Source organism: Streptococcus mobilis, assembly GCF_059727625.1.
This window is the reverse complement of the sequence record NZ_AP041823.1, coordinates 1,960,211-2,017,881: the sequence shown is the minus strand read 5'-3', so window position 1 is coordinate 2,017,881 and position 57,671 is coordinate 1,960,211. Positions and strand designations below refer to the sequence as shown.

Below are 57,671 nucleotides of genomic sequence, written 5' to 3'. Positions count from 1 at the left end.
GCACCAAAACGCTTGCTTGCTTCTGGTATCGCAGATGGATTAGCGACTTGGGTCGAAGCGCGTGCAGTCCTTCAAGCCAACGGAAAAACTATGTTAGGGAAGCACCAAACTCTAGCGGGTGTCGCTATTGCACAACGTTGTGAAGAAACCTTATTTGCAGACGGTCTCCAAGCTATGGCAGCCTGTGAAGCCAAAGTTGTAACGCCTGCTCTTGAAAACATTATTGAAGCTAATACCCTTCTCAGTGGTATTGGATTTGAAAGTGGGGGATTAGCAGCGGCTCACGCCATCCATAATGGCTTTACTGCCCTTACTGGGGACATCCACCATTTGACTCATGGTGAAAAAGTAGCCTATGGAACCTTGGTTCAATTGTTCTTGGAAAACCGTCCTAAAGAAGAATTGAACAAATACATTCGTTTCTATCAACAAATTGGTATGCCAACCACTCTGAAAGAAATGCATCTTGAAACTGCAAGTTATGAAGATCTTCTCAAGGTTGGCCAACAGGCCACCATCGAAGGAGAAACCATCCATCAAATGCCATTTGAGGTGAAGGCTTCTGATATTGCCCAAGCCATCGTAGCAGTAGATGCCTACGTTCAAGGTTTGGCCTAAGTAAACATTAGTCATTCACCTAGAATGTATACAAACCGTTTTTTTACATCAAACAAACTAATGGATGTCTAAAAAATTAAAATGAGATCCTTTTTAAGGCTCATTAAAAATACTTAGGAACTTTCCGCCGTGAGAAAAGTGCTAGAAACACGATTGTTTCTAGCACTCAGGAGTTTTAGTCTGAGCCCAAAAATTGAAAAGTGAAGGGGCACAAAACGAATTGAACACGGGCTACGGATTGTGTCAAAAAGATAAGTTCTCCTAGAATCAAAAGATTCTGCGTCAAACTTCCTATTTTGACTTTATCCGCAGACGCCCTTTGTATCTTGATTTAGTCATGGAACATTTTCGAAGTTCGCTGACGTCCGTACTCACCTAAGGAAAGTTTCTAAGATGACTTTGTCAACAAACCAAGAACTCCCATACCTTATGGTAATGGGAGTTCTTTCTCTATTTTCTTCTTTTTGGATCGGTTTGTTTAAAGATCAGGTATAAAATTCCGGCAGGCAGGAAGCAGAAGAGCCACATGGCATCTAGTCCCTTGCTTTTACTGCTAGAGTTCGTTGTTTTAGACTCACTTACGGCCATCCCAGCTTTAATGCTTGGGGATACCTGTTGCAAGCCGTTCTGGACGACTAGGCGGTTGTCTTCCAGTTTCAGCGCTGGCTTCGTCCCCTTCTTAACGGTCGCATAAAAGTCTTGTTTCAGTTGAATGGTCTTTCCGTCGATTTTATGTTCACCTGCAGAAAGGACTTTTTTATACTGGTAGTCTGCGAACATTTTCTCAGCCAAGGTATTTCCGATCTGATTGCGGTAGCTTTCGGCGATCTCTACATCGTAGTTCCCAACCCCCAAAATCACTTCGATAATCCGTTGTTTACCCCGCTTGGTTGTCGCGGTGTAGTTGTAGTCAGCAGTCGGGCTGGATCCGGTCTTGAGTCCATCTGTTCCTTTGAGGGCGAACTTTCCACCTTCGAGGGAAGTGTTGTAATTATCATAGCTTTGCTCGTAAGGGGTTCCTTCCATGATGGTGGTGTGAGCTTGCTTGGTGTATTCCAACATTTCTGGCAGGTCGTTTACGATGTGATAAGCCAGAATAGACATGTCTCGCGCTGTAATTTCGTTATTGGCATTGACATCGTAGCGCTGAGGATTGTAGTAGCCCTGAAGGACCGAGATCATCGCCCCATTTGGATTGTGCCATTTGGTATGGCTCATTCCCATTTCTTGTGCGTACTGATTCATTAAGTCCAAAAACTTATCGGGATCATTGTCAGTGACGGCGTTGGCGAGCATAATCACGGCCGCACTAGAAGATGGAACAAAGAGCATCTTGATCAATTCAGATACCTTGTAGTCAACACCAGCTACAATAGGTGAGTTACTTAACAGATTGTTTTCTGAGATGGCTTGGTCTGCCTCTGTTGCTGTGACCACGGTATCGTACTTGATCTTGCCTTCTTTAAGGGCTCGAAAGACCACGTAGGCACTCATGAGCTTGGCCATGCTTCCTGAGTCTCGGACCGTGTCGATATTGTCTCCGTACAATATAGCTCCAGTATTGGCGTCGATGACGATGTCGGCCTTGGGCTTGTAAAAATCGTCCAATACCAGTCCAGCATCAGCTGCGATTTTCATGACATCTTCTTGCTGGTAGATGTCGTCCGCAAAAGCAGTGGAAATAGGGCCTAATGTCAAGACTCCTACAAGGAGGGACAAGAGGCTGTGTTTTAGTCGTTTGTGTAAATGTTTCCCATAATTCATAGATTCCATTATATCATACAGGCCAGAGATTCAACTTGAAAAAATTCTAGAAAAAGTAGAAATTGAAAAAATAAAGAAAAAATAGAATAATTTCGCAGTAAAAGCGTTTACATTTCCCTAGAAAGTGCTATAATTTAAATTGAGTATAACATTTTTTACAATGAGGTGATTTATATGAACAAAGGGAAGGTACTCTTAGCGACCAGCGCTCTGCTTTTATCAGCTGGTGTACTGGCAGCCTGCTCAGGAGGAAAATCTGGAAGTTCCGGCGGACAGACTTTTAGCTATGTCTATACCCAGGATCCGGATACTCTCGACTATTCGATTTCTAATAAAAAATCGACTTCCGAGTTTACAGGAAATGCGATAGATGGCTTGTTGGAAGTGGACAAGTACGGGAACTTGATCCCATCGCTTGCTAAAGACTGGACTGTTTCCAAGGATGGATTGACCTATACTTATAAACTCCGTAAAGGGGTCAAATGGATGACTTCTGAAGGGGAAGAATATGGAGAAGTCAAGGCCAAAGACTTTGTCACAGGTCTCAAACACGCGGCAGACAAGAAATCACAAGCGATTTACTTGGTCCAAAAATCTGTCAAAGGCTTGGATGATTATGTATCAGGGAAAACATCTGATTTCTCAACTGTTGGAGTAAAGGCTATTGATGATTATACCGTTCAATATACCTTGAGCCAACCAGAAAGTTTCTGGAATTCTAAGACTACGATGGGGATCTTGATGCCAGTCAATGAAGAATTCCTGAAATCTAAAGGAGATGACTATGGTCAAGGAACTTCTCCATCTAGTATCCTCTACTGCGGTCCTTATTTGATCAAGTCCATCACTTCTAAATCTTCTGCGATATTGGAAAAGAACCCAACATACTGGGATGCAGATAATGTTAAGATCAGTAAAGTGAAGCTGACCTATTATGATGGACAAGACTCAGAATCCTTGATTCGTGGGTTTGATAACGGCGACTATACAGTTGCCCGTGTTTTCCCAAATGGTTCCAACTTTAAGAGTGTAGAGAAGAAGCATAAGGACGATATCGTCTTTACTGACCAAGGTTCCTCAACCTATAATCTTTCCTTCAATATTGACCGTCAGGCTTATGAAATCACAAAGAAGACTACTGATGCTCAAAAGACTTCAACTAAGAAAGCAATCTTAAATAAAGACTTCCGTCAAGCCATTATGTTTGCCTTCAACCGCAAGGCTTATGTAGCGCAAACTAACGGGGAAGCGGGTGCCAATAAGGTTATCCGTAATACCTTTACGCCACCAAACTTTGTCCAAATCGATGGCAAACAATTTGGTGATGCAGTAGAAAAAGACTTGGAAGCTTATGGGGATGAATGGAAAGGGGTCTCTGTCGCAGATGGAAAAGACACCCTCTACAATCCAAACAAGGCCAAAGAAGAGTTTGCCAAAGCCAAGGCAGACTTGCAGGCTCAAGGAGTTGAATTCCCAATTCATTTGGACCTTCCAACTTCTTCTACTTATACGGAAGGAATTAAACAGGCCCAATCCTTTAAACAATCAGTTGAGTCTACATTGGGAGCAGAAAATATTGTCATTGATTTGAATATGATTTCTGAGGATGATCTGCAACGGGTTACCTACTTTGCTGAAAGTGCTTCGCAACAAGACTGGGATTTGAACAATAACTTGGGTTGGGGACCAGACTATACGGACCCATCTTCTTACATCGACATCACTAGTGGTAAATCCGGCGAAAACGCCAATTCTTACTTTGGATTCGATGCTGGTACGGATAATGCAGCCGCAAAAGCAGCTGGTTTTGATGAATATGATCAATTGATCGAAGATGCGCACAATGAAACCAAAGATGTGAACAAGCGTTACGAAAAATATGCTGCCGCTCAAGCTTGGTTGACCGATAGTGCCCTCTTGATTCCGATCCATTCAGATGGAGCTTCTCCAGTCGTTCGTAAAACTGTACCATACTCTGCAGCCTTTGCTTGGACAGGCCACAAGGGTCAATCCTTCAACTATAAATATTTAGAAGTTCAAGACAAGGTCGTATCGGCTAAAGACTACGACAAAGCGCGTGATCAATGGAAGAAAGAAAAAGAAAAATCCAATAAAAAAGCGCAAGAAGAACTTGAAAAGCATGTGAAATAGACTTTTCTTGAAGAAAACAGGAGAGACAGGTCCCGTATGGGACCTGTCTTTTTCTTTGTCTGAACCTTTAAAAATCGCCTAAAAATGGTATAATAGGAGCATCACGAAAATTGGAGAGACGCTATGAGTTTTTACAATCATAAAGAAATCGAGCCTAAGTGGCAACAATACTGGGCTGACCATCACACTTTTAAGACAGGAACAGATGCTTCAAAACCTAAGTTTTATGCATTGGACATGTTCCCTTACCCATCTGGAGCGGGTCTTCACGTAGGACACCCAGAAGGCTACACAGCGACTGATATCCTTAGCCGTTTCAAACGTGCGCAAGGTTACAATGTCCTTCACCCAATGGGATGGGATGCTTTTGGTTTGCCTGCTGAGCAATACGCTATGGATACAGGGAATGACCCAGCAGAATTCACAGCAGAAAACATCGCCAACTTCAAACGCCAAATCAATGCGCTTGGCTTCTCTTACGACTGGGGCCGTGAAGTCAATACGACAGATCCGAACTACTACAAGTGGACGCAATGGATCTTCACTAAGCTTTACGAAAAAGGCTTGGCTTATGAAGCGGAAGTGCCCGTAAACTGGGTTGAGGAACTAGGAACAGCTATCGCCAACGAAGAAGTTCTTCCAGATGGAACATCTGAGCGTGGGGGCTATCCAGTTGTCCGCAAACCAATGCGCCAATGGATGCTTAAAATCACTGCCTATGCGGAACGTTTGCTCAACGACTTGGATGAGCTTGACTGGCCAGAGTCTATCAAGGATATGCAACGCAACTGGATTGGGAAATCAACTGGTGCCAATGTCACTTTCAAGGTGAAAGGAACAGACAAGGAATTCACCGTCTTTACGACACGGCCAGATACTCTTTTCGGTGCGACCTTCACTGTTTTGGCGCCTGAACATGAACTAGTAGATGCCATCACGACATCTGAACAAGCTGAGGCTGTAGCGGACTACAAACACCAAGCTAGCCTTAAATCAGACTTGGCTCGTACAGACCTTGCCAAGGAAAAAACAGGGGTTTGGACTGGTGCTTATGCCATCAACCCTGTCAATGGCAAAGAAATCCCAATCTGGATTGCGGACTACGTTCTTGCTAGCTACGGTACAGGTGCTGTTATGGCCGTACCTGCCCACGATGAGCGTGACTGGGAATTTGCTAACCAGTTTGGCCTTCCAATCGTAGAAGTCTTGGAAGGTGGAAATGTAGCAGAAGCTGCTTACACAGAAGATGGCCTTCACGTCAACTCAGACTTCTTGAACGGTCTTAACAAAGAAGAAGCGATTGCTAAAATCGTGGCTTGGTTGGAAGAAAAAGGCTTCGGTCAAGAAAAAGTTACCTACCGTCTCCGTGACTGGCTCTTTAGCCGTCAACGTTACTGGGGTGAACCAATCCCAATCATTCATTGGGAAGATGGCACTTCAACAGCCGTTCCAGAAAGTGACCTCCCACTTGTCTTGCCAGTCACCAAGGACATCCGCCCTTCAGGTACTGGTGAAAGCCCACTAGCTAACTTGACAGACTGGCTGGAAGTGACTCGTGAAGATGGCGTCAAAGGTCGTCGTGAGACCAATACGATGCCACAATGGGCAGGTTCAAGCTGGTACTACCTCCGCTATATCGACCCACATAATACAGAAAAATTGGCTGATGAGGACCTCCTCAAACAATGGTTGCCAGTAGATATCTATGTGGGTGGTGCAGAACATGCCGTACTTCACTTGCTTTACGCTCGTTTTTGGCACAAATTCCTCTATGACCTTGGTGTTGTACCGACTAAAGAGCCATTCCAAAAACTCTTTAACCAAGGAATGATCTTGGGAACCAGCTACCGTGACCACCGTGGAGCTCTTGTGGCGACTGACAAGGTTGAAAAACGTGACGGTTCCTTCTTCCATGTGGAAACAGGGGAAGAATTGGAGCAAGCACCAGCTAAGATGTCTAAATCCCTCAAGAACGTGGTCAACCCAGACGATGTGGTGGAACAATACGGTGCCGATACCCTTCGTGTCTATGAAATGTTCATGGGACCACTTGATGCTTCGATCGCTTGGTCTGAAGAAGGCTTGGAAGGAAACCGTAAATTCCTCGACCGTGTGTACCGTTTGATCACAAGTAAAGAAATCGTTGCGGAAAACAATGGTGCTCTAGACAAGGTTTATAACGAAACCGTTAAAGCTGTCACAGAGCAAATTGAGTCTATGAAATTCAACACAGCCATTGCCCAGCTCATGGTCTTTGTCAATGCTGCTAACAAGGAAGATAAACTCTATGTGGATTACGCCAAAGGCTTCATCCAATTGATTGCTCCATTTGCCCCTCACTTGGCAGAAGAACTCTGGCAAACAGTGGCAGCAACAGGTGAGTCAATCTCTTACGTAGCTTGGCCAACATGGGACGAAAGAAAATTGATTGAAGACGAAATCGAAATCGTCGTTCAAATCAAAGGAAAAGTCCGTGCTAAACTCATGGTCGCAAAAGACCTTTCTCGTGAAGAATTGCAAGAAGTCGCTCTAGCTGACGACAAAGTCAAGGCAGAGATTGATGGCAAAGAAATCGTGAAAGTGATTAGTGTACCGAACAAACTTGTTAACATCGTTGTGAAATAAAATTAAAATTCCTTCAGAGCTAAGTTCTGGAGGATTTTTGACTCTTCTTGACAAGAAAACGATATTTTGTTAATATCATTAACAAAAAGAAGGAAACTATGAATAAGAAAGAACTGCATAAGTTTAATAATCGTTTTAACAGCTTTGCTTTAGCTTTTGAACAGTTGAAAAAGGATCAGCATAGGAATAGTATTGATAAATCAATCACTATTAATGAAGTCCATTTGATTGATCTAATAGGTCGGAATCAGCCTGTGAATCTAGTGAAATTATCTGAGTTACTTGAAGTATCAAGGAGCGCTATTACTCAGAGTGTTAGACGTTTAACCAAGAAAGACCTCGTTACTTTTGAATTTGCACAGGATAATGAAAAAAATAAATATCTGATATTATCCAAAAAAGGGGTTGAAGTTTTTAACATCCATAAAGAGCAGCAAGAACATATTGAAAAAACCATTTTTTCAGTTTTAAGAAACTATAGTGATGAGGACCTTCAAATGGTTATGAAACTGATGGATGATGTTGAACAGGTATGGCGAGAATTACCGTGGTAAAAATCACGGTAATTTTAAAACTACATTGTTAATTACATTAACAAAAAAGAGGAAGATATGAATATACAAATTGAACTTATCTCAGAGTCTGAGTTAGCAGACGAATCTTTTAATATTGTCATCAATGGCTTAAAACCAAGAGAAACATATAGAGTCGAGATGTACCTAACTGATTATTATTGTATCAATGCCCCCATGCTTTTAGCCCATGATGTTTTATGGAGATCAACAGGGACTTTTGTATCAGATAAGAATGGTATTATTGATATTTCACAAACTCCATCTTGTTCTGGCTCTTATGAAGGCATTTCAACAATGGGACTATTTTTTAATGCTAAGCCCTTAACCAATGAGAGAAAGAAACTTCCAAACTCTCTTTCTGAAATTCCCTTATTAGATCATTTTTTTGTGGATATCAAAATTATGCAAGGAAATACTGTCATTGCAGAGAGAACTTTCACAAGACATTACATGAGTTCGCAAATTAGTCATCAAGATATTTACGGGAAACATTTTCAAGGTCGATTATTTTATGATAAAAAGTTAAGAAAGGCGCCAGCCGTGATTATTGTGAGCGGTAGTGAAGGACGGATTGAAAAGGCACAGAATATAGCTCAGCTTTTATCTTCTAGAGGCTATATTTGTCTTGCGATAGCTTATTTTGGTTTAGAGGGGTTACCAAAACATTTGGAGCGTATTCCTTTAGAGTGCCTTGTGGAAGCAAAGGATTATCTACGTCAGCATCCCCAAGTAGATAGTGAAAAAATTGGAATATATGGACGGTCTAAGGGAGCAGAATTCGTTTTAGCTGAGGAGAGCCTTTTTAATGACGTTCAATGTTTGGTACTAAATTCACCCTCTGATGTGGTATATGAAGGGATAAAAGGGAAATGGAACTCTCATACTTCTTCTTGGACGCATTTGCAAAAAGAACTTCCCTATCAAAAGTTTCGACTTGGAGATTATCTATTCAGTAAATTTTTTAGAAAAAACTTCCCTAAAGATTGCTCTGCTAGGATAGATATTGGTCAAATGCATTCACCAATCTTATTGCTCGGAAGTACTGTTGATGAAATATGGGATGCCTCGTCAGCGATTGATGATATTGTCTCACATTATAAAGGCCACTACATTACATTTAAAAAATATCATGAAACAGGTCACATGTTGACGGTGTCTTATCAACCAAATCATCGTTATCGAAAAGATTGGTGTTTACTGATGGAAGAGAGTAAGGATTCTTGGTTGGCTACGATTCATTTTTTTGATAGGTATTTGAAGAAGTAATAAAAATAGATTATAAATATGCTATAATAGTTCCAACTAAGATAAAAACACAGTTCTGGTTGGTAGTCCAGACGTAGGCAAGCCTATCAGTAACCTTCCTCCTTGGTTGTCCATTCTTAGGGATAGATTTAAGGAGGTGCTGTCGTGGAAACAATTTCAATTGGATTGACAGTTTATTTTGAAGATGGATTTTGGCATGGTTTGTTCGAACAAGTCTATCGAGAAACTTATCAAGTTTGTCGTGTGACATTTGGTCAGGAGCCAAAAGATGATGAAATTCTAGAGATCTTACAGACTCAGTTTACTCAATTATCTTTTAGTCCAGAAGCTATAGTTAAGCAACATGTAAAAATCAAGAATCCTAAACGATTACAGCGAATGGTGAAGAAACAAGTAAATCAGAAAGTTTCTTCCAAGTCGAAAGAACTATTACAGTTGCAGTATGAGGAAAGAAAAAAGATTTCAAAACATCAATCTAGTGTCCAAAAGCAATTGCTCGAACAAGAGAAATTTGAACGCAAACAGCAAAAACGAAGAGAGAAGCATAAAGGACATTAACCCTTATCTCTTTCATCAAAAAAGCTTCGGTAGGAAGAACCCTACCGAGGCTTTTTTAACAAATTTCATTCTGCATGATAATGAAGAGATGTCAAACTCAGTGTCGTTCGAAAAGGAGTATAAAGGTTGATTTTCTTCCAAGGAAGATGGTGTAAAAGGATTAAAAAATCTGGTATTTTGAAGTTCCTCAAGGATCCTGTGGAAATATTCTTAGATTTTTATTTCGATATCGAAACAATTGACAAATGTAAGTGAAAGGATTACAATGAAAATATAAATTTCGATATAGAAATAAAAAGGAGACAAAATGGACAATATGCAAGGGGGCTACCAAGCTTTACAAATACGCTTGTTAAATGGGCGACTTTTTCAAAAACTCTTGAGTAAGGAGCCAGATGCTCAATACAGAAGTGAACAAGGTAAGATCTTAACAGTGCTTTGGGAAAAAGAGGATGGTTGGGCAACTGCTACGGATATCGCTCTTGCGACGGGTCTAGCCAATAATACATTGACTAGCATGGTTAAGAAATTGGAAGAACAAGGTTTGGTTACGATTCAACCTTGCACGCAGGATAAAAGGAAAAAATATATCTCTTTGACAGACCTCGGTTGGGCACAAAAAGAAATTGGAGACCGTGTCAGTAAAGAATTGGGGGAGATTTTCTATCAAGGATTTTCGGATCAAGAAATCCGAGAATTTGAGGCCTATCAAGAGCGGATTATCTCAAATCTAAAAGCTAAAGAGAATGACATCTAAGGAAAGGAAGTAACAGTTATGATTGGTATTACAGGGGTAACAGGGAAATTAGGTTCTTATGTGGCGAATCTTGTCGATAAGAAGGGAATCGCTTCAGTCCATCTAGCACGAAGCCCAGAGCGTGCAAAGATCTATGCGTCAGCGGAAATTCGTAAAATAGTGTATGCCAATACACCAGAGGTGGTTGAGGCCTTAAAGGGTATTGATATCTTGTTGATGGTTTCTGCTCGGGAAAATCCAGAGCGTGTCAAGGAACACAAGGACTTTTTAGATGCTGCAAAGCTAGCAGGAGTAGAGCATATCGTCTATACCTCCTTTTATGGGGCAGATGAGAAGGCAACTTTCACCTTGTCTCGAGATCATGCCCAGACGGAAGCCTATATCAAGGAGTTAGGGTTCACCTACACTTTTTTGAGAGATAATTTTTACTTGGACTTCCTGATTGATATGGCGCTTGAAAATGGAGAGATTCGTGGTCCGGCAGGCAATGGTCTTGTGTCAGCTGTTGCCCGTAAGGACACATCTAGGGTTGCAGCAGAAATTCTTTTAAATCCTAAGGAATGGGAAAATCAAACCTTGAATCTGACAGGGCCAGAGGATCTTTCCATAGAAGAAATCGTAGCGCTTCTCTCAAAAGAGACCGGTGACGCCATCGCGTATGTGGATGAAACAGTAGAAGAAGCTTATGAGTCACGGAAAAAATGGCCAGCACAAACTTGGGAGTACGATGCCTGGGTCAGCACTTATACAGCGATTAAAGCTGGGGAACAAGCTGGGGTTTCAACAGATATCGAAAAAGTCCTAGGGCATCCGGCAAGTAGCCTATTGGATACTCTTAGAGACAGAAAACTTATTGAGGAAGAATATGATTGAATATAAACATGTAGCCTTGCGCTACACGGATAAGGACATTTTAAAAGATGTCAATCTCCGTATTGAAGATGGTGAATTTATGGTCCTCGTAGGTCCTTCAGGATCTGGAAAGACCACCATGATCAAGATGATTAACCGTCTCTTGGAGCCGACAGATGGCAATATTTATATGGACGGGAAACGCATCAAGGACTATGATGAACGAGAGTTACGTCTGTCTACTGGTTATGTGCTTCAAGCCATTGCTCTCTTTCCTAATTTGACAGTTGCGGAAAATATCGCTCTCATTCCTGAGATGAAGGGCTGGGGCAAGGAGCGAGTGGCTTCCAAAACAGTCGAATTTTTAGAAAAAGTAGGCCTTCCAGCTTCTGATTACGCCGATCGCAAACCCCATGAGCTGTCTGGTGGGGAGCAACAACGGATTGGCATTGTGCGGGCCATCATCGGGGAGCCAAAGATTCTATTGATGGACGAGCCCTTTTCAGCCTTGGATGCCATTTCCCGCAAACAGTTGCAGGCTCTTACCAAAGACTTGCACAAGGAGTTCGGCATGACCACTATCTTTGTTACACACGATACCGATGAAGCCTTGAAATTAGGCGATCGGATTGCGGTGTTACAAGAAGGAGAGATTGTGCAGGTGGCGGATCCTGAGACCATTCTAGCCCAACCAGCCAACGACTTTGTTGCGGATTTATTTGGAGGTGCTCACCATGTCTAAACTATTTGCAACCTTTCAAGAACGCTTTGGAGACTGGCTCACTGCACTAGGGCAACATTTGCAACTGTCATTACTGACCCTGCTCCTTGCTATTTTTCTAGCTGTTCCATTAGCTATTTATTTAAGTACACGCAAGAGAGCCAGCAACTGGGTTTTACAGGTAGCTGGGATCTTCCAGACCATTCCTTCCATGGCCCTTTTGGGGCTCTTCATTCCCATCATGGGAATTGGAACACTTCCGGCCTTGACAGCTCTCGTCATCTATGCCATTTTCCCCATCCTCCAAAATACCATCACCGGTTTGCAGGGGATTGACCCAAGTCTTGAAGAAGCGGGAATCGCCTTTGGGATGACCAAGTGGGAGCGCTTGAAGAAGTTTGAGATTCCCTTGGCCATGCCCGTCATCATGTCTGGGATTCGGACAGCAGCTGTGATGATTATCGGGACAGCGACTTTAGCCGCTCTTGTTGGAGCTGGAGGATTGGGTTCCTTTATCCTTTTGGGGATTGATCGTCGGAATGCTAGTCTCATTTTAATCGGCGCAATCTCATCAGCCATTTTGGCCATTCTATTTAATGTTATTCTCAAATGGTTGGAAAAGGCAAAGTTGCGTACGATTGTTGCTGCTTTTGCGGTAATGCTCCTTGGTTTGGGAGCGAGTTATGCTCCAAGCATGATTCCTCAGAAAGAAAAAGAAAATCTAGTCATAGCTGGGAAATTGGGGCCTGAACCTGAAATTCTCATGAATATGTACAAGCTTCTCATTGAGGAAAATAGTGACATGACGGTGACGGTTAAGCCTAACTTTGGGAAGACAGATTTCCTTTATCAAGCGCTTAAAAAGGGTGATATCGATATCTATCCAGAATTTACAGGGACCATTACAGGCTCTCTCTTGCAGCCAGCTCCTAAAGTAAGCAACGATTCTGAAGAAGTTTTCAAGGTTGCGCGTGATGGGATAAAGAAACAAGACAATCTAGCCTTGCTCAAACCGATGGCTTATCAAAACACCTATGCGATTGCTGTTCCGAAAAAGATTGCAAAAGAGTATAATCTGAAGACGATTTCTGATCTCAAGAAAGTTCAGGACAAGCTTAAAGCTGGTTTCACGTTGGAATTTAACGACCGTGAGGACGGAAACAAAGGGCTTCAATCAGTTTATGGACTAAATCTTAATGTAGCTACCATGGAGCCGGCACTTCGCTATGAGGCAATCCAACAAGGCAATATCCAAATAACAGATGCCTATTCAACAGACCCAGAAATTGCTCAATATGATCTAGTTGTTCTAGAGGATGACCAACACCTCTTCCCACCTTACCAAGGAGCACCCCTCATGAAAGAAGCTCTTCTTAAGAAACATCCAGAATTGGAAGGTATTCTTAATAAGTTATCTGGTAAAATCACAGAGAGCCAAATGAGTCAGATGAACTACCAAGTCGGAGTAGATGGGAAACCAGCTACTCAAGTAGCGCGTGACTTTTTGGTAAAAGAAGGGTTGATGAAAAATTAACAAACCATTCTCAAGTCTTTGCACTTGAGAATTTTTTAATAGAAAGCAATTTTATATCCTTTCAGCAAGCTTTTGGGGTAGAAGGGGAGACCTTCTCTTCAAAAAAACTCCATTGAGTCTGGCTTAAAATTGTGTTACAATAAGCCTTGAAAATGAATGAAAGAATATGGAAATAAGCATGAAAATAAGACCAGTGATTGGAATTACAGGAAATGAAAGACCCTTCCCAGATGATCCAGACGCGAACATGAGTTATGCGGCGACTGGTTTTGTCGAAGCGGTCAAAGAGGCGGGAGGAATTCCCTTGATATTGCCAATTGGAGATGCGGACATGGCCAAACACTACATGTCGATGATTGATAAGCTCATCATTACTGGTGGTCAAAATGTCTTGCCCAAGTTTTATGGAGAAGAAATCACCATTGATAGCGATGACTACCTCTTAAAACGTGATCTTTTTGAGTTGGCCTTGATTGATGAAGCGCGTGCGGCTAATAAAGCTATCTTTACCATCTGTCGTGGGACCCAGCTCTACAATGTCGCACTAGGGGGAACTCTTTATCAAGACATTGAACACCATTGGCAGGACAATCCAGGTCAGTACACCAGCCAAGAGCTGGTGACCAAGGATCAGACGGTTTTACAAGAGATCTATGGTAAGACCAGTCGCATCAATTCCTTTCACCATCAAAGTATCAAAGACTTGGCAGATGGCTTAGAAGTAATCGCGCGGGATCCCAAAGACGACGTCATAGAGGCGGTTCAATCCACAGATGAGAGTCGTTTTCTCGGCGTTCAGTGGCATCCGGAACTGCGTTTTGACAAGAGCCCAGCAGATCGTAAGCTCTTTGAATATGTCGTGAATGACTTATAATGAGGACCAGCTTCCTTAGGAATTTTTCCTAAGGGGCTTTTTCTTTAATCTGCGTAAGAAAGACTGTAAATTGTGCCTAGGTTTTGGAGGAGGATTCGCTACAATAGAGCTAGTAGAATGAGGAGGATTAGGACATGTATCAATTTCCAAAGGATTTTTTATGGGGGAGTTCGACCTCGGGTCCACAGACAGAAGGGCGTCTAGAGCAGGATGGAAAAGGTGACAATCTCTGGGATTACTGGTATAGGATCGAACCCAACCGCTTTTATCAAGAGCAGGGACCGGAGAAAACATCGACTTTTTATGAACACTGGGAAGACGATCTGGATCTCTTGTTAGAAACCGGCCACACAGCTTTTCGGACGTCTATTCAGTGGTCCCGCATTTTCCCAGAAGGCCGAGGGGAGATCAATCAAGCAGGCGTTGATTTCTACCGTCGTGTCTTTGAAAAGATTAAGGAAAAAGGGATTCACCTCTTGGTTAACCTCTATCATTTTGATTTGCCGATGGCTCTCCAAGAGCAGGGCGATGGTTGGGAAAACAAGGAAACCGCCTATGCTTATCAGGAATATGCGCGTTTTTGTTTCAAGACCTATGGGGATCTGGTCGACCAGTGGATCACCTTTAATGAACCCATTGTCCCTGTGGAGTTTGGTTATTTTTATGATGCCCATTTTCCTCATAAGGTAGATGCAGCTGCAGCTGTAAAAGTAGCCTACCACACCCAGTTAGCAAGCTCTCTAGCGGTCAAGGCCTGTCACGAGGTGGATCCCAATTCCCGGATCGGGATTGTGCTCAATTTGACACCAGCCTATCCTCGGAGTCAGCATCCAGAAGATATTAAAGCTGCTCGTATCGCCGAGCTCTTTCAAGCCAAATCTTTTTTAGATCCTTCGGTTCTTGGCCACTATCCTCAAGAATTAGTGGAGATCTTGCGGGAGCGTGATCTCTTGCCAGATTATGATCCCTTTGAGTTGCGCTTGATGGAGGAAAATACCGTCGACTATCTAGGTGTTAACTATTACCAACCACTCCGTGTAGCAGCTCCTCGTTATGCTCCGAATCCAGCTTCTCCCCTACTCTTTGAGCAATTTTATGAACCCTATGTCATGCCAGGTCGCAAGATTAATCCCCACCGTGGTTGGGAAATCTATGAGCAAGGCCTGTATGACATTGCCAAAAATATCAAGGAAAACTATGGCAATATCGAGTGGATCCTGACAGAAAATGGGATGGGGGTCGAAGGAGAGGAAAAATTCCGCAAGGATGGAGTGATCCAAGACGACTACCGGATTGACTTTGTCAAAGACCATCTTCGTGAGCTCCATCGGGCTATTCAAGATGGTGCCAATTGTAAAGGCTATTTGATCTGGACCTTTATTGACTGCTGGTCTTGGCTCAATGGCTACAAGAACCGCTATGGTTTAGTTGAGTTGGATCTCGAAAGTCAAAAACGCACCCTCAAAAAATCCGGCCATTGGTTTAAAGAACTAAGCCAAGCCAATGGATTTAAAGACTAAATCGAGATCCGTAGCCCATCTTCAATTCGTATTGAGCCTCCTCGCATTGTCGTTTTAAAGCTTGGAGTCAAACAGTTCCCCAAACGGTTTGACTCTCAATTATTCCGAATGTCTGAAACCATTCTGTTTCAGACATTTTTCTTGCAGTGGAAATTTTCTCAAATGACTTTGTCTTCAATCTTAACGCTAACTTAACTAGACCAATTTTCTTGAATTTCCTAGTTGACAAACTGGAAGAAGCATTGTATACTGACTCCGCTGGTTGCTTTTTAGGTAAATTAGACTAGACCAATTTTAAAGTAACTGAGAAATCGACCATGGGTCGTTTGACTAAGTAAAGGGGAAAGTATAGCAAGGCTATATCGTAAAGACTATGTGCGGAATCGTTGGTGTTGTAGGAAATACAAATGCTACTGATATTTTGATTCAAGGACTTGAAAAACTCGAATACCGAGGCTATGACTCTGCGGGTGTTTTTCTGGCTAGTGAAGGCAAGAGCCAATTGGTAAAGGCAGTTGGCCGCATTGCAGAATTGTCGTCTAAGGCAGAAGGTGTCGAAGGAACAGCTGGGATCGGACATACCCGCTGGGCCACTCACGGAAAACCAACTGAGGACAATGCTCACCCACACCGCTCTGAAACAGGTCGCTTTGTATTAGTCCACAATGGGGTCATTGAAAACTACCTTGAAATCAAGGAAGAATACCTAGCAGGTCACCATTTCAAAGGGCAAACGGATACAGAAATCGCTGCCCACTTGATCGGAAAATTTGCTGAAGAAGATGGCTTATCTACGCTTGAAGCCTTCAAAAAAGCCCTCCACATCATCCGTGGGGCCTATGCTTTTGCTTTGATGGATGCGGAAGATCCAAGCACCATCTATGTGGCAAAAAATAAATCACCACTTTTGATCGGTCTTGGAGATGGTTACAATATGGTCTGCTCGGATGCCATGGCCATGATTCGTGAAACCAACCAATACATGGAAATCCATGATCAAGAGTTGGTCATTGTCAAGGCTGACAGCGTTGAAGTTCAAGACTATGATGGAAACGTCAAAGAACGGGATAGCTACACGGCTGAACTCGACCTTTCTGATATTGGAAAAGGGACTTACCCATACTACATGCTTAAAGAAATCGATGAGCAACCAACTGTCATGCGTAAGTTGATCCAAGCCTATACAGATGAATCTGGTCAAGTAGTGGTAGACCCAGCTATTATCAAGGCTGTTCAAGAAGCAGACCGGATCTATATCCTTGCGGCTGGTACCTCTTACCATGCTGGATTTGCTTCTAAAAAAATGTTGGAAGAGTTGACGGATACCCCAGTAGAACTCGGTATTTCATCTGAGTGGGGCTACGGTATGCCACTTCTCAGCAAGAAACCACTCTTCATCTTTATCAGCCAATCTGGTGAAACAGCCGATAGCCGCCAAGTGTTGGTCAAAGCCAATGAAATGGGAATTCCAAGCTTGACAGTGACCAATGTTCCAGGTTCAACTCTTTCACGTGAAGCAGACATGACCATGTTGCTCCATGCTGGTCCTGAAATTGCGGTAGCTTCTACTAAGGCTTATACGGCTCAAATCGCAGCCCTTGCCTTTCTGGCTAAAGCTGTTGGGGAAGCCAATGGCAATGAGAAGGCCAAAGCCTTTGATTTGGTGCACGAATTGTCTATCGTTGCCCAATCGATCGAATCAACCCTTTCAGAAAAAGAAGTGATCGATGAAAAAGTCCGTGGCTTGTTGGAAACAACCCGCAATGCTTTCTATATCGGCCGTGGCCAAGATTACTATGTTGCCATGGAAGCTAGTCTGAAACTAAAAGAAATTTCTTACATCCAATGTGAAGGCTTCGCAGCGGGTGAGTTGAAACATGGTACCATTGCTTTGATCGAAGACGGTACACCGGTCATCGCTCTCTTATCTGATCCAGTCCTAGCCAGCCACACACGTGGAAATATCCAAGAAGTGGCAGCACGTGGGGCTCATGTCTTAACCATTGCAGAAGAAAATGTCGCTAAAGAGACAGATGATTTAGTCTTGACGGCGGTTCACCCTTACCTCTCTCCAATCTCAATGGTGGTGCCAACCCAATTGATTGCTTACTTTGCAACCCTTCATCGTGGACTCGATATCGACAAACCACGGAACCTTGCTAAGTCTGTAACAGTTGAATAAATTAGTTATTATAGAAAAAAACATCCTCGTTAGGTTTTTCCTAGCGAGGATGTTTGCTTTATTTGTCAAAACCTTGCAAGGCTTTGAGGCGTTCTTCTGTTTGTCCCTTGGCGTCTAGTTTTTTACCTTGGTAAACAGCAGATTCCCATGATCCGTACATTGGATTTGGGAAGATGATGAATTTTTCACCAAATTCTTTTTGCAATTCGTCCAATTTCTTGTCGCGATCAGCTTCGGATGTCTTAGAGAAGTCTGCAAAGTCCACTAGGTTGTCCCCAAAGAGCAAGACAAGATTGGTCTTTTCTTGTACAGCTTGGCGACGGCCTTCTTTTGATTTGACACCATCTTCTAAGAACATGAGGTGGTCACGTCCTTGAACCGGAATGCCTTCTTTTTCAAGGTTCTTGATGGTATCATCTACTTGAGAGGTTGTACGGTCAGAAATGTAGTAGATTTGAACCCCGTTTTGATCCGCATATTGAAGAAAATCTTTGGCACCTGGCACCGCTTTTGCGGCTGCTTTTTTCACCCAAACATCCCAATCTTTAGGATTGAAGGCCGTACCATCTTTGACGTTTTGAACTTGGTAAGGGCTGTTGTCTAAAACAGTTTCATCCAAATCCAAGACGATTGAGTATGGCTTATCAGAAGGCGTTTGGAGGATCTCTTTCAAACGGTCAGTAGCGACATTGTAGCCTTGTAAATACAAAGCCTTGGTTTCTGCTGCCTTTTGGTACCAGAGAACAGACATGGTATTTTCTTGTGAGCGCTGTTGATCATAGGTCATTGTTACCTGATTTTTAGTGCTGCTTGCTTTTGTCTCTTGCGTTTTGTTGGTGTTGCTTCCACAACTCGTCAGTAAAATGACAGAAGCAAGAGCAGAAACGATGGTAAAGGTGGTTTTTGTTGTTTTCATAAACCGTACACTCCTTAAAATTTTTCTATAAAAATTATACTCTTTTCAATCTTGCCTGACAAGAAAGAGGAGAAGGGGATCCAGGGAATGGTAAAATGAATAGGAAGAAAGAAATGTTGATATGAAGGGCTTTTTCACCTCAATAGATGCCATTTTTCAGCTTAAAAGAAGGGGTATAGTTATCTGCTATAACCGGATCAAGAAAACTTCAAAGCAACCTTTTTCTTCTAAAATGAAAGAATAAAGAAAGATCCCCGCAAGTCCCTATTTTCAAGGACTTGCGTTTTTTTGATACCTTTCTTAATAAAGAAATTTTAAGGCCTTGATAGGGAAAATATATTAGTCAGCTACTTTTCGAGGTGATATCATGGTTACAAATTTCAGAAGGAAAGCAGTCAATCTTTCTTTTGGAGAAAAGATGAGGAGGATGCACAGTATGAGTAAAAAAGAATTGGTTCTTCGTGCCATTCGAGGCGAAACAGTAGAACGAATCCCTGTAGGTTTTTGGCTCCATTATGTGACCCAAGAAGAAAAAGAATTGGGTCTAGACAATCCGGCTGTAGTAGAAAAGAGTATTAAGGGCCACCAACACTATGTAGAAGAAATTTCACCTGATTTTGTCAAGATCATGAGCGATGGCTTCTTCCGCTATCCGAGTGCACTTTATTCGAAAGAGATCACATCAATCAAAGAATTGAAGGATATTCAACCCATTGGAGAGCATCATCCTTGGATTGAAAAACAAATTGAAGTGGTCAAGGAGATTCGTTCTCATTTCCATGAAGAGATTGCTTCTTTCTACAATATCTTCTCGCCCATTTCTTATTTGAAACGTTGGTTCCGTACGGACCAATCCCGTGGAGACCAAGTGATTGCAGACTTTATCAAGGAAGATCCGGAAACTTTGGTCCATGTCCTTGACGTGATTGCAGGAGACATCGCTACTTTAAGTCGCCGCTTGATCCAAGAAGCAGGTATTGAAGGGATTTACTTTTCAACCCAGCAGATCCAAGATGAGCGTGTGACAGATGAAGAGTACCGCAAGTTCATTGAGCCTAGCAGCATCGCTGTCCTAGAAGCAGCCAATGAAGCTGGAGGCATCAATATCCTTCATATCTGTGGTTTTGAAGGGGCCAGCAATGAAGTGGAACTCTTCAAGGATTATCCAGCTCAAGTCATTAACTGGACGACCCATCATGAAGGCCTTAGCCTATCCGCAGGTCGCAAACTTTTCGGCGATCGTGCCGTTTTGGGTGGCTTTGTCAATGGCAAAAAAGGCTTGCTCTATCAAGGGGAACGAGAAGCTATTGAGCAAGAAACTCGCCGCTTGGTGGCTGAAGCCGGAAGTCGTGGTTTGATCCTTGGAGCAGACTGTACCGTACCAGATGATTTCCAATTGGAACGCTTAGATTGGGTACGTCAAGCGGCTGTATTGTAAGAAGAAAGGAGAGGGAGATGAAAAAGATCAGTGTATGGTGCATCCTGGTAACCGTTTTGTTTTTACTTTTAGGGCTTAGTAAAGCCACTCTAGCAAGCAGTCAGGGGAAAGCAAAGAAAGATCCAGATATGGCAAGACTGGAGAAAATTCCAGCCCATAGTCTCTCCCTCCTTCGCCCGTCTGATCTAGCAGGAATTCTTCTTCTCGAAGATCAGTGATAAAAAAAGATGAAGAGCTTGATAAAAAATATATATTAGTCAAAGCATCATTGAAGTGATAAGATAACAAACAAGAAAAGATAGAACGAGGTAAGAACATGTCAGCAAAAAGAGAATTAGTGTTAAAAGCTTTTAAAGGAGAAGCAGTTGACCGTGTGCCAGTTGGATTTTGGCATCATTTTACAACAGAAGAAGAATGGTTGAAAGGATTTTCGAATCCGGAAATTATTGAAAAAAACCTCAATGGCCATAAAAACTTCCTTCACAAGGTCAAACCAGACTTTGTCAAACTCATGAGTGATGGTTACTTTGCTTATCCAAACCCAGCCATTCACAAAGGCCTTGAAAATATCTCTGACTTAGCAGGGATTGAACCACTCGGAGCAGACCATCCATGGATCACAGAGCAGGTAGAGCTTGTTAAAAAAATCCGTGCCGGTTTTGAAGAAGACATTGTGGCTATCTACAATATCTTTGCTCCTGTGACCTACTTCAAATGGTTGGTCGGAGAAGTTTCAGGAGGAGATGACTTGATCGCAAACTTTATCGATCAAGATGCAGCAACTCTTAAAAAAGTATTGGATACAATTGGCCAAGATATTGCAAGTTTGAGCCAACGAATCATCAAAGAAGCAGGAGCAGACGGGATCTACCTCAGTGTTCAAAGTATCCAAGATGCGCGGGTTACACAAGAAGTTTATAAAAACATTATTGCACCGAGTGAATTCCATGTCTTAGAGGCAGCTAAGGAAGCCGGTGGCGTAAATATTCTTCATATCTGTGGCTACGAAGGAGCTCGCAATGATATCCATCTCTTCATAGACTACCCAGCCCAAGTCATTAACTGGGCAGTCGGACCAGAAGGCATCAGCCTAGCAGAAGGACGCGAAATCTTCGGTGGACGCACGGTTCTTGGTGGTTTTGAAAATGGCAAAAATGGTCTTCTTTACACAGGAGATAAGGCTGCGATCCAAGCAGAAACCAAACGCATCATCGCAGAAACAGGAACCACAGGTTTGGTCATTGGTGCCGATTGTACGATTCCAAGTGACATTGATGAAGAACGAATCGAATGGGTTCGTGAAGCTGCAGCAGAATAAGGAAAATAGAAAGAGGGAGAACAGAGTATGAGTAAAAAAACATGGATTATCGGTGGGGTGGCAGTACTTGCCATTGCAGGTGCAACCATTCTTGGACGGAGCTTGAACCATGCAAACGACAGCAAAGGCTCGACAGGATCTAATAAAGTAACAACCTTGAAAGTAGCCCACACTCAAAACTATGTACCGTATGATTTCGTTGATGAAAAAGGAGAATCAGATGGCTATGAAGTAGCCGTTCTCAAAGCCATTGACGAAAAACTACCGGACTACAAGTTTGAGTACACTGGAACAAGTGATGATGACCTCTTGATCGGTCTAGAATCTGGTAAATACGATATCGGAACCAAAGGAGCTTGGTATACCGAAGAACGTGCCAAGAAATTTATCATTCCAAAAGAACCAATCGGAGCAAGTATCATCGGATTTACCGTTCGGAAAGAAGATGCGAATAAATACAAGAACATCGATGACTTCGCTAAAGAAAAAGGAAAATTGGTTCCAATTTCACCACAAAATGCGCAGTGGAATGTTATTAAAGAATACAATGAAAAGCATAAGGACCAACAAATCGAATTAACAGCTGCGGAATCTTTCAAAGTCGCAGATGCTTATGCTTGGGTTCTTGAAGGACGTTACGATGCCTTCTTTGACATCAAACTTTCCTTTGAAAAAGCTGTCACAGATAAAGATGGTTCTTACCACCAATATGCGGACAAACTGAGCTGGTTTGCCTACAAAGGAATTCCAACTTACCCATTGATCCATAAGGATAAGAAAAACGAAAAATTTGCGGAAGAATACAGCAAGGCCATCAAAGAATTAGAAAAAGATGGCACACTTGCTAAATTGTCGAAAAAATATTTCGGTGAAGATGTCTTCAGTTATGTAGATAAAGAGAAATAAGATGAAACTGGGTGCGCATAGCCCCAGCTTCCTTATTTCTATACGGATACAGAAAGGAAAAGAAACATGGTCTCATACGACATTTCCAAGGTCTGGTCATTTCTTCCAACCTTGGTCCAAGCTCTACCAGCGACCCTAGCTTTGATGGTTTTAACGACGGTTCTCGGTTCTGCATTTGGCTTGGTTTTGACCTGGGCACAAGTATCAGAAGATAAGGTAGGAGCAGGTCTGGCAAAAGGTTATGTCTTTACCTTGCGTTGTACCCCTCCGATTGTCTTGCTCTTTTTGGTCTTTTATGGACTTCCCCAATTTTTGAACTGGTGGTTGGGCATTGACATTGACCACTGGTCCAAGTTTGTCTTTGTCCTTGTTGCCATGTTTCTTCTCTTTGCCGCTATGATCTCTGAGGTTTTCAAGGCAGCCTATTTGGCCATTCCAAAAGGTCAGATGGAAGCGGGCTTGAGTATCGGCTTGACGCCGGCTCAAACCATTTGGCGGATTGTCCTTCCCCAAGCCTTTCGTGTGGCTCTTCCAAATATGACGACTGCCATCTTAAACCTCATGCGCGACGCCGCTTTGGCTTATACCATTGGCTTTATCGATATCATGGGAGCAGGAAATAACTTGATCAGCCGCAATCTTGGGAATTATTCCCTCGAGACCTATACAGCTGTAGCAGTGATCTACTGGGGAATTGCCCTTGTCATCTCCCTCTCAGCTCAACTCCTTGAGAAACGACTCAGTGTAACAGAAAGGTAGCTTATGGATTTCAATTTTATTAGTAAAACATTTCTAGCCACCTTGGGTGGTGTTCCAGTGACCCTTCTGATCATGGTCGTATCGATCCTCTTGAGTTTTTTTCCAGCTCTCTTTTTGGCACTCGGTCAGATCTATAAGGTCAAAGGTGTTCGCAGTTTCTCAGTGATTTACTTAGCTTTTATCCGCGCGACACCTCCCATTCTCTTGATTCTCTTCTTTTATAGTCTCTTTCCCAGCCTCTTAAATAGCTTTTTTAAGAGTATTGGCAGTCACTTTAATGTCTTTGAGATCAATCCCATTTACTATGCCTTTATCATCTTTAGCTTGATGACAACGGGGAGTCTTGCTGAAATTCTACGGTCAGCCATTCTGACGGTGGATAAGGGCCAGCTAGAAGCAGCGCAAGCCATTGGTTTGACCAATCGCCAAGCCTATATCCGCATTGTTTTTCCACAAGCCTTGCGTTCAGCCCTGCCCAATTTGTGTAACCTGGTCATCAACTTGGTCAAAGGAACCTCCCTTGTTTTTGTCATGACCATCAAGGATATCACCGCCATTGCCAAGGTCGAAGCCTCTTATGGCTATCAATATTTTGAATCCTATCTAGTGATTTTTATTCTTTATATTGTCATTTGTGGGGTGATTCAGTGGGGATTCAATCTCTTAGAAAAACGCCTGACACTCGCATAGAAGAAGGAGAAATAAGAAGATGTTAGAAGTAGAACACGTATCGAAAAAATTTAAGGACCACCAGGTCCTGGTAGATGTTAATCTCAAGGTCAACCAAGGGGATGTCGTCGTTATTTTAGGTCCGTCTGGATCAGGAAAAACAACCTTCCTTCGCTGCCTTAACCACTTGGAAAAGGCAGATACAGGGCACCTAACCCTAGGTGGAAAAGAGTATGACCTCTCAAAACTCAGCAAAAAAGAGATTCTAGAAATCCGCCAAAAGACAGCCTTTGTCTTCCAGCATTACAATCTCTTTGCCAACAAAACAGCGCTTGAAAATATCTTAGAAGGCCTGGTTGTAGCCCGTAAGATTCCAAAAGAAGAGGCCATCAAACGGGCAGAATCAGCCCTTGAAAAAGTTGGTCTCCTCGCTTATAAGGATTACTATCCTTCTCAATTGTCAGGTGGCCAGCAGCAACGGATCGGAATCGCGCGTGCCATCGCAGTGAAACCAGACGTGATCTTGCTGGACGAGCCAACTTCAGCGTTAGACCCAGAGTTGGTCGGGGACGTCTTAGATGTCATGAAGCAGTTGGCCCAAGAAGGAGTGACCATGGTTGTGGTGACGCATGAAATGGGCTTTGCGCGTGATGTGGCCAATCATGTCATCTTTATGGATAGCGGACACATCATCGAAGAAAATGAACCCCATGAATTCTTCAACAGTCCAAAAGAAGAACGAACCAAACAATTCCTTTCACGGATTTTATCCGATGCCACTTATAGCGTCGAATACATGATTTAACAAGAGACACACCCAGTAAGGGTGTGTTTTTTGGATTCTGGAAAAAATTTTTAAAAATTGGGTCATTTTTTAAAAATCATTACGAATAATATAAGTGAGAGGGAACATATGACTGATAAAAAACAAGGATTAATGCTACTATTCTTACTGACTTTGTTTCTAGGAGGCTGCAGTCTTTTTACAGATAAAGCTGCTGAGAGAAGGGAAATGATTCAGATCGCAGAAAGCACGAAAATGGAGCGAGCGATAAAACACTTGTTAATCAGTATCGATCCGAAAGCTTTCACTTCAGAAGGGATCATTCACTCCTATACCCTGATAAAAGGTGAATTGGAATACAATCCAATGGGAGGGATGAATGTCACTCTCGTTATCAATGGCGATAAAGAGTTAACGATCGATACGACTGTTCAAATGGAAGATTCAGGACAGTTCGAAGCAGGTAGTTATGGTATTTCAGCAAAATTAGATGATCTGTTAAGTAAAGCAGAAGAGACTGGGAAATAAACTCATTCAGGTAAATACCCCTAATATAGGAAAATAGAAACATTTCTGAATCAAAGTTGGTATGTTACATCAATAGCTAGTGCTTGTAACGATTTGGCAACATTTTTTAACAAAAGTAACATTTCAGGTATGAATAGAATTTTGTATAATAAATTCTAAGAAACCTGAAGAAAGAAATGGGAAGAAATGAAAAAAAGTAAATTAATTGTGTTGATAATGGTAGTATTTAGCCTGAGCTTAGGAGGATGTAGCTTTTTTAATGGACAATCTGCCAAGAAACAAGAAATGATTCAAATCGCAGAGAGTAAGAAGATGAAAGTGGCGATTGAAAATATGTTGAAAAAATTAGATCCTAAAGCTCTTACTCCAGAAGGAAAAATAAAATCATATAAAATCTCTAAAGATGATTTAGATTATAATCCGATGGGAGGGCTATTAGTAAAAATAGTTATAAATAATGATGAAAAATTAGTTTTAAGCACAACTATACAAGAGGACGCTACAACAGGGAAATATGAAGAGACCTATTTTGGGGAAACAGAGGAGTTAAGTGATTTATTAGATAAGGAGTGATAATGGCTAATAATTTAAATTTCAATGATCAACAAAATGTTAAAGCTGCTCTACTTGAATACGAAAAAGATGTCAAAATAAATGGAAAGTTTAAAATTGGGACGAAGAAAGACGAATACATTGGTAATGTTGCCCATATTTATGATAACGTAAATGACAATGAGGAGCAGGTCTTCGTTCTTACTAATAATGGCCAAGGCGCGCAACAAAATGCAGTCCCCTATACTGCTTCTGATGAAGCGCGTGCCCAAATCCATGACGTGACTGTCTTGATGAAGGGATCTGAAACTGAAATAAGTACCCAAAAATTACTCCATGATACATTTACAGATTGGGTAAAGACAGACCTGCCAGCAGCTTCCAATATTTTGAACCCTGGTGGTGCGAGCGAGTATGCAACTGAATATGCGAAGAAGTATGCGCGTGATAAGGCTAAAGATGATTTTAACAATTTTGTAGAAGCTTTTGAAGATGCGGTTGTTCCTAATTCTGTTAGGCTTCCGCCGGATGCCACGCCCTTTGGCAGGTTTATGAAAAAAGCGATGGACAATCCTGTCAGCAATTTCATACAGGAAAAAGCATCAGATGCGGTCGGCTTTTTTGCAGAAAGAACAGCCGAAGAACAGGTTAAATTTCCTGCTTTAATGGGAGCTGCTTTTTTAAAAAAATACAATGATGAAAACGGTACTTTCCCGCCTCCGCAATTTAAAGATGCTGCAGCTCATTTGAAAGAGGTGATCCGAAAATACCCTAATGCCAAGATTGATCTATACGGTCACTCTCTGGGGTCTATGAATATTCAGTATGCGCTTGCCTGCTTGACGGAAGAGGAAGCTTCTCATATTGGGACCGTCCACCTATATAATGGCCCTAATGCCTATCCTATCTTAACACCCGAGCAAAAAGCGCGTATAGATTCGCTGAAGTACAAAATCTATAACCACATTGACCATAAAGATTTGGTTAGCTTGGGCTATCAGGATTCTGGAAGCAAGGAATCCAGTGGGATTGTCAAACACCTCAAAACTAAGAATTTGAAAAATACTGGCCTGCAGCACATGATGCATGGTTATATCTATGATAAGGATGGGAATTTGGTTCTTGAAAAGGGAACGGAAGCCATCACTCGGAAGGAAATCATTGAAGAGCGGATGAAGGTTTACTATCGCCTAAAGGATAAATTGCAAAAAACAGGTGGTGGACTGAGCTCAAGTGAACGGATTTATCTTGATACTTTGCAGGCACGCTTGGCTTCTGATGAGCTGATTCGAGTAGTGGATGAAGGGCTGGGGCAAGCTCAGAAATCTAAGGTACAACTGGATACAGATTTAGAAGCTTTGGAGAAAGTATTACAGACCGTTCCGAAAGGCTTCATTCTCAATCTTTCCGAAGTAGAAGAGGCCTATGCACAGGCTGGTGCAACAAGGCAAACAGTTGTCACTGAAGTAAGAGAAAGGTTCGACAACCGTTTGGCTGCATATCAGTCCTTATCGAATGAATTCCATGCTTTAAACGAGCAAGTGAATGCAGGAATTGAGCTCTTAAAAGCAAAAGATCAAGAAATAGCAGGAGAAATGAACCAGTGGGAACAACTAGCTTATTAATTTCATCTATTCTTTCGAAAAAGGGAAAGAAACTAGATCACTTGGAAAGAGAGTTTCAAAAAGCGCGCTTGGAGCTAGATGAAAAGCGTTGCCTAGTGGAAAGAAAACAGCAGCTCTTCACCCAGATGCTGGAAGAAGAGTATGCGATGGCAGCTTCCTTCTTACAAGAGCAGGAAGTTGATAACAGTTGTGGATGGGAGTCCCTCCATCGCTGTATCGAAGAGTATGATCTCGAAGCTAGAGAAGCTGCACAAGTAGCCTTAAAACAGATCGAAATCGAGGAAGAGAATTTATGGCAATCCTACCGGAAAGATAGACGCCAACTGGAAGAGGAGTTTGCACAAGATAAAGTTTCATAGTATAGAAGAGGAGGAAGTATGGGTGACAGTCCAGTCAAAGATTTCTTTGATTTAGATATGAAAGATAAGATGAGGATCATCGAAAGCCGAAAGAAACTTGAAAAAGATTTAATCCGTGTTGTCTATGCGCCCGTTTTATTGACCTGCAAGGCAGGAGTTGAGAAGCGTTACAATAATGGATTGACTGCGATTGCAACAGTAGCCGAAGAAGACGTCCAGGTAGTTGGAAAGCAACTGGATCAGTCGATAGTGGGTCAATTTGCTAAAAATGTACAGACAGCTATTCAAGAAAAAGCTGGTAAATTTAAATCTATCTAGCCAAGAACTTCTATTTAAATATGGAATCTGGAGTGACATCCAGATTTTTTTAATAAATTTAAAAAATTATGTAAAAAAAGTGTTGACAAAGAAATCAGTCTGCGTTATAATAATTTATGTAAACAAAAAGAGGTTGGGAAAACCTACTGGTTTACAAGATCAATAGTGGAAAGGAGATGGTGATATGCTATTTCCAGAATTCAGACAACTAATTGATAAAAGGAAAAATAGAAACTGTTAGCCTGTAGGGCTATTATTAAATAAATGAATTAAAATTATGTAAACAATCAAATAGCAGCCAATTGGTCTGCTAATTTTCAAGAATGAATTAAAATTATGTAAAATAGAGGTATACAATATGAATAACAACTTTAACAATATGGATGATCTTTTCAATCAACTAATGGGAAATATGGGTGGTTTTCGTTCTGAAAGCCGTCGCTACATGATCAATGGTCGTGAAGTGACACCTGAAGAATTCGCTATTTACCGCCAAACTGGTCAACTGCCAAATGAAGGAAGCGAGCAAGTGCAACACCATCAAGGTAAAGGGATGAAACAAGATGGGATCCTTGCAAAACTTGGTCGTAACTTGACCGAAGAAGCTCGTGAAGGAAAATTGGATCCGGTCATCGGACGTAATAAAGAAATTCAAGAAACTGCTGAAATCTTGTCTCGTCGTACCAAGAACAACCCTGTCCTTGTAGGGGATGCCGGTGTTGGTAAAACAGCAGTTGTAGAAGGTTTGGCACAAGCTATTGTGAACGGGGATGTTCCAGCTGCTATCAAGAACAAAGAAATCATCTCGATTGATATTTCTGGTCTAGAAGCTGGTACGCAATACCGTGGTAGCTTTGAAGAAAATATTCAAAATCTGATCCAAGAAGTCAAAGCTATGGGAAATGTCATTCTCTTCTTTGATGAAATCCATCAAATTCTTGGTGCAGGTAGCACAGGTGATGGTCAAGGATCTAAAGGTCTTGCGGATATCTTGAAACCAGCTCTTTCACGTGGGGAATTGACAGTCATTGGGGCAACCACTCAAGATGAATACCGTAACACCATCTTGAAAAATGCGGCTCTTGCTCGTCGTTTCAACGAAGTGAAAGTCAATGCTCCATCAGCTGAAGATACTTTCAAGATTCTCCAAGGGATCCGTGATCTTTATGAAAAACACCACAATGTCATCTTGCCAGATGAAGTTTTGAAAGCAGCGGTTGATTATTCGATCCAATACATTCCACAACGTAGCTTGCCTGATAAGGCCATTGACTTGGTCGATGTGACAGCTGCTCACTTGGCAGCCCAACATCCAGTAACAGATGTCCATGCTGTGGAACATGAAATTGAAGAAGAAAAAACCAAACAAGAAGAAGCTGCGGCTAAAGAAGATTACGAAGCAGCTTTGAAAGCAAAAGTTCGAATCGAAGAACTTGAAAAGAAAATTGAAAACCATACGGAAGACCATAAAGTAACAGCAACAATCAACGATGTGGCTGAATCTGTAGAACGGATGACGGGTATTCCAGTATCACAAATGGGTGCAACTGATATCGAACGTTTGAAAGATATGGGTCACCGTTTGCAAACTAAGGTTATCGGTCAAGATAAAGCCGTTGAAGCAGTGGCACGTGCTATCCGTCGGAACCGTGCAGGATTTGACGAAGGGAACCGTCCAATCGGTAGCTTCCTCTTTGTAGGTCCTACTGGTGTCGGTAAGACTGAGTTGGCTAAACAATTGGCTCTTGATATGTTCGGAACCAAAGATGCGATCATCCGTTTGGACATGTCAGAATACAGCGACCGTACAGCTGTTTCTAAATTGATTGGTACGACAGCTGGTTATGTTGGATATGATGACAATAGCAATACCTTAACAGAACGTGTTCGCCGTAACCCATACTCTATCGTCCTTCTTGATGAAATTGAAAAGGCGGATCCTCAAGTGATCACCCTTCTCCTTCAAGTCTTGGATGATGGTCGTTTGACAGATGGTCAAGGGAACACGGTCAACTTCAAGAACACTGTGATTATCGCCACTTCAAACGCTGGCTTTGGTTACGAAGCCAACTTGACAGAAGATGCGGATAAACCAGAACTCATGGATCGTTTGAAACCTTACTTCCGTCCAGAATTCCTCAATCGTTTCAACGCTGTCATTGAATTCTCACACTTGAGCAAGGGAGACCTTTCTAAGATTGTCGATTTGATGTTGGTAGATGTCAATAAGACTCTTTCTAAGAAGGAAATCGATTTGGCAGTGAGCGATGCAGCCAAAGAATATATGACTGAAGAAGGTTATGATGAAGTGATGGGTGTTCGTCCACTCCGTCGGGTAGTTGAACAACAAATCCGTGACAAAGTCACAGACTTCCACTTGGATAATTTGGATGCCAAACATCTTGAAGCTGACATGGAAGATGGTGTACTTGTGATCAGAGAAAAAGATACCAAGAAAGAAGAAAATACGGATAAAGAAGCAGAGTAACTTCTGACAGTGATAGAAAAATGGGGACTGCTATAATATAGCAGTCTTTATTTTTTCTTCCCACCTGGGGGAAATTATTCACCGTATAATGCCAAAATCCTCCTATTTGGTGCAAAAAAACATCAATAATTAGTGAAATTAATCCAATTTGAGCAAAATTATTAATAAATAAAGAAAATAAGTATATAATCTATACAAGAATAAAATTTGAGGAATGGAAGTAAGATGAGCAATACAATTGATATCTACTCAACTCCCGAATACAGAAAAGTGGAAGCCGTTGTTCAACTGATGGTTGACGGTCGCTTGACGAGCTATCGTGTCGCAACTGAAACAAACATCAGCAAAATGAGCTTGGCGACTTTGACGAAGGGAACGAGTAAAATCAAAAATATTACCTATCAAACGGCTTTGGCCTTGATTGATTGGTATGATGAGAATCATGAAAAGTATGGCATTACGATTGACTAGTCAGTAGCCCACTTTTCGTGGTTTTTTTCTTTTTCAGCAAAACTTACCTCCTCTTTGAGACTGGAGTCTGATTTTACTTGAAGAGGATGGGAAAACTTGAAAAGACGGGCGAAATTTGATATAGTATAGCATATATGAAAATTAAAGGAGAAACATATGCAAGGCGGAAGTTTGCTAATTATGCTCGTTCTTATGGTCGGTTTGATGTACTTCATGAGCCGTAGCCAAAAGAAACAGTACCAAAAACGGATGGAAAGTTTGAATAAACTTCAAAAAGGAAATGAAGTCATCACGATTGGTGGCTTGTACGGAACCATCGATGAAGTCGACACAGACCGCAAGACCGTTGTCTTGGATGTTGATGGTGTCTACCTGACCTTTGAATTGGGAGCGATCAAAACAGTTCTTCCTGTATCAGAAGGAATCTCAGCCACTGCTACAGAAGGTGCTAGTTCAGATGCCGATTCAGCCATCGAAGAATAATCATCAAAGAAGAGGCAAAGGCCTCTTTTTTGGTGGGCAAATAGGACGATGTGATGAAGGAAAGCCTTGCTGGTTCAAAAAAGAGGCCAGAGTCCCTATTTTATGGGGATTTATGGTATAATGAAGCGATAAATATTGAAATAGGTAGAAAAACATGTTTCGTTTTAAGAAAAAAGAAAAAATCGAGATACCTTTAGAAGTCCCGAAACACATTGGGATCATTATGGATGGCAATGGTCGCTGGGCGAAAAAGCGGATGCAACCGCGCGTCTTCGGTCATAAGGCAGGGATGGAAGCTCTCCAAGAAGTGACGATTGCAGCAAAAAATATGGGGGTTCAGGTCTTGACTGTCTATGCCTTTTCTACGGAAAACTGGACACGCCCTGAAGATGAAGTCAAGTTCATCATGCACTTGCCGGTCGAATTTTATGATCGTTTTGTCCCCGAATTGCATCGCAACAATGTCAAAATTCAAATGATCGGTGATACCAAGAAATTACCAAAAGAAACGCTGGAGGCTTTGGAAAGAGCAGAAGCGATGACCCATCTCAATACAGGCTTGATCCTGAATTTCGCACTCAATTATGGTGGACGTGCAGAGATCACCCAGGCTGTGAAGCAGATCGCCCAAGAAGTCTTGGATGCGAAGTTCAGTCCAGAAGATATCACAGAAGAGATGATCGCAGATTCACTCTATACTGAGAGTTTGCCACGTGTCCTAAGGGATCCAGATTTGATTATTCGTACCAGCGGAGAGATCCGTTTGAGTAATTTCCTTCCTTGGCAGGCTGCTTATAGCGAGTTGTATTTCACAGATGTGATGTGGCCAGATTTTGGAGAGGAAGCACTACGAAGTGCCATAGTAGAATATAGCCATCGCCATCGGAGATTTGGTGGTGTTTAGGAGAAGATGATGACGAAAGATTTACAAAAACGTGTGATTTTTGGAGGAATTGCCCTGCTCTTTTTCATTCCAACAGTAATGGTTGGAGGGGTGTTCTTCCAGATTGTGATTGGCTTGATCGCCATGCTAGGGGTTCATGAATTGCTCAAGATGAAGGGACTTGAGACAGCGACCTTTGAAGGAGCGCTAGCCATGTTGGCGGCCTTCGTCTTGACTTTGCCGATCGAGGACTACCTCCCTTACCTTCCAGCAGATGGCAATATGATTGCTTATGGTTTGGTTGTCCTGATTCTCATGGGAACAACTGTTCTTGCTCAGAATTACAATTATGAAGATGTGGTCTATCCCATTGCCTCTAGCTTTTATGTTGGACTTGGCTTCCATTCCTTAGTAGATGCGCGAATCGCTGGTATTGATAAGGTCTTATTGGCCCTCTTTATTGTCTGGGCTACTGATTCAGGTGCTTATCTGGTAGGAAGCCGGTTTGGGAAACGCAAGCTCATGCCTGCGGTTTCTCCTAATAAAACGATTGAAGGCAGTCTTGGGGGAATCTTGTCTGCAGTTGCGGTAACTGTGATCTATATGATCGTGGATCGTTCTGTGGCGGGTGGACATGGTTTTCTTGCGATGATCTTCTTTACCATCCTCTTTAGTATTGCAGGTCAGTTTGGAGATCTGGTAGAGAGTGCGATTAAACGCCACTTCGGTGTGAAAGATTCTGGGAAATTTATTCCAGGACATGGTGGTGTTCTAGACCGCTTTGATAGTTTGATTTTTGTCTTTCCCTTGATGCATTTCTTGGGCTTGTTCTAAGACAGAAGAGATAGAAAGGAAACCACGTATAGAACGATGCAGTTTATTGCCTTTATTGTTATTTTTGGAGTGATCGTTCTCGTTCACGAGTTTGGTCATTTCTATTTTGCAAAAAAATCGGGCATCCTGGTGCGAGAATTCTCGATCGGAATGGGTCCCAAGATCTTTGCCCATATTGGTCAAGATGGAACAGCTTATACGATTCGTATTCTACCTTTAGGTGGCTATGTGCGTATGGCTGGCTGGGGTGAGGATACAACTGAGATTAAAACCGGAACGCCTGTCAGCTTGACGCTAAATGAGGCTGGCAAGGTCGTCCGGATCAATCTTTCAGGAAAGAATCTGGATCAGACAGCTCTTCCTATGAATGTCACCCAGTTTGACTTTGAAGATAAATTAGAAATCACAGGCCTGGTTCTCGATGAGACAAAGACCTATAGTGTTGATCATGATGCGACCATCGTTGAGGAAGATGGGACAGAAGTGCGGATTGCACCGAGAGATGTTCAGTATCAGAATGCCAGCATTTGGGGACGGTTGATCACCAACTTTGCGGGTCCTATGAACAACTTTATCCTCAGTATTGTCGTCTACTCACTATTAGCCTTTATGCGCGGTGGTGCGATTGACTACTACAGCAACAATGTTCAGGTGGCACCCGATGGGGCGTTGGCTAAGGTTGGTGTCAAAAGCAATGTTCAGATCCTTCAAGTCAACAACGATACCGTTAGCAACTGGGATGAGCTGACAGATGCTGTCGAGAAGGCAACCAAAGACAGCAAGACGACTCCTGAATTGACCCTGAAAGTCAAAACAGACGGCCAAGAAAAAGAAGTCAAAGTGAAGCCAACCAAGTCAGGAAATCGTTACTATCTGGGTGTGACAAACGGCCTCAAGACTGGATTTGTGGATAAACTCTTGTCTGGTTTTACAGATACCTGGAATACAGCGACACGGATTTTGGGAGCTTTGAAAGATATCATTTTCCACTTTAGTCTCAATAAACTGGGTGGTCCGGTTGCCATCTACAATGCCAGCTCACAAGCTGCTCAATTAGGGATTCCAGCAGTCTTGTCTCTTATGGCCATGCTCTCTATTAATATTGGGATCTTCAATCTAATCCCGATTCCCGCTTTGGATGGTGGGAAAATCTTGATCAATTTGATCGAGGTCGTCCGGAGAAAGCCACTGAAACAGGAAGTAGAAACCTATATGACGCTTGCAGGTGTAGCTGTAATGGTTATTTTGATGATTGCTGTCACCTGGAATGATATTATGAAATTATTTTTGAAATAGAAAAGGATATTGTCCATGAAACAAAGTAAAATGTTGATTCCAACGCTTCGCGAAATGCCAAGCGATGCTCAAGTCATTAGCCATGCTTTGATGTTGCGTGCAGGTTATGTTCGCCAAGTCTCAGCTGGTGTCTATTCTTACCTGCCATTAGCAAATCGAGTGATTGAAAAAGCAAAAGGCATCATGCGCCAAGAATTCGAAAAAATTGGAGCAGTAGAAATGCTAGCTCCAGCCCTTTTGAGTGCGGATCTCTGGCGTGAATCTGGTCGTTACGAAACTTACGGGGAAGACCTTTATAAGTTGAAAAACCGTGAAGGCTCAGACTTTATCTTAGGTCCAACTCACGAAGAAACCTTTACCGCTATTGTGCGCGACTCAGTAAAATCTTACAAACAATTGCCGTTGAATCTCTACCAAATTCAACCAAAATACCGCGATGAAAAACGCCCACGGAACGGTCTTCTTCGGACCCGTGAGTTCATCATGAAAGATGGTTACAGTTTCCATGCTAACTATGATAGCTTGGATGTCACTTATGATGAATACAAGGCAGCTTATGAGCGGATCTTCACCCGCAGTGGCATCGACTACAAAGCCATCATCGGTGATGGTGGTGCTATGGGCGGAAAAGATAGCCAAGAGTTTATGGCTGTTACACCTGCTCGTACAGACTTGGATCGTTGGGTTGTTTTAGACAAATCGGTGGCTTCCTTTGATGAGATCCCAGCAGAAGTCCAAGAAGAAATCAAAGCAGAATTGCTCAAATGGATGGTCTCTGGGGAAGATACCATTGCCTATTCAAGTGAATCAACCTATGCTGCGAACTTGGAAATGGCTACTAATGAATACAAGTCAAGTAACCGTGTTGTAGCAGAAGAAGAAGTGAAACGCGTGGAAACACCAGGTGTCAAATCTATTGATGAAGTAGCTGCATTCTTGAATGTTCCAGAAGAAGCTACTATCAAGACTTTGGTTTACATCGCAGATGGTGAGCCAGTTGTAGCCCTTCTTGTAGGTAATGATCAGCTCAATGAAGTGAAGTTGAAAAACCACCTCGGCGCAGACTTCTTTGAACCTGCAACCGAAGTGGAAGTGAAAGAATTATTGGGAGCTGATTTTGGCTCTCTCGGTCCAGTAGATCTTCCTGAAAATGTTAAGATTATCGCAGACCGCAAGGTCCAAGACAGCCGCAATGCAGTAGTCGGTGCCAATGAAACAGGCTACCACCTGACTGGTGTCAACCCAGGACGTGACTTTTCTGCAGAATACGTCGATATCCGTGAAGTTCGTGAAGGCGAGATCTCACCAGATGGGAAAGGGGTCTTAAACTTTGCACGTGGGATCGAAATCGGTCACATTTTCAAACTCGGCACACGCTACTCCGCTAGCATGGGAGCAGATGTCTTGGACGAAAATGGTCGTGCAGTTCCAATCATCATGGGCTGCTACGGAATCGGTGTCAGCCGTCTTCTTTCAGCCGTTATGGAGCAACATGCTCGCCTCTTTGTCAATAAGACTCCAAAAGGGGAATACCGTTACGCTTGGGGAATTAACTTCCCTAAAGAATTGGCGCCATTTGATGTGCATTTGATTCCAGTCAATGTCAAGGATGAAGCGAGTCTTGCTTTGACCGATCGGATCGAAGAAGCCTTGGTGAATAAAGGCTACGAAGTCTTGGTGGATGACCGAAATGAACGCGCTGGTGTCAAATTCAGCGATAGTGATTTGATTGGACTTCCAATCCGCGTAACAGTTGGTAAGAAAGCAGCTGAAGGCATCGTTGAAGTGAAAATCAAAGCGACAGGAGATACCATCGAAGTTCATGCGGACAATCTCCTTGAAACTCTTTCAATCTTGAACAAATAAGAAAAAGCTTTCTGAGCCCTCACCAGTGTGGTGATGAAACTCAGGAAGCTCTTTTTATTTTTCTTCTTTGAGACCTTGATCTTTGAAATAGGTAAAGAGATCTTGAGGTTTGCCATTTAGATATTTCAACATGGTAGTGTTGGTTTCTTCCCCTTGATCAGCCAGTAATTTCACGAAATCTTCTTTTTTCATTTGAGTAAAATCAACATGCATAACGTTTGTATAGGTCTGTTTATCATCAGCGATTTTGATGCTTGTGTTGATCCCAGCTTGTCCGTTAACACCGTGTTTGGAATTTGCTTTATCAGCTTCCTCTTGATAGACTTCCTTCAATTCAGCGACATCTGATTTTTGCATATCTTCCGGTATTGGTGCAACACCCATGATGGTCATGGAAACAATCTCATCATTCTTGTAGCCAATTTGAATTTTGTTTTGGTGGTGATCGCCGAGGTCACTAACGAAGGTCTTGGTTTGGACTTGCTCCTTTTTGGTTTGAGTGGCCTCTCGCTTGGAAGAAGCGGCAGTAGTTCCTTTTCCTTGTTGGCCTTGGCTACAAGCGGTAAGAGCTAGTAGACAGACAGAGGCAAGTAGAAATTTTTTCATATATACTCCTTATAGGTTAATGGTGTTCGATCTTGTATGAAACAAGTCTTGAACAGGTTTCATTATACCATAAAAGTTTTAAAAATGAAAAAATATACAAAAATCATCGAAATTTGCTTTTAAAAACACCTAAAATCAACAACTTTTATCTATGTGTTGAGTTAATATAAAAGGACAGAGTGTCTTCTTTTCTTCTCAGAAATAATACTAGTTGGAGACTACTGGGGCAAGGAATTCAGAAAACATATTACAGGTTCGTGACAAAATGTTACACAATTGTAACAAAGTTACAATGTTTTATCAGTTAGCCCTCTAAACTTGACATTCTGGCAATATTTCATTAAGATATTTTTAAGTAAATAATACAAACAGGGAGAAAAGGGTAAAATATACAGTTATCTGGCATTTTACTAATTCGTACTAAAATGTATTGTTTATGAAAAAAATATAAGGGTATCAGCCCAAAAGGAGAAAAATATGGCTCAAATTAAATTAACTCCAGAAGACCTACGTGCTTCAGCACAACGTTATGCACAAGGTTCTCAAGAAATCGATCAAATCCTTACTACTTTGACTCATGAACAACAAGTCATCGACGCAAACTGGGATGGATCTGCATTTGATAGCTTTGAAGCACAATTCAACGAATTGTCTCCAAAAATCAAACAATTCGCTCAATTGTTGGAAGACATCAACGGTCAATTGATCAAAGTTGCTGATATCGTTGAACAAACTGACCAAGATATCGCTGCACAAATCCACTAAGATAGTCTTGGAGGTGATCTTACTTCTTGTAGGTAGATCACCCTTTTGTCTTTTGATATATAGAAAATAGGGGTTAGATTCTTAATTCCTAACCCCTATTTTGTATCTATGAATTAGAAAAAGGAAAAGGTATGGAAGTTAAAAATAAAAAATGGTTAAAATACATCGGTCAGAGTGCGGTTGTGCTCCTTTTGATGGGATCTGTCGTGGGTCTTTATACGACGGTTCAAAAGGACCAAAAGCAAAACGAAGCCAAGACCGTGCAAACAACGGAAAACACTAAGCTCAACATTGCGGTTGTCAATGAAGACAAGGCGGTCAAACTGAATGATAAAGAATATAACCTTGGGGCTAGCTATGTAAAGAATATCGAACGGGATAATTCGCAAAACTGGTCTGTACTCCCTCGTGGAGCCGCTGAGTCAGGGCTTGCAGATGGCAAGTACCAGTTGATGATCGTCATTCCAAGTGACTTCTCAGAGAAGGTCTTGGAAGTGAACGCAGTCAATGCAGAGAAGACAACGGTGACGTATAAGGTCAATGCAGCTGGAAATTCTCAGGTTGAAAACGAGGCCAATAAAGTCGCTAAAGATATCGTTTCAGACTTGAATAGCCAATTGGTTGATATGTATATGGTCAGCATTTTGAGCAACCTTTATACAGCTCAGAAGAACGTGGAAACAAGTAACAAAATCCAATCGACCAACATTGGTTCATACCGGAGTAACTTGCTGGATTCGGCCTTAGATTCCAAGAATATCTTTCCAAGTCTCTATAGCTTGTCTACGTCTTCTGTCGAGTCGAACAATGCTTTGAAGACAGTCCTTGAGTCTTATACACAGGCTTTTGATCAATTGACCCAATCTCAGGATCAGTACGGTCAAAACTTCGACACATTGATCAAACAACGCTCTGAGGACAAGATCAGCCATGAAGAGTTCATGAACCAGCTGATGTCTATGAACCAGTCTGTTGTCAGTGAAAAGACCCAAGAGTTGTATAAGAATCTACAACAAAACCAAGAAGCAATTACCAAACAATTGAGTCAACCAACTGAAACAGAAGGAGATGCTTCAGGTACCAAGACCTATGCAGGCTTGACAAAAGATGTGAATGATCGTGTGGCAGACCTCGAAAAAGGGATCAAGGCAGAACGCGACAAATTAGATGAGCACGAAAAGAACATCGAGTCTTCTGTAAAAGCGAAGATCCTTGACTACTATGGTCTAAAAGAAGGAGACAAAGTCACTCTTCGTACCTTGCTTGGAAAGCCAAAAATCGAAACTATCAGCAAGGCTCGAGATAAAGCGGATGAAGATATTTGTAAAGCAATTGAAAAACTTCCGTCTTTAGATCCTGCTAGTCTTAATCTGAATAAGTATGGGAATCTCAACGCAGCGATTAATTTTGATAGTGCTTTTGCTGGGACGATGGCGAAAGCAAATGGAAATGCTGATGAATTAAAAACTTTGGCTGCAGAAGTAGATGCCAAATCAACGGCAGTTGCCGATGTCCTCAATGCTAAATCTGGAAAACAGAAGGTTAGCATACAAGTGCCAGCAGGAGTCAAGGTTGATACTTGGACCTATGATGGACATACTTATGCAGGTAGCGGCGAGCAGGAAGTCGAACTGAAAGATGGCAAACAAATTCAAATTCACCTTGTTGAAGATGGAGGAGCTATGCCAAGTGCGATTGATGTTGAAGTTCTTGTGAATGGAGTTTCTTCAACCAGTGTGACCGTATCTGCAGAAGATTTGAAAACAGCGGTCGCTAACTACGCATCGAAAGCTAGTGAAATCGCCCTGGATTATCAACGCGCGGGAGCATTGATCGATGCTTACTATCCAAAAGATGACAAGGGAGATCGTCATTCACTCTATGATCCAATCGAAGATATGGATTTGACAAACGCTTTGGTCGACATCGTGAAGGCTGCTGTTTCAAGTAACATGAAGGACTACCGTAAGAGTATTGAAACGGATGAATCTGGGGATGCAACGAAGAGTGTGAAAGCCCAGTTAGATGGTACCCTCCAACAGTTGCAAGACTTGGGACCACAATTGCAGGCCAATCTTCAAGCAATCGAAAACACTAACAAAGATCTAACCCAAAATATCAACGATCAATTGGCGCAGTATGCTGATCTTCAAAAACGCTTAGAAGCTATCTCAGCTGCACAAGAAACAGTGACACAGGCTCAAACCAAGACCGATGCAGATTTGTCAGCCCTTGGTTCTGAATACACGTCATTATTGAGCTCGACAGAAGGCGTTAAGAGCTCATCTCGTAGCAATGTAGAAGCTGCTAACTCTACCAATGAAATCTTTAGCCAATTGAACAAAGAATTGGAAAAAGCCCAAGGCAATACAGAGAAATTGTCTAGCAATGCGGAAAGTTTGATGGGTGAATTCGACAAGGAATTGTCTGAAAATGGGAACTTCGTCGAAGCCTTCCGTAAAGTCTTCAACAATGCCTATGAAAACGGAGTACCGAATGAAGTCTTGCTTGACTTCTTGTCAAACCCAGTTGCAGAAAAATCTTCTTCTGTGAAAGCGACCATCAACGTCTACCGTCCATTTATCTGGATCTTTATGTTGGAAGTCCTGAGCCTCTTTACAGCTTATCTCTTTGCGACTCAGCCAATCATCCGTAAGGTTAAGGATCGTTTCAAATTGGATCGCTTGCAAGAATCAGATCTCTTGTCTGTCGGTGTCCTTGTGGGACTTTCTCTCATCCTTGGACTGGTGATCGGAATGATTTCAAGTATTCAACTCTCTGTTGGTCGTGAATATGTACCTTCATGGGTATTCTTAGCGGTTCTAGCAAGCTTTGTCTTGGTACAACTACAATACCTTCTCTTGAAACACTTCCGAGTGATTGGAATGGGACTGGCCTTCTTCATGTTGATCAGCTATGTTTACCTATCAAGTGCGATCGGGACGACCGCAACCTTGTCAGGCCTTCCAGCACTAGTGAAAAATGTCAACCTCCTTTCTATTTTAGAAGGACAGTTTGCGGGTTACTTTGATGGACAAACAGCCGGTATCGGCGTCTTCTTCGGATTGTTGGTCTTCTTCGGCCTTTTGGCAGTTGCCAATATCTTCATTCCTAAGAAGTTTACTCAAACAAAGGAAATTGAATCAAGCTTATGAAAAAAATGATGTATCTTCTCTTTGTCTTTAGTCTCTTACCAGTAGCTGTTGTTTCTGCAGATGATTTTATTGATAATCGTCTGCAGGTCAACAACTCACGTCTGGAGACAGAACAGGAAAAGACACTTGGGGGCCAATTGGATGCGACTGAGTCTCTTTTCAATGAGAAGGATCAGAAAAAATTAGCAGATGAAAAACGCAAGCAAGAGAAACAATTGACCGATTCTGACGGCCAGTTGTTTTCTGCTATAAAGGGAAAGAAAAAAACGGGGCCTGAAGCGGACCTGTTCCAGCCTGAAAATCAAAAATTATCTAAATTCGAGTCCAACGTGGAGGACAATTCGGCCAGCTTGTCGGATTTTATTCCAGCCTTGCAAATGCTGGCTTGGAGTGCCTTTCTCTTTGGGATTGCTGGCTATATTTCCTATCGAATCTATAGAAAAGAGGCCTAAATGGACCAACATATCAACGTCACCTTCCGTATGAATGGTGCAAGCCATGACCTCCGAATCCCAACACGGATGGAGGTGCGACGATTGATTCGGGAATTGGATCAGATCTTTGGGTCTGCCATGAAACCTAGAAGCAAGTATCAGTTGCGCGTGGTAAATAAAGGCATCTTGCTGGATGAAGGCAAGGTGGTACAAGAGTATCCGATCACAAGTGGTGATCTGATCGAGATTGAGGAGTGGTAAGGTGAAAGAAGAACAATTTACACTGGAAGAACAAGTCTTCCGTTTTGAAAAAGAAGAAACGAGCTGGCGGCTGGACCTCAAGCGTTCAGAAGTGGATAGCCAGGATTTACGCAATTTATGGATTTTGGATCTCCATCATCCCTTGTTTTTAGAGCAAAGCATGACAGCTGATCAAGACCAGATTCATCTGACCTATCAGACAGATGCGCTAGGCTTGAGTGCAGAAGAAATCCAAGAATTACCGGTTTCAGACCGTCTGCGTCTAGCCATCAATGTCTTGGATTTGGCGCCAGCATTGGAGCTTCCGGTGACCTTTATGTTGCATCCTATCAATTTGTTTGTGACCAAGGATGCGCAGGTCAAGATCGCTTACCGCGGGGTTCCAGGAATGATGATGCCACGCAAGTGGGATCAGGATGAATTCTTGCGTCAGGCCAAGTGCTATGCGGTCACTCTTTTTGGGGACTGGGATTTTATGGAGCTCTATCAAGGCACACTTGAATTAGAAGATCTGCCTGATTTCTTGGTAGAAATCCGTGATGCCGCTAGCTTAGAAGAGATGAAAGCTCTCTTAGAGAAAGCCTACCAAGAACGCAAGGAAGAGGAAGAAAAGACCTTGACCTTGGTTTCAAGTCGTCAACACCGAATCTTTAAGTTGGCGACAGTATGGCTTTCAGCTGTAGTGGCCCTCTTACTCTTGCCTTTGATCTATTTGGTCTTTTTCCAAGCACCCTTTAAAGAAAAGTTGCTTCAAGCGGATACAGCCTATCTCAAAGTAGACTACACCGGTGTGATCGATGAGTTAGAAGGAGTAGCTCCAAGCAGTCTTCCAACGACACAGAAATATGAGTTGGCGACGTCTTATTTGCAAGGCTTGAATTTCTCAGAGGACCAAAAGAAGGTCATCCTTAACAATGTTACGCTCAAGTCAGACAGTCTCTATCTCCACTACTGGATCTATATCGGCCGTCATGACTTTACCCAAGCGCTGGATACAGCTAAGCGGATCGACGATTCAGACTTGATCATCTACGCCCTTCGTAAAGAAATCAAGGCGACACGTGATAGCGAAAAACTCTCTGGTGAACAGCGCGAGAAGAAACTCTCTGAGCTTGAGGGTGAATACAAGAAATACTGGGATGCCCGCTCTAAACTCTTGGAAGCAGAGACAGATGAAACCAAAGCTTCCACTAACAGTTCAACAACGGCTTCGTCTACAGAAGGTTCCTCAACAGAAAGCTCGTCTTCTACAACTGTAAGCTCGACTGAGTCTAGCGAACACAAGGAGTAGTCTATGAAAAAACGTATCATACTCTATAAAAAAGGTTTTCGCTATGAGCTAGCGCTAGAAGAGGGAAAGACAGCCACCGTATCGAATCAAGAAACAGCTCAGTTGACCCTGGCTTCGCAAGAAAATCCCCTTCATTTTCAATGGAGTCAAGGAGTAATCTTCTACCAGTATGGTGAAGACAAGGGCGTGCTTGAAAATAGCAAGATCCTTGGGGATGTGGTCTGCTACTTGGCGGCAGGAGAAGTCCATACCTATGAACTGCTAGACAAGGAAGAAATTCTCGTAGCAGATGAAAAGGGTGCGGATGTGCGCGTGTATTATCCCGTGCGCTTTCTCCTTGTGAAAAAAGAGCAGACTTGGACTTGCCAGCTCTTATCTGGAAAACTCTACCATAACCATAAACTCTTCAGTGAAGCGACTTTTCCACTGGCTTTTGGAGATGAGCTAGCTATTGGAGATGTGACCTTTAAGCTCTATCCAGAAGAATTTGGCGTGGAAGGGGCTGTCGAAGTGAGTCCTTATCTGGTGCCGCGTTTGCATTCACGCTATGACTTCTACAAGGACTATCCAGAGTACCACCGATCTCCGCGGATCATCTACCGGAGTTCGGAAGATAAGATCTTGATCAATCCTCCAGGAGCGGAGCCTCAAAAACCATCAGATGAACTCTTGAAGTTGATCATGCCACCCCTCATCATGGTTGGGGTGACCCTCTTGATCACCATTTTCCAACCGCGGGGGCTCTATATCATCGCGACGGTATCCATGTCTGTAGTCAGTGTGATCTTTTCGGTTCAAGGCTTCTTCAAAAATCGTAAGAAATACAAAGAAGACAAGAAAGAGCGCGTGGAGCTCTACCATCTCTATCTCAAGGACAAGGCCAAGGACTTGGAACAGCTATCTCGTAAGCAACGAGAAGGCATGTTTTACCATTTCCCTGCGATTGAAGACTTGACCAAGATGGTCAAACGCTATGACTCGCGGATCTACGAAAAAACACCGCTTCATTTTGACTTTTTGGCCTATCGCTTGGGCTTGGGCAAGGTTCCAACCAGCTATGAGCTCAAATATGGTCAGGAAGAACGTAGTGGGAAGAAAGATGCCTTGGAAGAAGAAGGCTATGCCCTGTTCCAAGCTCACCAAAAGATTGACAATCTTCCGATTGTAGCCAGCCTTAATCGGGGACCTGTCGGGTACGTCGGTCCTCGTCCCATCGTACTAGAACAGCTGCAACTCCTGGTTGCTCAATTAGCTGTCTTTCACTCTTATCATGATCTGACGATTATTCCGATCATTCCAGAAGAGGAAAAAGAAAGCTGGGATTGGATGCGCTGGTTGCCTCATGCGACCCTGCAAGATATGAATGTCCGTAGCTTTGTCTACAATCAGCGGACACGCGATCAGGTCTTGAACAGTCTCAACCAAATCCTCAAGCTCCGCAAGGCGCAAAAAGAGGAAGAAAAAGCCAATGATACTAAGATCTTCCATCCGCATTATGTGGTCCTCATTACCGATGAGACCTTGATTTTGGACCATGTCATCATGGAGTTCTTCCGTGAAGATCCGACTGAGCTCGGTTGCTCCATTATCTATGTGGCAGACGTGCTCTCATCTCTTTCTGAAAATATCCAAACCGTTATCTCTATCAAGGACCGCAACCAAGGGCAATTGCTCTTGCAAGAAGGGGTTCTTCGTGAGCTTGACTTCCAATTGGATCACTTCCCTGAAGGTTATGACAAGGAAGCCATCTCGCGTGGCCTTGCCCCTCTGAAGCATATCCAACAGCTCAAGAGCTCAATTCCGGACTCGGTGACCTTCCTTGAAATGTACCAGGCAGAAACTTTCAATGACCTCAAGGTCTTGAGTCGTTGGGAGAGCCATGCTCCTTACCAAAGTTTGGCCGTGCCGATCGGTCTGCGCGGGAAGGACGATTTGGTCTACCTCAATCTCCATGAAAAAGCTCATGGGCCACACGGTTTGATCGCAGGAACAACTGGTTCTGGTAAGTCTGAAACCATTCAGTCTTATATCCTGAGCCTTGCTGTCAACTTCCACCCACACGATGTGGCTTTCCTCCTCATCGACTACAAGGGTGGGGGAATGGCCAACCTCTTCAAGGATCTGCCTCACTTGCTTGGGACCATCACCAACTTGGATGGTGCCCAGTCTATGCGGGCCTTGGCTTCTATTAATGCGGAGATCCATCGTCGGGAGCGGCTCTTTGGTCAATATGGGGTTAACCATATCAACCAATACCAAAAGAAATTTAAACTCGGTGAAGCGACAGAACCGCTTCCTCACCTCTTCTTGATCAGTGATGAGTTCGCCGAACTCAAGGTCAACCAACCAGACTTCATCAAGGAATTGGTCTCTATCGCGCGTGTCGGGCGTTCCCTTGGGGTACACTTGATCCTTGCGACGCAAAAACCTTCTGGAGTCGTGGATGACCAGATCTGGTCCAACTCCCGCTTCAAGCTAGCCCTCAAGGTGGCAGACCGTGGCGACTCTATGGAGATGCTGCGGACGGCAGATGCGGCTGAAATCACTCAGACCGGTCGTGCCTACCTCCAAGTCGGCAACAACGAAGTCTATGAACTCTTCCAAACCGCCTGGTCAGGAGCAGACTACCAGCCTGAGAAGGACCAGCTAGGGATCGAAGATCATACCATCTACTTGATCAATGAACTGGGCCAATACGAAGTCCTCAACCAAGACCTATCCGGTCTGGATATGGCAGAAGAAATCAAGGAAGTGCCAACAGAGCTGGATGTTATCGTACAAGAAATCAGTCACTTGCACCAACAAGAAGGAATCGCGGCTGTGGCCCAACCATGGTTGCCACCGCTCAAAGAGCGGATCACGCTGGATGAGTTGGACAAGGTCGTGCCGATCGAGGCTTGGCAAAAACGGACAGCTCCAAGCGTCCTAATCGGGGTCGCCGATATCCCGCAAGCGCAAAAGCAAGAAGCTGTCGCCATCGATCTGTCAAAAGATGGGAATATCCTCCTTTACGGAAGTCCAGGTACAGGAAAGACCACTTTCCTCCAGACAGCCGCAATGGATCTGGCTCGCAAGCAGAGTCCAGAAAATCTGACCATGTACCTGCTCGATTTCGGAACAAATGGTCTGGCACCCTTGACTCAATTGCCACATGTGGCTGATAGTCTCTTGCTGGATCAGACGGAAAAAATCCAGAAATTCATCCGAATCATCAACCGCGAGTTGGATCGTCGCAAGAAGCTCCTGTCTGAGCATGGTGTCGGCACCATCGCTCTCTACCGTGAAGTGACCGGTAAGCAAGAGCCAACCATGGTCATCCTCATGGATAGCTATGAGTCGATGAAGGACGAGCCTTATGAGACAGATCTCTTCAAGCTCTTCATGCGGATCTCGCGTGAAGGTCTCAGCATCGGAGTGCACTTGATCATCACAGCTAGCCGTCAGAACAACCTACGGGCTCAACTCTATTCCAACTTCAAGCACCAGCTGACCTTGCCACAAAATGATATCTCTGAAGTGCGCGGTATCGTGGGAGCAACGCCACTGGCGTCTACGATGGAAGACATCAAGGGACGCGCGCTCATGAAGCGTGACGAAGTCGATGTCGTCCAGTTCGCCCTACCAGTCGCAGGAGACAATGATATCCAAATTATCAACAACCTCCGCGACCAAGTCCAAAGCCTCAAAGAGATGTGGACAGGCCACACCCCAGCAGGCATTCCAATGGTGCCAGATGAGTTGACAGAAGCAGCCTTCTATGGCCGTGAGGATGTAGCAGCTTTGCTGGATGAAGGTGAAATTCCTGTTGGGTTAGACATGGAAACTGCGAAGGCAATGGGATGGAATGTAAAACGAGGTCATTTGGCTTATATACTTGAAAAAGAAGAACAAATGTCACAAATTACAAAACATCTTGCTTCGATGAGTGTAAAACTGGGTAAAAAGACAATTATACTCGCACCAGAATATCATCAAATAAATAATATTGATTCTTCTGTAACACTAATTTCAGATAAAGAGAAATTACATGAAATGATTCAAACTATTTCGGTTAAAATGGATGATCGATTTGCGGGAAATGAGACAAATTACACAACAACTTTTATTGTGTATAACTTATCTGAAATTGTTGATTTGTTAAATGATGAGGACATTAGAATTCTTGCTAAACTTTTTGAAAAAGGTCATCAGGTTGGTTTCCTAACCGCAGTATTAGCTACACCAGGTCTAGTGCGTAAGATTGATATAGCATCAAAAGCAATTAGAAATTATAAACAGGCTATTTTAGCAGTGAGACAAAATGATCAGCAACTTATCAATATTTTAAATAAAACTTTAAGAGAACCAGTGTTACCAAAACAAGTGAATTATTTTGTTGTAGATGGCATAGCTCAAACTATAAAAGTATTTATTGACTAAAGAAAGGGAAGTGAAAATGAGTGAAGTAAGTAATCTCAAAAGCCAGATAGCACTGGTTGATCAAAAGGTTCAAGCTTTGAGAAGTGCACTAACTAAAGTTCAAGGTGTGGATCTTAACGTAGATGATGTAATGGAAGGCTATGAAAAGTTGCATGTATTTGGAACAAAATATGACGAACAAAGACTTCAGGAAAGTAAGGTTATCGTTGACGGAAAAGAGGATCTTGATAAAACATATAAACAAGCTACAATTGATGCTATCAATGCAGAGATTATAAGATTGGACGCAGTGAGGAGATCATTAGATACACAACTTACAGATGCAATTGCTCGAGAAGAATATGAAAAAATGGATAGGAAGAAAAGTAGGAGGTAATTTATGACCGTTACAGTTATTTCAAAAAGTGGATTACTTGATCACGGTAATAAAACAAAAGAAGCTGCAGTAGAGTACCGAAGTCAGATATCATCTGTTCAGAGGAAAATTGAAGCAAAAGTGACGGGACAAGAGGCGAATGCTATTAAAGCCTTTATAGCAAAGTTGAATTCTTTATCTCAAACATTACATGATTCATATCCATTAACATTAGAATTATATAGTGAAGCAGTCCTTAAATATGAAGCAGGATTGACGGCAGCTGGTTTTTCTTCTGAAGTGGTAAAGACAAAAGCAGCAGATATTCAAAGTATTAAGACATGGTTAGGGGAAACAAAAAGTAAAGAGTTTTTGGAAAAAAGTGAAGATCTTGATGCTGCAATTCAAGTAGCAAGTAAAGCACTAGCCCTAGAACCAGGAGCAGTTGAATTTACAAGAGATGCGGGAGCACGTGCACACTCCATAGCAATGAATTTAGCAAAACATGGAGATGAACGTCAAACAACTCATGATGAATTAGAGAATAATTTAAAGCAATTTATTAGTGGTTTAACTGTGGTAAGTGAACGTTTGGTTGGTGTGAAAGCAACATTAGATAACGCAAGATTTATCAGTAGTTTTAGTTTAAATACAGCAATGGATTTAATCTCCAAAGGTTATTTGAACGAACAAAATATGGATTTTCTGGATTCCATTCAAAATGAGGGGGATGCTAAAGTTCTTAAAGTTATTTTAGGAGAACATGGATATAGCGCTCCAACAGGATTTTTTAAAGCATTGGGGAGTGTAGATACGACAAAAGTTAGCCATGCGATGATGGATATTGTTTATAACCGAATTAATAAAGAATTTTCAAATGTGAAAAAAGATAAGAGTCCTGCAATGGAAAATCTTCGTACTTATATTCAAGCAATTGCTAATCAAGACCAAGAAAAAGCAAAAACCTATTTTGAGAATTTAGTCTTGGCTGGAGATAGGTATGCTCAAACAATAACTGAATTGGCAAAGGCTCTAGTTCCTGATTTTCCTAAAACTAACGATAGTGAAAGTGAATTTAAGAATTATGAAGCGGAGAAACTTAAAATCCAACCTCAGCTTGAAGGATTTAATGAACACATAAAACGTGCTGGGGTTTTAACAAGTTTATTTGAATCACTGTACGTAGTGGGCATTGGAAAGTCAAAGAAGGTTTATCCTTCCATGGGCTCAAATATGTCACTAGATACATCTATTGTTTTAAGTGGATTAACGTTTAATGAGAAAAATGGTTTTGAGTTTAATATCTCAGCGCCTGATTCTATGGGAGTTCGTAGAGATGAAAGCTATTCAACAGAATTTTTCAATGCAGGTAGTGGAGTTCAAAATGCTGAAGCAATATCTGAAATTCATGAGTTAAGAGAGAAACGGGATAAAGAGGCAGCTTTATTTGCAGTTGATTTAGCTAAAATGGCCATAGGTTCTTTTATTCCTGGTTCGGGTAAAATACTGGATTTAATTTCTTCTGGCGTTAAAATTGAGAATAATCTTAGTTCAAGTCTAAATTTTGGAGATAAAGCAGGAACTGTAACTTTTTCAGATCTCTACAAGAAAAAAGTGGGAGAGAAAATGTCAGATTCTTCAACGCTTTCAGATCATTTAGAAAAATATTGTGAATATGATCAGAGAATAACAAAACGTGAGCAATTTCTAGCGGGCAGTATCTTTGATACAGGTGGACGTCATCTAACAGGTAATTCTAAAGATAAATTTGTAAAATATGATCTAACTTATGACTTGCAAGCGAATTTGAAGATTCATGATTTAGAAAAGAATGGGTTAAAAACTTTTGTATACCACGATACTAAGGGAGATATCTCTAAAAAGATAAGTTCTATTAAAGAGTATGAGAGAACTATGAAGAAAATTGCATCAACAAATAATATTGATAATCCAAAAGATGAAAAAAATGAAAGATTATTAACTCAAAATACTTTTGATTTGTTTATCAATAAAGGAAATATAGGAGTAAATAACGTAACTTCATCAAATATTTATGAAGGACTAACTAAATTAGATAATACGTTTACAAAAAATGAATCTAGAATATTTCAAAGAGAAAAATATCTTAAATGGGATCCGTATGGATTAAGTACGAATGATTCTAATTTCGGAATAAAACAGGAGAATTCATAATGCGAAACAAAAATAAGGCTAGGTTGCTCATATTCCTAATTATGCTTATTGTTGGCAGTATAATTTTTTTGAAATATAAAAATTCCTCAGAGAAAATTTATAGAAATGAAACTCCTTCAAAAATTAGGGAAATAAAATTGTTGGACAATGATAAATTTGTATTTGTGGCTGTAGATCACTATTTTGATGATGTTATTTTGTTTGGTCAGAATTATATTACAACTTTTTCTTCGCATACACTTGATACTACTAATTTTGAAAAAACTCCTCCAATTGGTAGTGAAGAATATTTTCAAATTAATAGTTATAGTGTACATGATAAAGAAAAAATTGTTAAATTTAATTTATATGAATTACTTGGGAAAAATAATTTATACCGTTCTGTTCATAATTTTCCTTATAGATATTTACAAAATGGCGATGATTACCTGACGCTAGATTTGGAGAAACTAAATATGTACGATATAACAGGTCATGATATTAGATCAGTATTAGTTTCTGTTATTGGAGAGAAATATAAAGATATTTCTAAAAGTGAAATGGAGAAGATTGACAAAGAACAACGATTATATTTTAGTCAAAAATATGATTGGGATAGAGGAGGAATATCTGAGCAAATTGATGATAATTTAGCAAAATATCATCTTTCACGATCTAAAAATTTTATATCCCCGATGAATGATGAACCATCTAAAATTAATGTTAGCGGATCTAACTTTGCTAAATTATTTCCAGAAGTAGAAAAAAATATAAACTATTTAAATCGCATTTATTTCCGGCCTAAACAATACAATGAACGCGAATGGTTTGATAAAATCATTCATTGGTTTGCGCCGGAAGGTCAAGATGTCATGGAACTTTATGCCACAGATGAAACAACTGGAGAGAAAACACAAATTCACTCTTATGACGAGTTCGTAGCATGGATAAAGGCTCATCCAAAACAGGAGGAGGGAAATGAGTAAAAAGAATATTAAACCTGAAAAAATAAAAAGTGTTAAGGCGAAATTTGATGATGCATTTATCAATTTTGGATCTGGGATTGGATTGATTGTTGAAGATGATTCTAAAGCGAAATTAGAAGAATGTTTCAATGGATTTAAAGAAACTGCTGGCACTATTCAAGAGACAATTGTAAGTTTTAACGACTATTTAGATCAAGTAGCTACAGCATTTGAAGATACAGATTCATTTTTAGCATCAAGAATTGAAGGAAAAGGTGATGTAAAAGACTATAGAGAAGGACAAAATTTTAGGTCAAAAATGAGTGACGAAGTTCGTAAGAATATTTTCTATGGTCAGATTTAATTTTACTGTATCCTTCATTAAACTAGAGAGAACCGCGGTTCTCTCTTTTTTCATCCTCTTAACTTTCTCTAACTAGTAATTAATTTGATTTTCAAAGTAATTTTAGGTATGATAGTAAGGTAATATTTTTTAGTGGTATTTGTTTTCGCATAACTAAATGAAGAAAGAAAATAACATTTAATAATATTATGGTATTGGATGAGTGAGATCCCTTTAATAATCTGCGCTCAGTCCAAGCAAAAGTAAAAGTCGCCTCCAAGCAAAATAGAACGAATTATAAAATGGTCCTAGCTTTATAGAGTTTTCTGTAATAATTCATGTGACTTTGTCATACATGAGGTGAAAGCTCTAAAGAAAGACCGAGGTTCGTATTTGGCTTGTTTGATGGAGATTTATTTTTTAAATCTGACGACTTTTCAACAGTAGACAATGAAACAGGATGTGCGATAAGTAGAGATTCGTATCAGTAATTTGCAATTAGTAATAGTAAATTATAAACAATAGATAGGTTAATAAAGACTTGATGTAAATTGTTAGTATTCGACTACTTCCTTACCGAACATCCCCCTTCAATGAAAGGACAGTAATTTTCTATGGCAATTCAATCAAATGATACAGTTCATTCCTATGCGGATAGCATTGTGTCTGCGTCAAATTCAGTGAGCTCTGCTACTGGGACCAAAGATGATGGCAATGTTTATCAAGGCCAGAAAGGAATGTCAGCCAATATTGATGGTGATAAAAATGCCGGTGAGCAAGCAAAGGAGCGGGCGATCGACTTTATCCAAGTACTCCATGGAATTCATGCAGAGTTCCGGACGACAGATGCTTCGATTGCAGGATATATCAATAATCATAGAGGCTCGGGTAGCGAAGAACTGTATAGTTCATCAAAGCATTGAGAAAGGAAGAGATAGATGGTTAAAGTAAACTATGGTGCCCTTCAGACGATGTCCTCTACGACATCAAGTGCTTCTCAGGGACGTGTCGCAGGCTATCAGCAACTGATCAGTGCCTTTAGTACGTTTAGTGGGTCAGATGACCTACAAGGTGCAGGCTATGATGCTACGCGTGCTTATGCGTCAGGAATTATGGTCTCCTATTATCAGGCTTGTATCCTTTATTCTGAAGCTGTTGCAGACGCTGCGGACTTTTTGGCAGATAACTATTCAGCGCTTTGTGGCGCAGAAAGTTTGGATGAGGAACAGCTTTTGGGAGAAATTGAAGGGGCTTCTCGTTTGTCGTTACAAATCGGTGCTTCAATTACTTCTTTGTCCAATCAAAAAAATAGAGATGAAGGACGACTAAGTGCTTTACAAACTCAAGCGTCAAATCTAAACGATCAAATTACTAAAGCTAAGGAAAAATTAGAAAATTTAAGAAAATTTGATTCCAATTCTGCTTCAGCTAACACTGAGGCAAACGCTGCCGCTAGTAGAATTGCTGATGCAGAGCATACTCTTGGTGTCTCGTTTGCTGCAGGGACCTTTGAATGCACAACAAGTACGGATTGGGCTGACACTGTTGCAACAAAATGGGAAGCACGTGCGGTAAGCATGCAAGAGGCTTATACCGAAGCTCTGAGGAAGTTTTATAATGGCGAAGAACTAACAGAGTCAGATTTAACAGCAATTGAACGCTATAATAGTGAGTATCCAGGAGTAGTAGATCAGGAACTTTTACAACATAGCAAAGAAGTGCGATCTCTGAAAGCTGAAGAAATGCGATATCGCGGAATTGTGGATAAGGTAGATAACCATCAAAATATTAGTACTGAAGAAGCTAAATTCATGGATACCTATCACGCGGACCATCCAAATCTTTTAGTAAATAATGATCATGTCAAAAAATATCTAGAAGATAGAAATGGCTATGATTCTTCACTTGAAAACTTAAATAATATGAAGAAGTTAACACAGGAAGATGTTGATAATATTGATAGCTTCTTAAAAAATCATCATAACCAAAAGCTTACAAAAGCACAAGAGGATAGATTGATAGAGGAACGCTATAGACTTGTATCTGAAAAATCTAAGAAGTTTGGCCAAAAAAAATATTCAGATAAGGATTTAGCGGCAATTAAGGCTTACATCAAAAAACATATGAAGGATGATAACAAACCTGGATTGGATATCGATTTATCAAAAGTGAAAGATTTACCTTCATTAGCTGTTTCTTGGTCTGATCTCCAACTTACCGTTGCCAATGTTGTTATGGAAGCTGGAGGAACTGTACAAACTGTAGGGAAAGGTCATTTTGTTGGTGATAATCCTCTTGAAAAAATGCGAAACTTCCGTAATGCTGTCAATAATTCAGACGCTATGAAGGTATTTGATGGCTTCGATGATTGGACAAAGTCTACTTCAAAATTGGGACAAACAGCCAATCACTTAGGGAAATTAGGTGCTGCAGGAGCAGTTCTTTCAGGAGCTTCTACGTATTTAGATGAGAAAGATAAGTATGGTTCAAAAGTTGCCGCGGAAGATGCTGTGGCACATACAGGAATTGCTGCAACATCAACAATAGTTGGTTCTGTTCTTGGTACTGCGATACCAATTCCAGGTGTCGGGACAGCAATTGGAGCAGTTGCTGGCACATATATAGGAAATGCATTGACGAAGGTCTATGATGGAGCAAGACATGAAAAAGTAGAAACGTCGGATGTATTAAGTTGGAGTAATTTCTCTCCTTTTTAAAAAGTATATAGGATATATACAAGTTGCTGTAATTATGGTTTATGAAAGGAAAAATAAATGGGTGAAAAGTTACTTCCTTTAGGATCAGTTGTGAGACTAAAGGATAAGACGAATTTAATGATTATTGGGCGCGGGTCACTAGTTAATCAGAATGATGAAGCAGTGTATTTCGAATACACTAGTATTACAATGCCTTTTGGATATCAAGCGCCAGATCAGTTATACTTTTTCAATCATAGTGATATTGAAGAAGTTGTGTATATGGGTTATAAAAATGATGCTGAGTTACAATTTGAAGAAGAGTTCCCAAAACTGATTGAAAAGTCAGGATACAAAAAAGGAACTGTCGAATAATGGATGAAATATTTGATAATTTCAGCTAATGGAGGCTCCCTCATTGATGGATAAACAAACTACACAACAAGAGAAGTTGGACCTGCTCTACAAGGACCAGATGAGACTAGATATTCAACTAGAGGACAATCAAGATGATCAAAAAGCGCTCCATCAGTTGCGAGAAGATATTGAGTATTCTCAAGGAGATGCTCTTTATCAGCTCAATGATTTACTCTTGATGGGAGTAACACCTTCTCATTGCTCCTTTTACATGGATTTACTAGAAGATGTGGATGCGACGACTCGAAAAATCTTTCTGGATTTGGATGAGCAGGAGTTACAATTAAAACAGCAGTATCGTGAGACAGAGCGCAGGCTTGATGTAGTTCGAGAGAAGCGTGCACAACTCTTAAATGAACTAGCTGAAAAAGAAGCGGAGTAAAAGAGATTTTAGAGAGAACCACTGGTTCTCTCTTTTTCATCCCTCAACTCTCTTCACTTAGTGACGAACTTGCTCTTCAAACTAATTTCCGGTATGATAGTAGAGAATGTTTTTGAGTGATTCTTGTATTTTGGATGGACTAAGCATTATTAGTTTTATTAAGTATTCAAGAGGTCATGAAGGTAAATGCTGGTAAAGAAAGAGGTTGGTATGAGAAAGAAGAAAGTTTTAGTAATGGGGATCGGTATACTTCTTCTTATTGTTATAGTAGCAATTGGATTTTTGTATTTCCGTGGGAGTTCGAAAACTAAAACTTACAATACTTTTCAATCAATAACATCCAATGATATTAGTGTATTTGGTGAAAACAAACAGTTTGTAGCAATGGCAGGCGGATGGGCCCCAGGGAAACGCTATACGATTAGCCAAGAAGGTCACATTCTTTATAAGGTAGGTGGAGAATATATTCCAGAGCATGCACAACAAAAAGGAGAGTATTTTAATCTAGTCATTTTTGATTTAGAAAAAGAGGGGTATCCTTCTGAAAAATTAGATCTTTATAAAGCGGTCTCATCTTATGATTCTTCTTATTTTCCGATCAGTTCAGATTATATTTCACATTATCAAGGAACAGATTATTTACTATTAATTATTCGGTCTAAAGGAGAAACTGGGTCAGATAAAGATAAGAAAGTATTTCTAAATTTAGAAACACATAAAATAAGTGATATTCCTGAAGAATATAAAATAATAAACTCAATGGATAATCTAGAGGACACTTCGACTCTTCCTTTATCCAGTGATGTTAATGCGACCACCTTGGCTGATGTAGCTAAAAATAATGGGTATCTTTTGTTAAATCACTTAAAAAAAGATGGATCAGATAAGGAAACATCGAAACAAGGATATGATATTAATTTAATAAAAGATAATCCACAGATAAAAGAAATTATCAGTAAAGGTGGAACGGTCTATCCTCGTCAAAGTATGGTTTCATCGGAAGAATGGTTTAACCAGATGTTGCATTGGTTAGCTCCTGTGGGAGAAAAGAGCTTGACTATTTACCCCGTAGATAAACCCTATGCTGATAATGCACAACCTTTAACAGACTACCCAATTAAAAGTTATCAGGATTACATTACTTGGAAAGAAAATCAAAAAAAGGAGTGACCGATGTCTAAAGAAACTTATTTACAGCTGAAAAAAGAATTTTTGATGCGTTTTGCGTTTAATGTGGGGATTGCGGGGATCGGTTTGGTGTTATTGATTGTTATGATCTTCAATCAATCGCGCTATATTCCCTACTTGCTCGCGGTTATGGGGATGATTTCCTTGATGAACCAAGTCTTGGTCATGCCAACCAAGACCAAGAAAGATGCCTGTGAGAAAGAGCATCCGGAGTGGAAGGACTTGTCGGTCAAAGGCGTCAAGGTTGATTCTCAGGAACAGTCAAAACGTTATGGGGTGAGCCTGATTGCATTGCTCGTGGTCATCGGGGCTTTCTTTGCCATGTACCGTCCGACCCTCCAAGCGCAAAAAGAGCAAGAGGAGAAAATGGAAATCCGGCAGAAGTTGCAGCCTGTCATGGAGGATATCCAAAAGCAAGAACAAAGCTCGAGAGAAGCGGTCCAGTCACAGATGAAGGACCTGCTTCGGACACCGAGTTCCAGTTCAGAAACAGGGGCAACAAGTGGGGAATGATCAGGATTGCCTGCTGTTGACCAATCATTGAGAAATCACCGTCCTATCGGTGATTTTTTTGTCTTCACTTCTCCCTCGAATTAATCCTTAAATTGTGATAAAATAAGGGTTACGAATGTTTTTAACTGGTCTGTTTTTGCATAGAGTCGGGCCAGTCAAAAGCGAGCAAAAGAATCAAGATCAAGGGAGAAACAATGTCCAACACCTTTGAAATTTTAATGGATCAGCTGGATATGCCGCTGGAGATGCGATCTTCCAGTGCCTTTTTGCATGCGGAGATTCAAGAAGTCGTGGTGCACAAGGTTAGTCGGGTCTGGGAGTTCCGCTTTGCTTTTGCGGAAGTCTTGCCGATTGCTTTGTTTAAGGAATTGCGCCAGCGCTTGAAGGATGAATTTTCAAAGACAGGAAACCAGGCCACCTTTACCATCCAAGTGGCCAATCAGGATTTTTCTGCGGATTTATTGCAGGCTTACTATCGTGAGGTCTTTGAGGAAGGCCCTTGCGCTAGTCAAGGCTTTAAGGGCCTCTACCAAAACTTGCAGGTGCGCGCAGAAGGGCAGGAATTGATCATCTCAGGGCCTTCTTCGGTTGATACAGAGCATTTTCGTAAGAATCATTTGCCCAACCTTGCCAAGCAGTTGGAAGCCTTTGGTTTTCCGCATTTCACCTGTCGGGTGGAGTCTGATGAGGAGTTGACAGAGCAAGAAGTGGCGCGCTTTGAGGAGGAAAATGAAAAGATCTTCCAAGCGGCCAATGAAGAGACCTTGCGAGCTATGGAATCCTTGGCTCAAATGGCTCCGCCACCAGCGGTTGAAGAAAAGCCAGCCTTTGATTTCAAGGCTAAGAAAGCTGCGGCTAAACCTAAGCTAGACAAGGTTGAGATCACTCCGATGATCGAGATCACGACAGAAGAGAACCGGATTGTCTTTGAGGGTGTGGTCTTTGACGTGGAGCACAAGGTGACGCGGACCGGTCGGGTATTGATCAGCTTTAAGATGACCGACTATACCTCGAGTTTTTCCCTTCAGAAATGGGTGAAAAATGAGGAAGAAGCCCAGAAGTTTGACATGATCAAGAAGAACAGCTGGCTACGGGTGCGGGGAAATATCGAAATGAACAATTTCACGCGCGACTTGACCATGAATGTCCAAGACATCCAGGAAGTTGTGCATTATGCCCGCAAAGACCTGATGCCAGAAGGCGAGCGCCGGGTAGAATT

The 57,671-nt window shown here is 41.7% G+C and carries 52 protein-coding genes (2 of these 52 running past the window's edge); 49 read left to right on the top strand and 3 right to left on the bottom strand.

The genetic code is table 11. From position 1 onward, the window contains the following. Positions 1-618: the 3' portion of a glycerol dehydrogenase gene (locus AC6IZR_RS09685; RefSeq protein WP_497848519.1), read on the top strand. 474 nt of this gene lie to the left of the window's left edge; 618 of the gene's 1,092 nt are visible here — the last part of the coding sequence; its start codon lies off the left edge, out of view; it ends in the stop codon at positions 616-618. A gap of 450 nt (positions 619-1,068) precedes the next feature. On the opposite strand, the gene AC6IZR_RS09680 is transcribed toward AC6IZR_RS09685, so the two are convergent. Next, on the bottom strand, positions 1,069-2,391 hold the full coding sequence (locus AC6IZR_RS09680; RefSeq protein ID WP_497848518.1) for a DUF1958 domain-containing protein: 1,323 nt from the start codon (positions 2,389-2,391) through the stop codon (positions 1,069-1,071). 165 nt (positions 2,392-2,556) lie between these two features. Here AC6IZR_RS09680 and AC6IZR_RS09675 point away from each other — a divergent pair, with 165 nt between their 5' ends. From AC6IZR_RS09675 to glmS, 12 genes are all read left to right on the top strand, one after another. Continuing rightward, a complete protein-coding gene (locus AC6IZR_RS09675; RefSeq protein ID WP_497848517.1) occupies positions 2,557-4,533 on the top strand; it encodes a peptide ABC transporter substrate-binding protein in 1,977 nt (658 codons plus the stop codon). A 123-nt stretch (positions 4,534-4,656) separates the two neighbouring features. Beyond that, positions 4,657-7,158, top strand: coding sequence for a leucine--tRNA ligase (gene leuS, locus AC6IZR_RS09670; protein WP_497848516.1), 2,502 nt, complete (start codon positions 4,657-4,659; stop codon positions 7,156-7,158). Positions 7,159-7,256: 98 nt separating this feature from the next. Beyond that, positions 7,257-7,712, top strand: coding sequence for a MarR family winged helix-turn-helix transcriptional regulator (locus AC6IZR_RS09665; protein ID WP_014633841.1), 456 nt, complete (start codon positions 7,257-7,259; stop codon positions 7,710-7,712). A gap of 57 nt (positions 7,713-7,769) precedes the next feature. Then, a complete protein-coding gene (locus AC6IZR_RS09660; RefSeq protein ID WP_014633842.1) occupies positions 7,770-8,999 on the top strand; it encodes an acyl-CoA thioesterase/bile acid-CoA:amino acid N-acyltransferase family protein in 1,230 nt (409 codons plus the stop codon). Between the two features lie 144 nt (positions 9,000-9,143). Next, the gene (locus AC6IZR_RS09655) at positions 9,144-9,557 is read left to right on the top strand and encodes a YjdF family protein (RefSeq protein WP_049514955.1); all 414 of its coding nucleotides are present in this window, start codon (positions 9,144-9,146) and stop codon (positions 9,555-9,557) included. A gap of 307 nt (positions 9,558-9,864) precedes the next feature. Further along, the gene (locus tag AC6IZR_RS09650; RefSeq protein WP_049514954.1) at positions 9,865-10,314 is read left to right on the top strand and encodes a MarR family winged helix-turn-helix transcriptional regulator; all 450 of its coding nucleotides are present in this window, start codon (positions 9,865-9,867) and stop codon (positions 10,312-10,314) included. Between the two features lie 18 nt (positions 10,315-10,332). Then, a complete protein-coding gene (locus AC6IZR_RS09645) occupies positions 10,333-11,187 on the top strand; it encodes an SDR family oxidoreductase (RefSeq protein WP_497848515.1) in 855 nt (284 codons plus the stop codon). Continuing rightward, positions 11,180-11,908 (top strand): ABC transporter ATP-binding protein, encoded by a 729-nt coding sequence (locus AC6IZR_RS09640; RefSeq protein WP_049491030.1) that lies wholly within the window; start codon positions 11,180-11,182, stop codon positions 11,906-11,908. Before AC6IZR_RS09645 ends, AC6IZR_RS09640 begins: the two co-directional genes overlap by 8 nt. After that, complete coding sequence (locus AC6IZR_RS09635; RefSeq protein WP_497848514.1) at positions 11,901-13,421, top strand: ABC transporter permease/substrate-binding protein; 1,521 nt, start codon at positions 11,901-11,903, stop codon at positions 13,419-13,421. The genes AC6IZR_RS09640 and AC6IZR_RS09635 overlap by 8 nt, the downstream gene beginning before the upstream one ends. A 178-nt stretch (positions 13,422-13,599) precedes the next feature. Next, on the top strand, positions 13,600-14,295 hold the full coding sequence (locus AC6IZR_RS09630) for a gamma-glutamyl-gamma-aminobutyrate hydrolase family protein (protein ID WP_497848513.1): 696 nt from the start codon (positions 13,600-13,602) through the stop codon (positions 14,293-14,295). Between the two features lie 134 nt (positions 14,296-14,429). Further along, positions 14,430-15,815, top strand: a complete 1,386-nt coding sequence (locus AC6IZR_RS09625; RefSeq protein ID WP_497848512.1) for a glycoside hydrolase family 1 protein — start codon at positions 14,430-14,432, stop codon at positions 15,813-15,815. A gap of 373 nt (positions 15,816-16,188) precedes the next feature. Beyond that, positions 16,189-17,997 carry a glutamine--fructose-6-phosphate transaminase (isomerizing) gene (glmS, locus tag AC6IZR_RS09620; RefSeq protein ID WP_497848511.1) on the top strand — a complete coding sequence of 603 codons (1,809 nt, stop codon included), beginning with the start codon at positions 16,189-16,191 and terminating at the stop codon, positions 17,995-17,997. A 58-nt stretch (positions 17,998-18,055) separates the two neighbouring features. Here glmS and AC6IZR_RS09615 read toward each other — a convergent pair whose 3' ends face one another. Further along, positions 18,056-18,913, bottom strand: a complete 858-nt coding sequence (locus tag AC6IZR_RS09615) for a 5'-nucleotidase, lipoprotein e(P4) family (protein WP_070448942.1) — start codon at positions 18,911-18,913, stop codon at positions 18,056-18,058. 436 nt (positions 18,914-19,349) lie between these two features. Between AC6IZR_RS09615 and AC6IZR_RS09610 the strand changes: the two genes are divergently transcribed. From AC6IZR_RS09610 to AC6IZR_RS09520, 19 genes are all read left to right on the top strand, one after another. Then, positions 19,350-20,351, top strand: a complete 1,002-nt coding sequence (locus AC6IZR_RS09610; protein WP_497848510.1) for a uroporphyrinogen decarboxylase family protein — start codon at positions 19,350-19,352, stop codon at positions 20,349-20,351. Between the two features lie 17 nt (positions 20,352-20,368). Next, complete coding sequence (locus AC6IZR_RS09605) at positions 20,369-20,569, top strand: hypothetical protein (protein ID WP_497848509.1); 201 nt, start codon at positions 20,369-20,371, stop codon at positions 20,567-20,569. Between the two features lie 98 nt (positions 20,570-20,667). Next, positions 20,668-21,669: a uroporphyrinogen decarboxylase family protein gene (locus AC6IZR_RS09600; protein WP_497848508.1), complete on the top strand. Its 1,002-nt coding sequence runs from the start codon at positions 20,668-20,670 to the stop codon at positions 21,667-21,669. Positions 21,670-21,696: 27 nt separating this feature from the next. Continuing rightward, entirely contained in the window at positions 21,697-22,575 is an 879-nt protein-coding gene (locus AC6IZR_RS09595; protein WP_049498064.1) for a transporter substrate-binding domain-containing protein, read from the top strand. A 66-nt stretch (positions 22,576-22,641) separates the two neighbouring features. Beyond that, the gene (locus AC6IZR_RS09590; protein ID WP_049473090.1) at positions 22,642-23,334 is read left to right on the top strand and encodes an amino acid ABC transporter permease; all 693 of its coding nucleotides are present in this window, start codon (positions 22,642-22,644) and stop codon (positions 23,332-23,334) included. Positions 23,335-23,337: 3 nt separating this feature from the next. Next, positions 23,338-24,024: an amino acid ABC transporter permease gene (locus tag AC6IZR_RS09585; RefSeq protein WP_003013778.1), complete on the top strand. Its 687-nt coding sequence runs from the start codon at positions 23,338-23,340 to the stop codon at positions 24,022-24,024. Between the two features lie 19 nt (positions 24,025-24,043). After that, positions 24,044-24,808, top strand: a complete 765-nt coding sequence (locus AC6IZR_RS09580; RefSeq protein ID WP_497848507.1) for an amino acid ABC transporter ATP-binding protein — start codon at positions 24,044-24,046, stop codon at positions 24,806-24,808. A 108-nt stretch (positions 24,809-24,916) separates the two neighbouring features. Beyond that, the gene (locus tag AC6IZR_RS09575; RefSeq protein WP_497848506.1) at positions 24,917-25,315 is read left to right on the top strand and encodes a DUF1310 family protein; all 399 of its coding nucleotides are present in this window, start codon (positions 24,917-24,919) and stop codon (positions 25,313-25,315) included. Between the two features lie 186 nt (positions 25,316-25,501). Continuing rightward, positions 25,502-25,888 (top strand): DUF1310 family protein, encoded by a 387-nt coding sequence (locus AC6IZR_RS09570; RefSeq protein ID WP_023919537.1) that lies wholly within the window; start codon positions 25,502-25,504, stop codon positions 25,886-25,888. Positions 25,889-25,890: 2 nt separating this feature from the next. Continuing rightward, positions 25,891-27,492, top strand: coding sequence for a lipase family protein (locus AC6IZR_RS09565; RefSeq protein WP_497848505.1), 1,602 nt, complete (start codon positions 25,891-25,893; stop codon positions 27,490-27,492). Further along, the gene (locus tag AC6IZR_RS09560; protein WP_497848504.1) at positions 27,471-27,851 is read left to right on the top strand and encodes a type III secretion protein; all 381 of its coding nucleotides are present in this window, start codon (positions 27,471-27,473) and stop codon (positions 27,849-27,851) included. Before AC6IZR_RS09565 ends, AC6IZR_RS09560 begins: the two co-directional genes overlap by 22 nt. 18 nt (positions 27,852-27,869) lie before the next feature. Then, the gene (locus tag AC6IZR_RS09555) at positions 27,870-28,169 is read left to right on the top strand and encodes a hypothetical protein (RefSeq protein ID WP_497848503.1); all 300 of its coding nucleotides are present in this window, start codon (positions 27,870-27,872) and stop codon (positions 28,167-28,169) included. A 358-nt stretch (positions 28,170-28,527) separates the two neighbouring features. Beyond that, on the top strand, positions 28,528-30,657 hold the full coding sequence (locus AC6IZR_RS09550; RefSeq protein WP_497848502.1) for an AAA family ATPase: 2,130 nt from the start codon (positions 28,528-28,530) through the stop codon (positions 30,655-30,657). A 225-nt stretch (positions 30,658-30,882) separates the two neighbouring features. Then, positions 30,883-31,128 (top strand): hypothetical protein, encoded by a 246-nt coding sequence (locus tag AC6IZR_RS09545; protein ID WP_003009969.1) that lies wholly within the window; start codon positions 30,883-30,885, stop codon positions 31,126-31,128. Positions 31,129-31,284: 156 nt separating this feature from the next. Continuing rightward, a complete protein-coding gene (yajC, locus tag AC6IZR_RS09540; protein WP_003004444.1) occupies positions 31,285-31,611 on the top strand; it encodes a preprotein translocase subunit YajC in 327 nt (108 codons plus the stop codon). Positions 31,612-31,765: 154 nt separating this feature from the next. Then, positions 31,766-32,515 carry an undecaprenyl pyrophosphate synthase gene (gene uppS, locus AC6IZR_RS09535; protein WP_003009971.1) on the top strand — a complete coding sequence of 250 codons (750 nt, stop codon included), beginning with the start codon at positions 31,766-31,768 and terminating at the stop codon, positions 32,513-32,515. Between the two features lie 9 nt (positions 32,516-32,524). After that, the gene (locus tag AC6IZR_RS09530; protein ID WP_023919527.1) at positions 32,525-33,328 is read left to right on the top strand and encodes a phosphatidate cytidylyltransferase; all 804 of its coding nucleotides are present in this window, start codon (positions 32,525-32,527) and stop codon (positions 33,326-33,328) included. A 36-nt stretch (positions 33,329-33,364) separates the two neighbouring features. Then, complete coding sequence (rseP, locus tag AC6IZR_RS09525; protein WP_497848501.1) at positions 33,365-34,624, top strand: RIP metalloprotease RseP; 1,260 nt, start codon at positions 33,365-33,367, stop codon at positions 34,622-34,624. A gap of 15 nt (positions 34,625-34,639) precedes the next feature. Then, positions 34,640-36,490, top strand: coding sequence for a proline--tRNA ligase (locus AC6IZR_RS09520; RefSeq protein WP_480992372.1), 1,851 nt, complete (start codon positions 34,640-34,642; stop codon positions 36,488-36,490). Between the two features lie 54 nt (positions 36,491-36,544). Here the strand turns inward: AC6IZR_RS09520 and AC6IZR_RS09515 are convergent, their stop codons facing one another. After that, the gene (locus AC6IZR_RS09515) at positions 36,545-37,096 is read right to left on the bottom strand and encodes a hypothetical protein (RefSeq protein ID WP_480992371.1); all 552 of its coding nucleotides are present in this window, start codon (positions 37,094-37,096) and stop codon (positions 36,545-36,547) included. 477 nt (positions 37,097-37,573) lie between these two features. Here AC6IZR_RS09515 and AC6IZR_RS09510 point away from each other — a divergent pair, with 477 nt between their 5' ends. The 17 genes from AC6IZR_RS09510 to AC6IZR_RS09430 all read left to right on the top strand — a co-directional run. Then, on the top strand, positions 37,574-37,861 hold the full coding sequence (locus AC6IZR_RS09510; RefSeq protein WP_003016069.1) for a WXG100 family type VII secretion target: 288 nt from the start codon (positions 37,574-37,576) through the stop codon (positions 37,859-37,861). A gap of 131 nt (positions 37,862-37,992) precedes the next feature. After that, positions 37,993-41,016, top strand: coding sequence for a type VII secretion protein EsaA (gene esaA, locus AC6IZR_RS09505; RefSeq protein ID WP_497848500.1), 3,024 nt, complete (start codon positions 37,993-37,995; stop codon positions 41,014-41,016). Continuing rightward, positions 41,013-41,468, top strand: coding sequence for a type VII secretion protein EssA (gene essA, locus AC6IZR_RS09500; RefSeq protein WP_480992369.1), 456 nt, complete (start codon positions 41,013-41,015; stop codon positions 41,466-41,468). The genes esaA and essA overlap by 4 nt, the downstream gene beginning before the upstream one ends. Beyond that, positions 41,469-41,711, top strand: coding sequence for an EsaB/YukD family protein (locus AC6IZR_RS09495; protein WP_150905248.1), 243 nt, complete (start codon positions 41,469-41,471; stop codon positions 41,709-41,711). A 1-nt stretch (position 41,712) separates the two neighbouring features. Continuing rightward, complete coding sequence (gene essB, locus AC6IZR_RS09490) at positions 41,713-43,002, top strand: type VII secretion protein EssB (RefSeq protein WP_480992367.1); 1,290 nt, start codon at positions 41,713-41,715, stop codon at positions 43,000-43,002. A gap of 3 nt (positions 43,003-43,005) precedes the next feature. Further along, positions 43,006-47,421 (top strand): type VII secretion protein EssC, encoded by a 4,416-nt coding sequence (essC, locus tag AC6IZR_RS09485; RefSeq protein ID WP_497848499.1) that lies wholly within the window; start codon positions 43,006-43,008, stop codon positions 47,419-47,421. 16 nt (positions 47,422-47,437) lie between these two features. After that, on the top strand, positions 47,438-47,797 hold the full coding sequence (locus AC6IZR_RS09480; protein WP_497848498.1) for a hypothetical protein: 360 nt from the start codon (positions 47,438-47,440) through the stop codon (positions 47,795-47,797). Between the two features lie 3 nt (positions 47,798-47,800). Next, positions 47,801-49,969, top strand: a complete 2,169-nt coding sequence (locus AC6IZR_RS09475; RefSeq protein ID WP_497848497.1) for a hypothetical protein — start codon at positions 47,801-47,803, stop codon at positions 49,967-49,969. Next, positions 49,969-50,934, top strand: a complete 966-nt coding sequence (locus AC6IZR_RS09470; protein ID WP_497848496.1) for a hypothetical protein — start codon at positions 49,969-49,971, stop codon at positions 50,932-50,934. The genes AC6IZR_RS09475 and AC6IZR_RS09470 overlap by 1 nt, the downstream gene beginning before the upstream one ends. After that, complete coding sequence (locus AC6IZR_RS09465) at positions 50,927-51,277, top strand: hypothetical protein (protein WP_480992362.1); 351 nt, start codon at positions 50,927-50,929, stop codon at positions 51,275-51,277. The genes AC6IZR_RS09470 and AC6IZR_RS09465 overlap by 8 nt, the downstream gene beginning before the upstream one ends. Before the next feature lie 593 nt (positions 51,278-51,870). Further along, entirely contained in the window at positions 51,871-52,179 is a 309-nt protein-coding gene (locus AC6IZR_RS09460) for a TIGR04197 family type VII secretion effector (RefSeq protein WP_480992361.1), read from the top strand. A gap of 15 nt (positions 52,180-52,194) precedes the next feature. Further along, the gene (locus AC6IZR_RS09455; RefSeq protein ID WP_497848495.1) at positions 52,195-53,973 is read left to right on the top strand and encodes a hypothetical protein; all 1,779 of its coding nucleotides are present in this window, start codon (positions 52,195-52,197) and stop codon (positions 53,971-53,973) included. Between the two features lie 57 nt (positions 53,974-54,030). Next, positions 54,031-54,327 (top strand): DUF4176 domain-containing protein, encoded by a 297-nt coding sequence (locus tag AC6IZR_RS09450; RefSeq protein ID WP_480992359.1) that lies wholly within the window; start codon positions 54,031-54,033, stop codon positions 54,325-54,327. 46 nt (positions 54,328-54,373) lie between these two features. After that, on the top strand, positions 54,374-54,751 hold the full coding sequence (locus AC6IZR_RS09445; protein WP_497848494.1) for a hypothetical protein: 378 nt from the start codon (positions 54,374-54,376) through the stop codon (positions 54,749-54,751). A gap of 210 nt (positions 54,752-54,961) precedes the next feature. Beyond that, positions 54,962-55,921, top strand: a complete 960-nt coding sequence (locus tag AC6IZR_RS09440) for a hypothetical protein (RefSeq protein WP_480992357.1) — start codon at positions 54,962-54,964, stop codon at positions 55,919-55,921. Positions 55,922-55,924: 3 nt separating this feature from the next. Next, positions 55,925-56,452 (top strand): hypothetical protein, encoded by a 528-nt coding sequence (locus tag AC6IZR_RS09435; protein WP_480992356.1) that lies wholly within the window; start codon positions 55,925-55,927, stop codon positions 56,450-56,452. A 194-nt stretch (positions 56,453-56,646) separates the two neighbouring features. Continuing rightward, positions 56,647-57,671 carry the beginning of a PolC-type DNA polymerase III gene (locus AC6IZR_RS09430; protein WP_497848493.1) on the top strand. The gene runs 3,370 nt beyond the window's last position, so the window shows 1,025 of its 4,395 coding nt (coding positions 1-1,025); its start codon is at positions 56,647-56,649; its stop codon lies beyond the right edge, outside the window.

Coding starts and splice junctions, on each gene's coding strand:
- AC6IZR_RS09680 (WP_497848518.1), bottom strand. CDS start 2,391: ATGGAATCTATGAATTATGGGAAACATTTACACAAACGACTAAAACAC.
- AC6IZR_RS09675 (WP_497848517.1), top strand. CDS start 2,557: ATGAACAAAGGGAAGGTACTCTTAGCGACCAGCGCTCTGCTTTTATCA.
- leuS (WP_497848516.1), top strand. CDS start 4,657: ATGAGTTTTTACAATCATAAAGAAATCGAGCCTAAGTGGCAACAATAC.
- AC6IZR_RS09665 (WP_014633841.1), top strand. CDS start 7,257: ATGAATAAGAAAGAACTGCATAAGTTTAATAATCGTTTTAACAGCTTT.
- AC6IZR_RS09660 (WP_014633842.1), top strand. CDS start 7,770: ATGAATATACAAATTGAACTTATCTCAGAGTCTGAGTTAGCAGACGAA.
- AC6IZR_RS09650 (WP_049514954.1), top strand. CDS start 9,865: ATGGACAATATGCAAGGGGGCTACCAAGCTTTACAAATACGCTTGTTA.
- AC6IZR_RS09645 (WP_497848515.1), top strand. CDS start 10,333: ATGATTGGTATTACAGGGGTAACAGGGAAATTAGGTTCTTATGTGGCG.
- AC6IZR_RS09640 (WP_049491030.1), top strand. CDS start 11,180: ATGATTGAATATAAACATGTAGCCTTGCGCTACACGGATAAGGACATT.
- AC6IZR_RS09635 (WP_497848514.1), top strand. CDS start 11,901: ATGTCTAAACTATTTGCAACCTTTCAAGAACGCTTTGGAGACTGGCTC.
- AC6IZR_RS09630 (WP_497848513.1), top strand. CDS start 13,600: ATGAAAATAAGACCAGTGATTGGAATTACAGGAAATGAAAGACCCTTC.
- AC6IZR_RS09625 (WP_497848512.1), top strand. CDS start 14,430: ATGTATCAATTTCCAAAGGATTTTTTATGGGGGAGTTCGACCTCGGGT.
- glmS (WP_497848511.1), top strand. CDS start 16,189: ATGTGCGGAATCGTTGGTGTTGTAGGAAATACAAATGCTACTGATATT.
- AC6IZR_RS09615 (WP_070448942.1), bottom strand. CDS start 18,913: ATGAAAACAACAAAAACCACCTTTACCATCGTTTCTGCTCTTGCTTCT.
- AC6IZR_RS09610 (WP_497848510.1), top strand. CDS start 19,350: ATGAGTAAAAAAGAATTGGTTCTTCGTGCCATTCGAGGCGAAACAGTA.
- AC6IZR_RS09605 (WP_497848509.1), top strand. CDS start 20,369: ATGAAAAAGATCAGTGTATGGTGCATCCTGGTAACCGTTTTGTTTTTA.
- AC6IZR_RS09600 (WP_497848508.1), top strand. CDS start 20,668: ATGTCAGCAAAAAGAGAATTAGTGTTAAAAGCTTTTAAAGGAGAAGCA.
- AC6IZR_RS09595 (WP_049498064.1), top strand. CDS start 21,697: ATGAGTAAAAAAACATGGATTATCGGTGGGGTGGCAGTACTTGCCATT.
- AC6IZR_RS09590 (WP_049473090.1), top strand. CDS start 22,642: ATGGTCTCATACGACATTTCCAAGGTCTGGTCATTTCTTCCAACCTTG.
- AC6IZR_RS09585 (WP_003013778.1), top strand. CDS start 23,338: ATGGATTTCAATTTTATTAGTAAAACATTTCTAGCCACCTTGGGTGGT.
- AC6IZR_RS09580 (WP_497848507.1), top strand. CDS start 24,044: ATGTTAGAAGTAGAACACGTATCGAAAAAATTTAAGGACCACCAGGTC.
- AC6IZR_RS09575 (WP_497848506.1), top strand. CDS start 24,917: ATGACTGATAAAAAACAAGGATTAATGCTACTATTCTTACTGACTTTG.
- AC6IZR_RS09570 (WP_023919537.1), top strand. CDS start 25,502: ATGAAAAAAAGTAAATTAATTGTGTTGATAATGGTAGTATTTAGCCTG.
- AC6IZR_RS09565 (WP_497848505.1), top strand. CDS start 25,891: ATGGCTAATAATTTAAATTTCAATGATCAACAAAATGTTAAAGCTGCT.
- AC6IZR_RS09555 (WP_497848503.1), top strand. CDS start 27,870: ATGGGTGACAGTCCAGTCAAAGATTTCTTTGATTTAGATATGAAAGAT.
- AC6IZR_RS09550 (WP_497848502.1), top strand. CDS start 28,528: ATGAATAACAACTTTAACAATATGGATGATCTTTTCAATCAACTAATG.
- AC6IZR_RS09545 (WP_003009969.1), top strand. CDS start 30,883: ATGAGCAATACAATTGATATCTACTCAACTCCCGAATACAGAAAAGTG.
- yajC (WP_003004444.1), top strand. CDS start 31,285: ATGCAAGGCGGAAGTTTGCTAATTATGCTCGTTCTTATGGTCGGTTTG.
- uppS (WP_003009971.1), top strand. CDS start 31,766: ATGTTTCGTTTTAAGAAAAAAGAAAAAATCGAGATACCTTTAGAAGTC.
- AC6IZR_RS09530 (WP_023919527.1), top strand. CDS start 32,525: ATGACGAAAGATTTACAAAAACGTGTGATTTTTGGAGGAATTGCCCTG.
- rseP (WP_497848501.1), top strand. CDS start 33,365: ATGCAGTTTATTGCCTTTATTGTTATTTTTGGAGTGATCGTTCTCGTT.
- AC6IZR_RS09520 (WP_480992372.1), top strand. CDS start 34,640: ATGAAACAAAGTAAAATGTTGATTCCAACGCTTCGCGAAATGCCAAGC.
- AC6IZR_RS09515 (WP_480992371.1), bottom strand. CDS start 37,096: ATGAAAAAATTTCTACTTGCCTCTGTCTGTCTACTAGCTCTTACCGCT.
- AC6IZR_RS09510 (WP_003016069.1), top strand. CDS start 37,574: ATGGCTCAAATTAAATTAACTCCAGAAGACCTACGTGCTTCAGCACAA.
- esaA (WP_497848500.1), top strand. CDS start 37,993: ATGGAAGTTAAAAATAAAAAATGGTTAAAATACATCGGTCAGAGTGCG.
- essA (WP_480992369.1), top strand. CDS start 41,013: ATGAAAAAAATGATGTATCTTCTCTTTGTCTTTAGTCTCTTACCAGTA.
- AC6IZR_RS09495 (WP_150905248.1), top strand. CDS start 41,469: ATGGACCAACATATCAACGTCACCTTCCGTATGAATGGTGCAAGCCAT.
- essC (WP_497848499.1), top strand. CDS start 43,006: ATGAAAAAACGTATCATACTCTATAAAAAAGGTTTTCGCTATGAGCTA.
- AC6IZR_RS09480 (WP_497848498.1), top strand. CDS start 47,438: ATGAGTGAAGTAAGTAATCTCAAAAGCCAGATAGCACTGGTTGATCAA.
- AC6IZR_RS09475 (WP_497848497.1), top strand. CDS start 47,801: ATGACCGTTACAGTTATTTCAAAAAGTGGATTACTTGATCACGGTAAT.
- AC6IZR_RS09470 (WP_497848496.1), top strand. CDS start 49,969: ATGCGAAACAAAAATAAGGCTAGGTTGCTCATATTCCTAATTATGCTT.
- AC6IZR_RS09465 (WP_480992362.1), top strand. CDS start 50,927: ATGAGTAAAAAGAATATTAAACCTGAAAAAATAAAAAGTGTTAAGGCG.
- AC6IZR_RS09460 (WP_480992361.1), top strand. CDS start 51,871: ATGGCAATTCAATCAAATGATACAGTTCATTCCTATGCGGATAGCATT.
- AC6IZR_RS09455 (WP_497848495.1), top strand. CDS start 52,195: ATGGTTAAAGTAAACTATGGTGCCCTTCAGACGATGTCCTCTACGACA.
- AC6IZR_RS09450 (WP_480992359.1), top strand. CDS start 54,031: ATGGGTGAAAAGTTACTTCCTTTAGGATCAGTTGTGAGACTAAAGGAT.
- AC6IZR_RS09445 (WP_497848494.1), top strand. CDS start 54,374: ATGGATAAACAAACTACACAACAAGAGAAGTTGGACCTGCTCTACAAG.
- AC6IZR_RS09440 (WP_480992357.1), top strand. CDS start 54,962: ATGAGAAAGAAGAAAGTTTTAGTAATGGGGATCGGTATACTTCTTCTT.
- AC6IZR_RS09435 (WP_480992356.1), top strand. CDS start 55,925: ATGTCTAAAGAAACTTATTTACAGCTGAAAAAAGAATTTTTGATGCGT.